Below are 57,671 nucleotides of genomic sequence, written 5' to 3' on the forward strand. Positions count from 1 at the left end.
TGAGCATGTGGTGGGCGCGGCGCGCGGTCTCGGCCAGCGAGTCGAAGTCCTGCTCGTGCGGGCCGCCGCGGGCCCGCCGCGCGCGCACCTCCGCCGTCACCGCCAGCATCGTCAACTCGCGCCCGACCATGTCGTGGACGTCCCGCGCCACCGACGCCCGCTCGGCCTGCACGGCCTGCAGCGCCTCGACCTCGCGTACGAGGTCCTGGCGGTAGGTGGCCACGCCGACGGCCGCCGACAGCACCCCGACCGGCACCACGATGCTCAGGAACGACGTCAGCGTCTCCGACCGGTGCGCGGGCCAGCCCGGGGCGAGGTAGAGCGTGCACGCCACCGCCACGTACAGCACGGTGGCCACCACGGCCGTGCGCCGTCCCCGGAACCGGCCGAGCGAGTAGAGCGCGAACTGGATCAGGGTGAGCTGGTGCAGCCAGCCCATGAAGACCAGGGCGGCCACATACGGGATCCACGGCCAGCGGCGGCGCAGCAGCAGCGTGGCCGAGCCCGCCGCGAGCACGGGCGGCACGGTGGCGCTGTTGAGGGAGTTGTCCGCTGCCGCGAGGCCCGGGATGTCGATGAGCAGGAGCGCGAACGCGGTCACCGCGATCACCACGTCCAGGGCCCGGTCGTCGCCCAGCGCGCGCCGCAGAGCGGAGACGGGGGACGAGGCGAACATGCTCTCCATCATCCAAGGTCTTTGGGCCCTTGTTGGCTGACTTTCGACCCTAATCGAGGGTGAATTGAGTGATTTGCCCCACGCGCACCTATCCCTGGGTAACAGCGAAGGCCCCGGTTCGTGCGTCTTCACGCACGACCCGGGGCCTTCCCACGCGCTACGGCTGCGCGCGCGTCACGTCACCCTCACGCCTGCGGCAGGTTGCCCAGCTGCGTCGTGATGCGCTCGATGTCCGCCTCGGCCTTGGCGAGCCGGGTACGGATCTTGTCCACCACGTTGTCCGGGGCCTTGGCCAGGAACGCCTCGTTGCCGAGCTTGCCGTTGGCCTGCGCCTTCTCCTTCTCGGCGGCCGCGAGGTCCTTGGCCAGGCGCTTGCGCTCGGCCTCGACGTCGATGGTGCCGGAGAGGTCGAGCGCGACCGTGGCGCCCGCGACGGGCAGCGAGGCGGTGGCGTGGAAGCCGTCACCGGCCGGCTGAAGACGCAGCAGCTGGCGGATGGCGGCCTCGTGGGGAGCCAGCGCCGTGCCGTCCAGGGTGAGCTGGGCGGGGACCTTCTGGCCGTCCTGCAGGCCCTGCTCCTTGCGGAAGCGGCGAACCTCGGTGACCACGGCCTTCACGGACTCGATCTCCGCCTCGGCGGCCTCGTCGCGGAAGCCGCTGTCTGTGGGCCACTCGGCGATGACCAGCGACTCGCGCCCGGTGAGCGTGGTCCACAGGGTCTCGGTGACGAACGGGACCACCGGGTGCAGCAGTCGCAGCATGACGTCCAGGACCTCGCCCAGCACCCGGCCGGAGACCTTCGCCTGCTCGCCGCCCGCGAAGAAGGTGGTCTTCGACAGCTCGACGTACCAGCTGAAGACCTCGTCCCAGGCGAAGTGGTACAGCGAGTCCGACAGCTTCGAGAACTGGTAGTCCTCGTAGAACGCGTCGACCTCGGCCACGGTCTTGTTGAGCTGCGACAGGATCCACCGGTCGGTCGCCGACATCTGCTCGGGGGCCGGCAGCTCGCCCTCGATCGTGGCGCCGTTCATCAGCGCGAAGCGCGTGGCGTTCCAGATCTTGTTGGCGAAGTTGCGGGACGCCTGGACCCAGTCCTCGCCGATCGGCACGTCGACACCCGGGTTGGCGCCGCGCGCCAGGGTGAAGCGGACCGCGTCGGAACCGTAGGTGTCCATCCAGTCCAGCGGGTTGACCGCGTTGCCGAAGGACTTCGACATCTTCTTGCCGAACTGGTCGCGGACCATGCCGTGCAGGGCGATGGTGTGGAACGGCGGGGTGCCGTCCATCGCGTACAAGCCGAACATCATCATCCGGGCGACCCAGAAGAAGAGGATGTCGTAGCCGGTGACCAGGACGGAGTTCGGGTAGAACTTCGCCAGGCTCTCGGTCTGCTGCGGCCAGCCCAGAGTGGAGAAGGGCCACAGGCCGGAGGAGAACCAGGTGTCCAGGACGTCGGTGTCCTGGCGCCAGCCCTCGCCCGTCGGCGCCTGTTCGTCCGGTCCGACACAGACGATCTCGCCGTTCGGGCCGTACCAGACGGGGATGCGGTGGCCCCACCACAGCTGGCGCGAGATGCACCAGTCGTGGAGGTTGTCGACCCAGTCGAAGTACCGCTTCTCCATCTCCTGCGGGTGGATCTTGACGCGCCCGTCACGGACGGCGTCACCGGCCGCCTTCGCCAGCGGACCGACCTTGACCCACCACTGCATCGACAGCCGCGGCTCGATGGTCGTCTTGCAGCGCGAGCAGTGGCCCACCGAGTGGGTGTACGGGCGCTTCTCCGCGACGATGCGGCCCTCGGCGCGCAGCGCGGCGACGATGGCGGAGCGGGCCTCAAGCCGGTCCAGGCCCTGGAAGGGGCCGTGGACGGTGATGACCGCGTGCTCGTCCATGACGGCGAGGTTGGGCAGGCCGTGGCGCTGGCCGATCTCGAAGTCGTTCGGGTCGTGCGCCGGGGTCACCTTGACGGCGCCGGTGCCGAACTCCGGGTCGACGTGCTCGTCGGCGACGACCGGGATGCGGCGGCCGGTGAGCGGCAGCTCGATCTCGGTGCCGACGAGGTGCTTGTAGCGCTCGTCCTCGGGGTGCACGGCGACGGCGGTGTCACCGAGCATCGTCTCGGCGCGGGTCGTGGCGACGACGATGGACGCGTCCCCGTCCCCGTACCGGATCGAGACGAGCTCGCCGTCGTCGTCCTGGTACTCGACCTCGATGTCGGAGATCGCGGTCAGACAGCGCGGGCACCAGTTGATGATGCGCTCGGCCCGGTAGATCAGCTCGTCGTCGTAGAGCTTCTTGAAGATGGTCTGGACGGCCTCGGACAGGCCCTCGTCCATGGTGAAGCGCTCACGCGACCAGTCGACGCCGTCGCCGAGGCGGCGCATCTGGCCGGAGATCTGACCGCCGGACTCTCCCTTCCACTGCCAGACGCGCTCGATGAACGCCTCCCGGCCCAGGTCGTGGCGGGACTTGCCCTCCTTGGCGAGCTCGCGCTCGACCACGTTCTGGGTGGCGATACCGGCGTGGTCCATACCGGGCTGCCACAGCGTCTCGTAGCCCTGCATGCGCTTGCGGCGGGTGAGGGCGTCGATCAGCGTGTGCTCGAAGGCGTGGCCCAGGTGGAGCGAACCGGTGACGTTGGGCGGCGGGATGACGACGGTGAAGGGCTCCTTGTCGCTCTTCGCGTCCGCCTCGAAGTAACCACGCTCTACCCAGCGCTCATACAGCTCCCCCTCTACCTCGGCCGGCGCGTACTGGGTCGGCAGTTCGGTGGTGGGCGCTGAGTTCTGCTGCTGAGTGTTCTCGGTCACGGGAGTCAGTTTAGGGGTGTCACGGGCCGGTACTGAAACGGGAATCTTTGGTAACGGTCGGCCCCCCGATGCGCCGTACGGCCGGACCGTCCGCCAGGATGTCCGGATCAGATAAGCATCCCTAGGGGGAATCCCAGCAATGAGCTACAACCAGCCGGGCCCGTACGGTGGCCAGCCCCAGCAGCCCGGTCCGTACGGCCAGCAGCCGCCGACGCCGCCGTACGGGCAGCCCGGGCAGCCGCAGCCCGGCTACGGCTACCCGCAGCAGGCCCCGCAGGGCGTGCCGCCGCAGCAGCCTTACGGCTACCCGCCCCAGCAGCCCCAGTACGGCCAGCAGCCGCCGTACGGCGCGCCCATGCCGCCCGCCCCGGCCAAGAAGAAGACGGGCCTGATCGTGACGGCCGTCGTCGTCGCGGTGGCCGTCATCGGCGGTGGCGTGTGGTTCGCGACGAAGGGTGGCGGCGGCACCGGCAACGGCGACGTCTCCGCGAGCACCAAGGGCTACAAGCTCGTGGCCCCGGCCTCCGTCGGCGAGTACCAGAAGGGTCCGGCGTCGGCGAAGGACAGCACGTTCTCGGACGACGACAAGAAGAAGACCGAGGCGATGGGGGTCCAGAACCCCGCGCAGGAGTCCGGCGAGTACAAGGCCGGTGACCCCAAGAACCCGCTGGGCGGCAAGATGCTGATGCTCAAGGGCGTCTACGGCGACGTCAGCGACCCGGGGAAGACCCTCGACGCCACGTTCGCGAAGCTCCAGCAGGACAGCAACGACGACAAGAAGAAGAGCAGCGACGACGGTATGAAGGCCGAGCTCATCGGCAGCCCCCAGGCCGTCAAGCCCGCCGGCTTCTCGGGCGCTCTGATGAAGTGCCAGAACATCAAGTTCACCAACACCAAGCCGTCGGCTACCGACAAGGGACCGAAGACCTTCGAGATCCCGGTCTGCATCTGGGCCGACTACAGCACCGTCGGCGTCGTCGAGAACCTCGACATGGCGCAGATCCTGGGCACCGGTGGCACGGCCATGCCGACCGACCAGGTCGCCGACCTCGCCGCGAAGCTCTACAACACCGCGCGGGTCAAGAAGTAACCAAGCCCCCCGCACCGCTCAACACGCAAGGGCGCCCGGCCAGTTGGAATTCAACCGGCCGGGCGCCCTTCGTATGCGTGCGGGAGGTGCTACGCCGACTTCTCGTGCCGCCCGTCGTTCTTCACGATGCGCGGCTCGCGCGGGACCAGCGTCGGGTTGACGTTGTTGTGGACCACGTCGGACGTGATGACGACGCGGGCCACGTCCTTGCGGGACGGGACCTCGTACATCACCGACATCAGGACTTCCTCCATGATGGCGCGCAGACCGCGCGCGCCGGTGCCGCGCAGGATCGCCTGGTCGGCGATGGCCTCCAGGGCCGGGCGGTCGAAGTCCAGCTCCACGCCGTCGAGTTCGAAGAGGCGCTGGTACTGCTTGACCAGGGCGTTGCGCGGCTCGACGAGGATCTGGAGGAGCGCCTCGCGGTCGAGGTTGTGGACCGAGGTCAGCACGGGCAGACGGCCGATGAACTCGGGGATCATCCCGAACTTCACCAGATCCTCCGGCATGACCTCCTGGAACTGGTCGCTGGCCTCGATCTCCCGCTTGGAGCGGATCGTCGCGCCGAAGCCGATGCCCTTGGCGCCGGCCCGGGACTCGATGATCTTCTCCAGGCCCGCGAAGGCGCCGCCCACGATGAACAGGACGTTCGTCGTGTCGATCTGGATGAACTCCTGGTGCGGGTGCTTGCGGCCGCCCTGCGGCGGGACCGAGGCCGTGGTGCCTTCGAGGATCTTCAGCAGGGCCTGCTGGACGCCCTCGCCCGACACGTCGCGGGTGATGGAAGGGTTCTCGCTCTTCCTCGCGACCTTGTCGATCTCGTCGATGTAGATGATGCCCGTCTCGGCCTTCTTGACGTCGTAGTCCGCCGCCTGGATGAGCTTCAACAGGATGTTCTCGACGTCCTCGCCGACGTACCCCGCCTCCGTCAGCGCCGTCGCGTCGGCGATGGCGAACGGGACGTTGAGCATGCGGGCCAGGGTCTGGGCGAGCAGCGTCTTGCCGGAGCCCGTGGGGCCGAGCAGCAGGATGTTGGACTTCGCCAGCTCGATGGCGTCGTCGCGGCCCTGGGCGCCGCCGTTCTCGCCTGCCTGGACGCGCTTGTAGTGGTTGTAGACCGCCACGGAGAGCGCCTTCTTGGCGGGCTCCTGGCCCACCACGTAGCTCTCCAGGAACTCGTAGATCTCGCGCGGCTTGGGCAGTTCCTCCCACCGCACCTCGGAGGACTCGGCGAGCTCCTCCTCGATGATCTCGTTGCAGAGATCGATGCACTCGTCGCAGATGTACACACCGGGGCCTGCGATGAGCTTCTTCACCTGCTTCTGGCTCTTCCCGCAGAACGAGCACTTGAGCAGGTCGCCGCCATCACCGATGCGTGCCACGAGGTGCTTCCCCTTCGCCTGGGAGACGCCACGTTCAGCGGCTCCTGGTGCCTCATATCCGACGGTACCTTGCCTGGCCCCCCGTTCGGGCCCCCCTTGGCGCGGTTCACTTTGACGTGCACCGCGCCAAGGGCTCCGGCTGCGTCAGGCGGCCGCGGCCGACGTCGTCTTGCGGGTCGACACGATCTGGTCGACCAGGCCGTACGCCAGGGCGTCCTCGGCGGTGAGGATCTTGTCCCGCTCGATGTCGTCCCGGATCTTCTCGATGGGCGTGGTGGAGTGCTTGGCCAGCATCTCCTCCAGCTGGGTGCGCATGCGCAGGATCTCGTTGGCCGCGATCTCCAGGTCGGAGAGCTGCTCACGGCCGGTCTGCGAGGACGGCTGGTGGATCAGCACGCGCGCGTTGGGCAGCGCCATGCGCTTGCCGGGGGTGCCCGCGGCGAGCAGCACGGCGGCGGCGGAGGCCGCCTGGCCCATGCAGACCGTCTGGATGTCGGGCTTCACGAACTGCATCGTGTCGTAGATCGCGGTGAGCGCGGTGAACGAGCCGCCGGGGCTGTTGATGTAGATCGAGATGTCGCGGTCCGGGTCCATCGACTCCAGGCACAGCAGCTGCGCCATGACGTCGTTGGCGGAGGCGTCGTCGATCTGCACGCCGAGGAAGATCACGCGCTCCTCGAAGAGCTTCGCGTACGGGTCGTACTCGCGCACGCCCTGCGAGGTGCGCTCGACGAAGCGCGGCACGATGTAGCGGTTGTCCACCTGCGGGCCGGTGTAGAGGCCGCTCGCGGAGAGGTTGTTCTGCATGTCGGGGTTCACCATCCTGGTGGCGTTCGGTGGGCTCGGTGCTTCGCGGGCCAAGGGCTCGGGCCCCGCTCGGTGGGAGCCGGGGCCGTGGGTGAGGCTCAGGCCCCGGTGCCGCCGCCGCCCGGAACACCCGCCGCGTGGGCCATGATCTCGTCGATGAGGCCGTACGCCTTGGCCTCCTCCGCCGTGTACCAGCGGTCGCGGTCGCCGTCGCGGATGATCGTCTCGACGGTCTGGCCCGAGTGGTGGGCGGTGATCTCGGCCATGCGCGTCTTCGTACGCAGCAGGTACTCGGCCTGGATCTTGATGTCCGAGGCGGTGCCGCCGATGCCGGCCGAGCCCTGGTGCATCAGGATGTCGGTGTTCGGCAGCGCGAAGCGCTTGCCGGCGGTGCCGCCGGTCAGCAGGAACTGGCCCATCGAGGCCGCCATGCCCATACCGATCGTGACCACGTCGTTCGGGATGTACTGCATGGTGTCGTAGATCGCCATGCCCGCCGTCACCGAGCCGCCGGGGCTGTTGATGTACAGGTAGATGTCCTTCTCCGGCTCGGCGGCCAGGAGCAGGAGCTGCGCGGTGATCTTGTTGGCGATGTCGTCGTCGACCTGCTGGCCGAGGAAGATGATGCGCTCGTTGAGCAGTCGGTTGTAGACATGGTCGCCGAGGCCACCACCGAGGGACGGCTCGCCGGCGGCGTAAGGCATCAGATTCGTCACGTATCCACCTGCTCGTCTCTGACGGCTCCGGCCGTCTCAGCGTCTTCGTTCGGAGGGCGGGGATTGCGGTCCGACTCTCACCGGCCGACTCCACGCCCCCGTATTCATGGACCCTAACGCGCAGGTAGGACAACGCCATCCCGGTTCCCGAACTGTTCGCTCGGAGCGCAAGGTGGTTGAAGCGCGGGCCCGTACGGAACCGGCCATCCGCCACCTGCGCGGACGCCCGTCCCGGGTACGCGAAGGGGCCCGGACGCGGCTGCGTCGCGGGCCCCTTCCTCCGTACTTCGTACGTGGTCAGGCAGTGCCTGCCCGACGAGGTCGGACCGAGGCTCAGGCCTCGGTCTTCTCCTCGGCGGCGTCACCCTCGACGACGGCCTCGACGGTCTCGGCGGCGGCCTCGACCTCGTCCTCGTCGTCCTCCAGGTCGACGGCCTCACCGTTGGTGTCGACGACCTTGGCGGCCTCGACGACCACGGCCAGCGCCTTGCCGCGGGCGACCTCACCGACGAGCATCGGCACCTGGCCACCCTCGACGACGGCCTGGGCGAACTGGTCGGGGGACATGCCGGAGGAGGCGGCACGGCGCACCAGGTGCTCGGTGAGCTCCTCCTGGTTGACGTTCAGCTTCTCCTTGTTGACGAGCTCGTCGAGGATGAACTGCGTCTTGATGCCCTTGACGGCCGCTTCCTCGGTCTCGGCGTCGAACTCTTCCTGCGTCTTGCCCTGGATCTCCAGGTACTTGGCGAGGTCGAGGCCCATCTGGCCGAGCTGGTGGTGCTCAAGGTTGTGCTTGCGGGTCTGGACCTCGTCCGCGAGAAGCTTCTCGGGGATCGGGACCTCGGTGATCTTCAGCAGCTCGTCGAGCACGCGCTCCTGGGCCTGGGTGGCCTGGTCGAACTGCTTCATGTTCTCAAGGCGCTTGCGGCTGTCGGCCTTGAGCTCGTCCAGCGTGTCGAACTCCGAGGCGAGCTGCGCGAAGTCGTCGTCCAGCTCCGGCAGTTCGCGCGCGGCGACCTGGGTGACCTTGACGGTGACCTCGGCGTCCTTGCCCTCGGCCGAGCCGCCCTTGAGCTGCGAGGTGAAGGTGGCCTCGCCACCGGCCTCCAGGCCCTTGACGGCCTCGTCGATGCCGTCGAGCAGCTCGCCGGAACCGATGGTGTACGAGACACCCTCGGCCACGCCGTCCTCCAGGACCTCGCCGTCGACCTTGGCCTCAAGGTCGATCGTCACGACGTCGCCGTCGGCGGCGGCGCGCTCGACCGGGGAGGTCGAGGCGAAGCGCTCGCGCAGCTCCGAGACGGCCTTCTCGACGTCCTCGTCGGAGACCTCGACGGCGTCCACGGTGACCTCGATGCCGGAGTAGTCCGGGATCTCGATGGTCGGGCGGATGTCGACCTCGGCGGTGAAGTTCAGCGTCTCGCCGTCCTTCAGCTCCGTGATGTCGACCTCCGGCTGGCCCAGCGGGTTCAGCTCGGCCTCGTTGACCGCCTCGGTGTAGAACTTCGGGAGGGCGTCGTTGACGGCCTCCTCCAGCACAGCACCACGGCCGAACCGCTGGTCGATGACGCGCGCCGGGATCTTGCCCTTGCGGAAGCCCTTCACCGTGACCTGCTGGTTGATCTTCTTGTACGCCGCGTCGAGGCTGTCCTTGAGCTCCTCGAAGGGCACCTCGACAGTGAGCCGAACCCGGGTCGGGTTCAGGGTCTCCACGGCGCTCTTCACGGTTCGGTCTCCTTGTGGCTGACTTCTTGGGGTTCTACCCGGTGGCCGACGGCCTCGGGCGGATCGGGCCCGGTTCATCGGATTCGTCAGACACACGGGCACGCAGCTTGCATAGTAACCGCAAGCGGGATGCCACCCACAATGTGATCTTGTGCGCGGGGGTTCGGCTCAAGCGGGGATCGGCGCGACCGGGGCCCGCGGGATGCGCGGAAATACGGTGGTGGTCGGGGTGGCGGGATTTGAACCCACGGCCTTCCGCTCCCAAAGCGGACGCGCTACCAAGCTGCGCCACACCCCGTCGGTGCGACACGTAGGGTACATGCCCGCGGGGAAAGCGTCGGCCGCTTTGCGGGTGCGGACACCCGGCACTTTCGCGCAGCTCATCCGCGCACGGACGGCGAGCGATATGCGGTGTGCACGCGCGGGGGGTGACCCGCTACGATGCTCTTCGTGCCGCGGTCGTCATGACCTGCGACGCGGCGCACGCGGGCGTAGCTCAATGGTAGAGCCCTAGTCTTCCAAACTAGCTACGCGGGTTCGATTCCCGTCGCCCGCTCCACGGCTTCGGGCCCGGTGACCAGCTCACCGGGCCCGGAGTGTTTTCCCGGAGTGTTTTCCGGGGCCCGGACCGGCTCAGAACTTGATCTGGTTGATCGTGTCCGCCAGCGAGTTCAGGAACCGCTGTATCGACGGCGCCATGCCGGTCGAGGCCATGAAGAACCCGAAGAGCGCGGCGACTATGGCCGGGCCGGCCTTGATGGAGCCACCGCGGATCATCACCACGAGGACGATCGCCAACAGCAGCACCACAGACAGTGAAATGGCCACACTGATCACACCCTCGGTCGGTCCGCCTTGCCGGCCCGGAGTGTGCCGCCGAGCACACCCCGCAGGCTCCATCGTGCCATCAACTCCCCCATGGATGCTGCCGCGTGACGGATCGCCGTCGAAACGTTCACCCCATACCCATGTACGGGTCCGCGAGGCCGAGGAGCGCGCGGACGGTGGCGTACTTGCGGGTGAGACGGATGCGGGTCGCCTCGTCCAGGACGGCGAGCCGCGCGGGGTCCGCGTTGTGGGCCAGGTCCGCCTCCTTGACCAGCAGCGCACCGGGGGTGGCGAGGATCCTGGCCGTGTACGAGGCCGTCTCCTCGCCCGGCACCTTGGTCACGGCGAGGACCATCTCCTTGACGGAGGAGGGGAGTTCGGCGTCGTCCAGCCACTGGCGCGACAGCGCCCCGTCCTCCACCGCGTCGTGCAGCCACGCCGCCGCGATCTGGTCCTGGCCGCCGCCACGCGCGCGTACGCCCTCGGCCACGGCCGCCAGGTGTTCGGTGTAGGGGCGGCCCGCCTTGTCCGTCTGGGCGGCGTGGGCGGCCCGGGCCAGCTTCTCTACCTCGGCGAGTGTCAGCATGCGCTTCAGCGTAGGGCCGCCCGCGCCGGGAGCGCGGTGCAGGCGAATCCCAGGCCCAGGACGGCCGCGACGAACGACCCGTACAGGAGGGGCGGGATGTAGGGGCCCTCGCCGGTCATGCCGTTGGTCAGCGGGATCAGGGTGGCGATCGCGATGGCCGTGCCGAGGAGGATGCCCGCCGAGGTCACAAGGAGCGCCTCCCAGCGGATCATGTCCCGCACCTGACGGCGGGTGGTGCCGATCAGGCGCAGTGTGCCGAGTTCGCGGCGCCGGTCCAGGACCGTCATGACCAGGGTGTTCGCCGCCGCGATCGCCGCGAAGCCGCCGAGGACGGCCGCCATGGTGGTGTTGGCCCAGGCGTTGAGCTCGCGGTCGGTGTTCTTGGCGGTGGCGTAGCCCGCCGCGTCCGTGACCGTGCCGAGCGGGGCGAGGGCGGACGCCTGGACCGGGCCCTTCACCAGGAGCTCGGTGGGCAGCGCGACCGTGCTCGTGTGCGGCGCCAGGTCGGCCTGCGGGAGCGTGACCTGGGAGAGGCCCAGACCCCGGTCATACGTGGCCACCACCTGCGGGGACGCCTTCGTGCCGTCGGGGAGCAGGAGCGCGACGCGGCCGCCCACATGGGCGCCGGTGTCGTCGGCCAGGGCCTTGGCGAGGGCGACGGTGCCGGGTTTCAGGGCGTCCAGGGAGCCCTCGCGCACGCCCAGGTCCTGGACGCGGGCGAGGTCCGCTCCGGTGCCCGTGAAGCCCTGCGTGGAGACCGATTGCAGTGCGCCGTGCTCGTGGACCAGGACGGACGTACGGGTCAGGCCCACCGCGGTGGCGACGCCCTCGGTCGCCTTCGCACGCGCGACCGCGTCCGAGGCCAGGCCCGCCGGGCCGGTGACCACCCGGTCGGCGACCAGGCCCGCGCGCTGCTGCTTCTCGGTGACCCGGTCCTCGCTGGTGTGCATGAAGACGAGCGTGGAGGCGAAGGCCATCGCCAGCACGATCGGGGTGATCGCGGAGGCCAGACGCCGGGCGTTGGTACGGGAGTTGGCCGCCGCCAGCGACGCCGGGGCGCCCGCCGCGCGCAGCGGCAGACCGAACAGCGCGGCGCAGGCGCGGGCGATCAGCGGGCCGAGCAGGGCGACCGCGAGCATGAAGAGCATGACGACGCCGAGGGCCGCGTTCGCCGCGTTCTCGCCCTTCTCGTTCGCGGCCACGCCCGAGAGCGCGATGCCGCCGCCGAGGGCTGCCACGCCCAGCGGTGTACGGATCCAGCCGATCCGCAGCCGCTCCACCGACGCGTCCCGCAGCGCCTCGCCCGGCTTGGTGCGCGAGGGGCGGCGGGCCGCCATGTACCCGGCGAACAGCGAGGTCACGACGGTGGCGCCGACCGCGACCAGCATCGGGATCCACGACACCGACAGGTCGACGGCCGCCGGAACCGCGCCCTTGTCGCGGAGCTGCCCGAACCACCAGGTCGCCAGGGCCGTGCCCGGCAGGCAGCCGAGCGCGCCCGCGAGCGGGGCGACGAGCAGGGCCTCGGTGGCGATGGTGCGCCGGATCTGGCGCGGGGTCGCGCCGATCGCGCGCAGCAGGGCGTACTCGCGGCGGCGCTGGCCGACCGAGAGCGTGACGGTTCCGGCGGCGGTGAAGACGGCGACCATGGTGGCCGTGCCGCCGAAGGAGCCGCCGAGGCCGGTGAGCATGTCCTTGGCGTAGGCGAGGCCGGGGGTCTCGACGGCGCCGCGCCCGTCGCCGGTGTGGACCTCGGCCGCGTCCCCGAGCCGCTCGGCGACCTGGTCGGCGAGGGCGGCGGCGGTGACGCCGGGCTTCGCCAGTACGGCGATGGCGTCGGCCCGGCCGGGGTGCCCGGACAGGGCCATGGCCTGGGTGTCGGTGAACCACACCGTGCCGGGGGTCTTGGTGGTGCCGGACACCGTGAACTGCCGCTTGCCGGACGGGGTGTCGAGGGTGATCCGGTCCCCGACGGCGGCGCCGTCACCGGTCACCACCTCGCCGGTGCGGGGCGCGGTGCCCGAGGCGAGTTCCGCCCCGGTGAAGGCGGTCGAGCCCCAGCCGTGCGCGGTGGCGGGCGTATTTCCCGTACGTACGTCGTGTACGGGGAAGGAGACGTCCGCGATGGCGGCGGACGCGCCGGGGGCCCGGGCCGCGCGGGCCGCGAGGGCGGCGTCGAGCCGGGCCTTGTCGGGCAGCGGGACGGACTCGGTGTCGCGGTCCTCGCCGCTGCCGGTGGTGCGGTGCGCGCGCTGGTCGGCGGCGGCGACCACGGGGGCGCCGGCGTACCGCTCGGCGGGGACGGACGCGCGTACCCCCGTCTCCAGCAGGATCCCGCAGGCGGAGACGATGACCGCGGCCATGAACAGGGCGACGAAGGTGCCGACGAACGCGGACGGTTTGAAGCGCACGGCCGCGCGGGCCAGGCCGTTGGGGCCCCTCACGCCGCCACCCCCGCGTACGCGGCCGTCGGCCGGGCGCTCAGGGAGGCCATCCGGGCCGCGATGTCGGCCTCCGAGGCGCGGGTCAGCGAGTCCACGATCGACCCGTCGGCCAGGAACAGGACCTGGTCGGCGAAGGAGGCGGCGCGCGGGTCGTGGGTGACCATGACGACGGTGGCGCCCAAGCCGTCCACGGCGCCGCGCAGCAGCGTGAGCACTTCGGTGGCCGTCGTGGTGTCCAGGGCTCCGGTCGGCTCGTCGGCGAAGACGACGTCCGGGCGGGTCACCAGGGCGCGGGCGATCGCCACGCGCTGCTGCTGGCCGCCGGACAGCTCGCCCGGGCGGCGCTTCCCCTTGCCCGCGAGCCCCACCTGCCCGAGCAGTTCCTCGCACCGGCGCCGGTCCGGGCGCCGCCCGGCGAGCCGCATCGGCAGCAGCACGTTCTGCTCGACGGTGAGCGACGGCAGCAGGTTGAACGCCTGGAAGACGAACCCGAGCCGGGAGCGCCGCAGTTCGGTCAGCTTGTTCTCGCTCATCCCGGTGATCTCGGTCCCGCCGAGCCGTACGGACCCGTCGGTGGGCCGGTCGAGCCCCGCCGCGCACTGCAGGAACGTCGACTTGCCGGAGCCGGAGGGCCCCATCACCGCCGTGAAGCTGCCGCGCGGCAGGGCGAGGTCGATCCCGCGCAGGGCGTGCACGGCCGAGCCGCCGCGCCCGTACTGACGGCGCACCCCGCGCAGCTCGACGGCCCAACCGGGGTCGGCGGCCTCGGCGGCCTCGCCCTGTGTCGCCCGTCGCTTGCCCCGTCGCAGTGCCATCGTCCTCGACCTCTCCTCGTACGTACGTCGTGTTCGTTGTCTCGAACGTACGGATCCGGGCAGGTCGGGGACCATGGCGGCTGCTGGCGGAAGCGGGGTGGGGAAAGCCCTACCCCGGACCTGGGGAGGGCGGCGCGGGAGCTATCGCGGGAGCTACGCCTCGCGGCGGATCAGGAGGAGCGCGCGGTCGTCGTTGACGTCCTTGGCGACCGCCTCGATCAGATGCCAGGCGGCGCCGTCGAAGCCGCTGGTGACATAGCGGTCGGCCTCGCCGGTGAGGCGGTCCATGCCCTCGGCGATATCGCGTTCGGCCGTCTCGACCAGGCCGTCGGTGAACAGCATCAGGACGTCGCCCGGGCCCAGCGAGCCCTTGACCGGGTGGAACTCGGCCCCGTCGTACACCCCGAGCAGCGGCCCCTCCCCCGACACCTCCTGCCAGCGGCCGGAGCCCGCCTGGAGGTGGAGGGCGGGCAGGTGTCCGGCGGACAGCAGCTCGTAGTCGCCGGACTCCAGGTCCAGGACGAGGTGGATGGAGGTCGCGAAGCCCTCGTCCCAGTCCTGGCGGAGCAGATAGCCGTTGGCGGCGGGCAGGAAGCCGTGCGGCGGCAGTGAGCCGAGCAGGCCGCCGAAGGCGCCGGAGAGCAGCAGGGCCCGGGAGCCCGCGTCCATGCCCTTGCCGGAGACGTCGGTGAGGACCACTTCGAGGGTGCGGTTGCCGTTCGTACGGGCCGCGACGACGAAGTCGCCGGAGAAGGACTGGCCGCCGGCCGGGCGCAGCGCCATCTCGCGGTGCCAGCCCCGGGGCAGCCGGGGCAGCGCGGACTGGACCCGGATGCGTTCGCGCAGGTCGAAGAGCATGGTGCCGCCGCGCCGCCAGGGCACGCCGACGCGGGCCCGGAACTGGGCGATGAGCAGCCCGAAGAGCCCGCAGGCGGCGACCACCAGGACCGTGCCGGGCGTCACGCGCGCGGGGCCCTCGGTGTACGGGCCGAGCCGGATCGACTCGACGATCAACGCGATCGCCGCGGCCGCGTACAGACCGAGCAGGCTCGCGGGCCGCAGCAGGACGCCACCCGCGACGATCGGCAGGGCCAGCGCCCCCGGCGCGCACCACACCGGCGAGGCGAGCGTCGCGAGGGCGATCGCCGGGATGGTCAGGAGCAGGCCGGCCAGCGCGATCCAGTCCGATCCGTCGCCCCGGAAGTAGTCCACCCCGGACTTGCGCAGCGCAATACGTGCCCGGTGCGCGGACTTCCGCCACCGGGCACTGTACGAATCCGCTCCCGCGCGACGTGCCATTGCCGGTGACCCTATCCAGCGGATGCCGCCGTGCGCAGGGGGACCCCTTGGCCATCCCGTTCGAAATCCGCTCGCCCCGATGCCCTACCCGGCGGTAGTCACGGCATATGACAGCGGATGCACCTGCCCGGGACCGCGCCCGGGACCACGTCAATCAGCTTGTCTGACCGACGAGTTGGCGGATCTCCACGGTGACGAACTCCGCCGGGCGCGCCGGGGCCACCGAGACGTCCATGCGCACCACGCCCTTGCCGGTCGCCCGCTCGTCGTTGACGGTCCCGTCGCAGACCACGCGGTACGCCTCCTCCTGGGTGGCGCCCGCGAGCGCGCCCCGGCGCCACTGCTCGTCGAGGAAATCCGTCACGGAGTGCCGGAGCGCCGACCACAGCCCGTGGCCGTTGGGCTCGAACACGGCCCACGCGGTGCTCCGCCTGATGGAGTCGGTCAGGAAGCAGATCTGACGCCGCACGTTGACGTACGCGAGGTCGCCCTCCGACGACAGTGTGCGCGCTCCCCACACCTTGAGTCCTTCTCCGGTGAACGGCCGCACGCAGTTGACGCCCGCCTTGGCCGGCCTCCCCGCCTCCTCGTCGCCGATCTCCTCGACGGCGTCGAGCACGCCTCGCAAGGTGCCCTCCGGGGCCCTGTGCACACCCCGCTCGGCGTCCGTACGCGCCCAGAGTCCGGCCACGTGCCCGACCGGCGGCACCGCCCGGCGTCGTCCGCCGCGCCCAGCGTGGGCGCGGCGACCATCGACACGTCGGGAATCGCCTCCAGGTCCTTGAGCGCCTTGGCGTGGCCGTCCTCGCCGAGGGCGACCGGGATGACGTAACAGGCGTCGCCCTCATTGGCGAAGAACCCGTACACGGCCTCGGCCATCACCAGGTAGGGGGCCGGTCCGCCGTCCTCGCTCCCGGGCCTGTCCTTGAGCTCGGCGAGCACGCCGCGGACGTCCCACGACTCCTCGAACTCGGCCCAGCCGCGCACCAGCTCCGGGCCGACTCCTTGGCTCGGGAGTCCGACTCTCGCCCGGGGAACGCCGTCTCGCAGTTCCCGCACACCCGGGCGGCCTCGGCCCGGGCCCTCGATCCACCTGTACGGGTGGCGTACGGTCAGCCGGTCCGCTGACAGGTCGGGCACCAGAACAGGTTCCGGGCCGACAGGTCCGCCGTGCGGATCCCGGTGCCGCAGATGTGGCACGGCATGTTCGCGCGGCGGTACACGTACACCTCGCCGCCGTGGTCGTCGACCCTGGGCGGGCGGCCCATCGCCTCGGGCAGATGCTCGGGGCGGACCGTGTCGATGCGGTTGACCCGCACGCCCTCGCGCATCAGCAGCACCAGGTCCGCCCAGATCGCGTCCCACTCGCGGCGGGTGAGGTCCTTGCCCGTGCGGTACGGGTCGATGCCGTGCCGGAACAGCACCTCGGCCCGGTACACATTGCCGACGCCCGCGATGATCTTCTGGTCGAGGAGCAGCGCCGCGATCGTCGTGCGGCTGCGCGAGATCCGCGCCCAGGCCTTCTCGCCGTCGTCGGCGGGCCGCAGCGGATCCGGCCCGAGGCGGTCGTGTATCGCGCGCTTCTCGGCGTCGGTGATCAGCGCACACGTCGTCGGGCCGCGCAGATCCGCGTAGCCGTCCTCGCCGAGCAGGCGCAGCCGGACGGTCTCCGTCGGCGGCGGGACGGGGGCTCCGCCGAGCGCGTACTTGCCGAACAGGCCCAGATGGATGTGGACCCAGCCGACCGGGCCGAAGCCCAGGAAGAGGTGCTTGCCGTGGGCCTCGGCCAGGTCGAGGACCTGGCCGCTGACCAGGGCGGCGCCGTCCGAGAACTTGCCCTGCGGGCTGGAAGCGCGCACGACGCGGCCGCCGAACCACTGATCGTGGTCGGCGGCCAGCCGGTGAATCGTGTGCCCCTCGGGCATAACGCCAGATCAGCCCTGCTGCGGGTGGTGGGCCGGGATGGGCGGGAGCGCGCCGGTGCTCTCGTACTCGGCCAGCATCTCGATGCGGCGGGTGTGGCGCTCCTCGTTCGAGTACGGGGTGCTCAGGAAGATCTCGACGAACTTGGTCGCCTCTTCCTGCGTGTGCATCCGGCCACCGATGGAGATCACGTTGGCGTTGTTGTGCTCACGGCCGAGCGCGGCGGTCTGCTCGCTCCAGGCCAGGGCCGCCCGTACGCCCTTCACCTTGTTCGCGGCGATCTGCTCGCCGTTGCCGGAGCCGCCGATCACGATGCCCAGCGCGTCCGGGTCCGCGGCCGTCTTCTCGGCGGCGCGCAGGCAGAACGGCGGGTAGTCGTCCTGGGCGTCGTAGATGTGGGGACCGCAGTCGACGGCCTCGTGGCCCTGGGCCTTCAGCCACTCGACGAGGTGGTTCTTCAGGTCATATCCGGCATGGTCTGAGCCGAGGTACACGCGCATGACTCCGAGTGTGGCATGCGATCCGGCGGGCAGGGTTCATCGGGGTGAGGACGTTCGTCCCGGCCAGTGATGACCTTGTTCCCGTCGGGTCGGGCCGTTGTTCCCCTCATCACGATTCGGAGTCAGGACTTCCGTACCTGGGAGTACCGGGCTTCAATGCGTTGGTTCGTAACCCGAGCGACCCTTAGACCTAAGGATTCGTCCATGACCTCGCAACCCTCCCTTGCGAAGGAAGAAGGCCGACCGGGCGATCCCGGAACGGCCGACTCCCCCGTCGTCGGCGCCCCGCACGGCTCCAACGGCCTCCAGGCCGGTCTCAAGAACCGTCACCTCTCGATGATCGCCATCGGCGGTGTCATCGGAGCGGGCCTGTTCGTCGGCTCCAGCTCCGGCATCGCCGCGGCCGGTCCCGCCATTCTGCTCTCGTACGCGCTCGTCGGCCTGATGGTCGTCTTCGTGATGCGCATGCTCGGCGAGATGGCCGCCGCCCGGCCGACCTCCGGCTCCTTCTCGGCCTACGCCGACCGCGCGCTCGGCCGCTGGGCCGGGTTCTCCATCGGCTGGCTGTACTGGTTCTTCTGGGTCGTGGTGCTGGCCGTCGAGGCGACCGCGGGCGCCAAGATCCTGCACGGCTGGGTCGGCGGAGTCCCGCAGTGGGGCTGGGCGCTGATCGTGATGATCGTGCTGACGGCCACCAACCTGGTGTCGGTCTCCTCGTACGGCGAGTTCGAGTTCTGGTTCGCCGGGATCAAGGTCGTCGCCATCGGCGCCTTCGTCGTCATCGGCCTGCTGGCCGTCTTCGGGATACTTCCGGGGTCCAACAACCCCGGTGACGGATTCGCGCATCTCACCGACGCGGGCGGATTCATGCCCAAGGGCGCGGGGGCGATCCTCACCGGTGTGCTGATGGTCGTCTTCTCCTTCATGGGCAGCGAGATCGTCACCCTGGCCGCCGGCGAGTCCGAGGACCCGCGCCGGGCCGTCACCAAGGCCACCAACAGCGTGATCTGGCGCATCGGCGTCTTCTACCTGGGCTCGATCCTCGTCGTCCTGACGCTCCTGAAGTGGAACGACCCGGCGATCCTCAAGGACGGCTCGTACGTCGCCGCGCTGAACTCGATCGGCATTCCGCACGCCGGCCAGATCATGAACGTGATCGTGCTGACGGCGGTGCTCTCCTGCCTCAACTCCGGCCTGTACACCGCGTCCCGGATGGCGTTCTCGCTCGGCCAGCGCGGTGACGCGCCGCGCGCCTTCGCCGGTACCAACAAGCGGGGCGTGCCGCAGGCGGCGATCCTCTGCTCGGTGCTGTTCGGGTTCGTGGCCGTCTTCTTCAACTACAAGTGGCCGGACACCGTCTTCGACTTCCTGCTCAACTCCTCCGGCGCGGTCGCGCTGTTCGTGTGGCTGGTCATCTGCTTCACGCAGCTGCGGATGCGCGGGATCATCCTGCGCGAGACGCCGGAGAAGCTGACGGTCAAGATGTGGTTCTTCCCGTATCTGACCTGGCTGACGATCGCGATGATCTCCTTCGTGCTCGTCTACATGCTCACCGATGACGCCGGGCGCAAGCAGGTGCTGCTGTCGCTGCTGGTGGCGGCCGTTGTGGTCGCTATCGCACTGGTGCGGGACTTCTTGCAGCGGGGGTCCGTCGCGCAGGTCGCCGTTGCTCAGAGTGGTGTGAACGACGAGGTCACCGCCGAGTAGGTGCGCAGGGCGTCGTCGGCCTCGGCGGTCGTGGCGGCCTCGTACCAGATGTTGACCTGGTACGACTTGCCGCCCTCGTCGAAGCCCATCTGGCGGGCCTTCCACGGGTCGCCGTTCTGTGTGAAGTAGTAGTCCCAGACGATGGCGGGGCGGCCGTTGAAGGTGCTCCGCTCCAGTCGGATGTTCCGGTAGCCCGGGACGTCGTGGGTGCCCTGTTCGGCCTCCTGCCACTGGGCCAGGAGATCGCCACCGCGTGCGAGTGCGTACGAGGCGGCGATTTCCTGTTTTCCGCCGGGGCGGTGGTAGTGGATGTTGGACGGGCTCTTCGCGGTGCGCGTCCAGCCCTCGGGGGGTGCCCAGGCGAAGCCGGTTTCGCCGATGGTGCCGGGTGGGGGTGTGCTGGGCGGGCGGGATGTTCCGGCGACGGTGGGGGAGGCGGTGCCGGTGCCGGTGCCGCTGGTGGCGGGGGTGCCGGGGTTGTTGTGGGTGGTGCTGAGCACGATGGCTACGGCTGTGGCTGCGGTGAGGGCGAGGGCTGCGCCGATCGCGGTGCGGCGGCGGTTTCCCCACCCCGCCCCTTCCCTAAAGCCCTGGGCGGGCGGCCGGGGGGTGGGTTGAGGCGGAGCCTCGGGTGCGGGTGGTTGGTTGCCGGGGGCGAAGCCCCCCGCACCCCCCTCGGGGCTCCGCCCCGGACCTCGTAGTGGAGTCTCGGGTGCGGGTGGGGACTGGTTTTCGGGGGCTGCGCCCCCGAACCCCTGCGCGGGGGCTTCGCCCCCTGCACCCCCCTCGGGGCTCCGCCCCGGACCCCGTGGGGAGGGTGGGGCTTCGGCCCCCGGTTCCCGGCCTTCGGGGCTCCGCCCCGGAGCCCGTGGTGGAGTCTCGGGTGCGGGTGGGGATGGGTTGTCGGGGGCTGCGCCCCCGGGCCCCCGCGTGGGGGCTTCGCCCCCTGCACCCCCTTCGGGGCTCCGCCCCGGACCCCTTGGGGAGGGCGGGGCTTCGTTCCCTGGGTGCCGGTTCTCGGGCTCGGGGCTTCGCCCCGGACCCCGTCGCGCGGTCGGGGCCGCGTCCTCTGGCTCTGGGGGCGCCTCCGCCTCCTCCACCGGCGCCGGTCGCTCCCGTACCGGATCCGGCGCCTCGGCCGGTGGGGCCGTCTGGTGGACCGCCACCGTTGGGGGGTGGGGGGGTGGGGAGAAGACCGTCGGTGGGGCCGCTATCGGGAGCAGTAGGGTCGACAGGGCGTCCAGGGTCGGGCGGGTTTCCGGGTCCTTGACCAGGAGGGATGCCAGGGCGGGGGCCAGGGGGCCCGCCGTCGGGGGGAGTTGGGGCTCCTCGTACAGGACCGCGTGCAGTGTCGCCAGGGTCGTCTCGCGGGCGAACGGGGACTGGCCGCCCACCGCCGCGCACAGCGTCGCCCCCAGGGACCACAGGTCCGACGCCGGGCCCTGCGGCTTGCCGCCCACGCGTTCGGGGGCCATGTAGTCGGGCGAGCCGACCAGCATCCCCACCACCGTCAGCGCCGTGGCGTCCTGGATCGCGGCGATGCCGAAGTCGGTCAGGACCACCCGGCCGGTCCGGCTCAGCAGGACGTTGCCCGGTTTGATGTCTCGGTGCAGGACCCCTACCGCGTGGACCTCGCGCAGTGCCTCCACCAGGCCCAGGCCGATGCGCGCGGCCTCGCGCGGGCTTACCGGGCCGTCCTGGACCAGGAGTTGCTCCAGCGAGCGGGACTCGACCAGTTCCATCACGATCCACAGGCGGTCCGACTCCTCCACCACGTCGTACACGCGCACCACATTGGGATGGTCGATCCGGGCCGTGGCGCGGGCCTCGCGCAGGGTGCGTTCGCGGCGGATCCGGCTGTCCTCGACGTCGAGATCGTCCATGCGCATCTCTTTCACCGCGACCGTACGGTCGAGTACTTCATCCGCCGCCCGCCACACCCGCCCCATTCCTCCCTGGCCGATCGTGACGTCCAGTCGATATCGCCCCGCAACCAAAAGCCCGCGAATTCCCGGCATTACCGCCCGCCCCCTCAGTACCTGGTGTGACCAGGACAGAAACACGAACTTGCCACCATCACAGCATAATTCCGCGAAATCTTGTGGGACCCTTCTCAGCACTGCAAGCACCCAACTCGGGTGAGGGGGATGAGAAATGCGTTCGACACATTCGCATCGGTCGGATCACCTCGGTCAGTTGGATCGGCCCGTGCAACACAAGAAACACCGCAAAGCCCTCGCCGGCGTCGGCCTCCTGGCCGCCCTGCTCGTACTGCCGCTCGGCTCCGCCGCCTTCGCCGACGACCCCACCCCCGGGAGCGACCAGGGCGGTTCCCCCGGTCCCAGCGCCCCGGCGGACGTGAGGATCGGCACCGAACTGCCGAAGGAGATCAAGGTCTCCAACTCCTCCGGCCAGACCACACTCACCGCCAGGGTCCTCAACAAGGGGACCAAGGACACCGGGCAGATCACGCTCAGCGTGCTCGGTCTGGACGGAATGCGGATCACCGGTGTGCAGGGTTGCGTACCGGTTCCCACGGAACGGCTGCCGAAAGGGGTCAACACCGGATTCGCCTGTGTCATCGACAATCTCGCGGCCGGAAAGGACAAGTCGTATACCGTTACCGCCACTTACGATCTGAAGGCGACCGGAAAGATCTGTCTTCCGGTGACCGAGGGCACCGGCGACAAACTGCTGTGGCAGCAGGGGCCGGTCCCGTTCGGGACGAACCAGCCGACTCCCAACGCCCCTGACACCCCGCTGCTGCTCGGCACCGACAACGTCCCGGCCGCCCCGCCCAGCGGCTCACCCAGCCCCTCCGCCCCGGCCACTCCCACCACCCCGGCCCCGACCCCGCCCGCCCAGCTGCCCAGGACCGGCGTCAACGACGGTGTGCTGCCGCTGCTCGCGGCCGGCGGGCTGCTCCTCTTCGTCGGCACCACCGGCGTCTGGTGGGCCAACACCCGCCATCAGCGCCGTCGGACACATTGAGAAAAGAGGGCGGGGCCGGGCGCGTCTTCCGCGCCCGGCCCCGCCCTTCTTTGTTCTGCCGCTGTCGGCTACTTGCCGCGGCCCACGAACTTCCACGCCGTCGGCAGCGCGCCCATCGCCAGCGCCGCCTTCAGCGCGTCGCCGAACAGGAACGGCGTGAGGCCCACCGCGACCGCCTGGTTCAGGGACATCCCGGTCGAGGCGGCCAGGTACGGGACGCCGACCGCGTAGATGATCGCGGAGCCCAGCACCATCGTGCCCGCCGTGCGCAGCACCGAGCGGTCGCCGCCCCGGCGGGCCAGCGCGCCCACCACGGTCGAGGCGAGCAGCATGCCCAGCACATAGCCGAAGGTCGCGCCGCCCGCGCCCGAGCTGCCATTCGCGAACCACGGCATCCCCGCCATGCCGATCAGCGCGTACAGACCGAGCGAGAGGAAGCCGCGGCGGGCGCCCAGCGAGGTGCCGACCAGCAGCGCCGCGAAGGTCTGGCCGGTGACCGGGACCGGGGAGCCCGGGACGGGTACGGCGATCTGGGCGGCCACACCGGTGAGCGCCGCGCCGCCGAGCACCAGGGCGATGTCCCGGGTGCGGGCGCCGGGCACCAGGTCGGCGAGGACCTGTCCGGTGCGGGGTGCGGCAGGGGCAGTGGCAGTGGTCGTGGCCATCGTGGGACTCCGCGGGATCGGGGACGGGCAGCGGGATACGTGCTGGGTACACGGTGACGTTAGCCGAGGGATTCTCACTGGATCACCAGCAGTGAGCCACAAAGGGGCCGTTGAAGGGTTCGTGGGGATCGCACAAAGGGCGGAGGTCTTCCGTCCGTCCGCGTGACACTGATCACTGCGACGATGGAGAGAAGGTCCCGTTTTGCGGTCCGGGGGCGCGCTCGGGGAGACTGTGGACTCCCCATAAACGATCAGCGAGTGATCCGAGAGTTACGAGCGCCATGCACGACGGCAAGACCACCGCCGGGGCCACCGCCGCCGACACCACCTCGGGCCAGGCCGAGCCCCTGTCCCATGGGCTGAAGCAGCGTCATCTCACCATGCTCGGTCTGGGCGGGGTGATCGGCGCCGGGCTCTTCGTGGGGTCGGGTGCGGGCATCGCGGTCGCGGGGCCGGGGATCGTCCTCTCGTATCTGATCGCGGGCGCCATCGCGATGCTGGTGATGCGGATGCTCGGCGAGATGTCGTCGGCGATGCCCGCGTCGGGGTCGTTCTCGGTGCACGCCGAGCGGGCGCTGGGGCGGTGGGCCGGGTTCAGTGTCGGCTGGCTGTACTGGTTCCTGCTGGTCGTGGTCCTCGCGGTGGAGGCCACCGGCGCGGCGCAGATCGCGAACGGCTGGCTGCCGGGGATGCCGCAGTGGGCCTGGGTCCTGGTCTTCATGGTGGTGTTCACCGGCGCCAACCTGGCGGCCGTGAAGAACTTCGGCGAGTTCGAGTTCTGGTTCGCCACCCTGAAGGTCGGCGCGATCGTGCTGTTCCTGGTGCTCGGCCTGCTGGCGGTCTTCGGCGTGCTGCCGGACACCGAGCCCGTCGGGTTCGCCAATCTGACCGGTCAGGGCGGCTTCCTGCCCAACGGCTGGGACGGCGTGGTCTCCGGCGTCCTCGCCGTGATCTTCGCCTTCGGCGGTCTTGAGGTCGTCACCATCGCCGCCGCCGAGTCGGCCGACCCGGTGCGCGCGGTCGGCCGCGCGGTGCGCAGCGCGGTGTGGCGCATCCTCTTCTTCTACGTGGGCTCGATGCTGGTCATCGTCACCCTGCTGCCGTGGACCTCGATGCGGCCGGGCCACAGCCCGTATGTGGCCGTGCTCGACTCGATCGGGGTGAGCGGGGCCGGGCAGATCATGAACGTGGTGGTGTTCGTGGCGCTGCTGTCGGCGCTGAACGCCAACCTGTACGGCTCCTCCCGGATGATCTTCTCGCTGGCCGAGCGCGGCGAGGCGCCCAAGGGGCTGCTGAAGGTGTCGGGCGGCGGGGTGCCCCGGCGCGCGGTGCTCGCGTCGGTGGCGTTCGGGTTCATCTCCGTACTGCTCAATCTGAAGTGGCCCGACTCCGTCTTCCTCTACATGCTCAACGCGGTGGGCGCGGTGCTGCTCTTCGTGTGGGCCCTGATCGCCGTCTCACAGCTGCGGCTGCGGCGCCGGATCGAGCGCGAGGCGCCCGAGAAGCTGACGCTGAAGATGTGGGCGTTCCCGTGGCTCACCTGGGCGGCGCTCGCCGCGATGGCGGCCGTCCTCGTCCTGATGCTCCTCGACGACACCGCCCGCCCGCAGCTGCTGTGGTCGACGGGCGCGACGGCGGCGGTGCTGGTGGTCGCGTGCGTACGGGAGTGGCGGGCGCGACGGGTCGCCGCGTGACGCGGCTGCGGCCTGAACCGGTAGCGCCGAGGCCGGAACCCGTTGTTACGGGTGGGTTTGGCGTGACCCACGAGTATGGAAGTGTTCATTCCGTGTGCAACATGTGCGTAAATATTCACGCTGTGTGAGTCGAGTGTCCGGATAGCGGTCGGGTGTTCCCTCTGAGCGGTGCCAGCAACAGACTGTGGCTCCTCTCTCCCCGTCTCGGCTACTGAACAGGGCCTGCCCATGTCCCGGACAAACGCGCCCGCGGCGACCGACGCGACGCCGAAGGTCGACTCCCCACTCACCCACGGACTCAAGCAGCGCCATCTCTCGATGATCGCCCTCGGCGGCGTCATCGGCGCCGGGCTCTTCGTCGGCTCCGGCGCCGGCATCGCCGCGGCCGGACCCTCGATCGTGCTCGCCTACGGCATATCCGGCGCGCTCGTCATGCTCGTGATGCGCATGCTGGGCGAGATGTCGGCGGCCAACCCCGCCTCGGGCTCCTTCTCCGTCCACGCCGAGCGGGCGATCGGCCCCTGGGCCGGGTTCACCGCCGGCTGGGCGTTCTGGGTGCTGCTGTGTGTGGCGGTCGGCCTGGAGGGCATCGGCGCCGCGAAGATCGTGACCGGCTGGCTGCCCGGGACGCCCGAGTGGGCCTGGGTCGCGCTCTTCATGCTGGTGTTCACGGCCACCAACCTCGCGGCGGTGAAGAACTTCGGCGAGTTCGAGTTCTGGTTCGCGGCGCTCAAGGTCGCCGCCATCACCCTCTTCCTCGTCCTCGGTCTGCTCGCCATCCTCGGCGTCCTGCCGGACACGCCCGCCCCCGGCACCTCCAACCTGACCGGCGAGGGCGGCTTCATGCCCAACGGCTCCGAGGGCCTGGTGCTCGGACTGCTCGCCTCCGTCTTCGCGTACGGCGGTCTGGAGACGGTCACCATCGCGGCCGCCGAGTCCGAGCACCCGGTGCAGGGCGTCGCCCGCGCGGTCCGTACGGCGATGTGGCGCATCGCCGTCTTCTACATCGGCTCGATGGCGGTCATCGTCACGCTGGTGCCGTGGAACGACAAGGCCGTCGTCGCGAAGGGCCCGTACGTGGCCGCCCTCGACCACCTGGGCATCTCCGGCGCCGGGCAGATCATGAACGTGGTCGTCCTGGTCGCCCTGCTCTCCGCGATGAACGCCAACATCTACGGCGCGTCCCGGATGTCGTACTCCCTGGTCGCCCGGGGCCAGGGCCCCAAGGCGCTCGGCCGGACCTTCGGCGGCGTGCCGCGCGTGGGAGTGCTGTGCTCCTCGGTCTTCGGCTTCGGCTGCGTGCTGCTGAGCTACTGGCGGCCGGACGACGTCTTCCCGTGGCTGCTGAACATGATCGGCGCGGTCATCCTGGTCGTCTGGATCTTCATCGCCGTCTCCCAGCTGCTGCTGCGCCGGCGCACCGAGGCGGAGTCGCCGGAGAAGCTGGTGGTGCGGATGTGGCTGTACCCGGGGCTGACCTGGGTGGCGCTGGTCGCGATGGCGGGCATCTTCGTGCTGATGGCCCGTCAGTCCGACACGCGTGACCAGCTGATGGCGACGGGGGCGCTGACGGTGGTCCTGGCGGTCATCGGGTACGTCCGCCAGCGCCGCGCGGAGGCCCGGCCCGCGGTCTGATCCCGCTCCGCTTTCTCTTGAAGCCCTGCGTCCCGAGGTCCTAGACCTCGGGACGCAGGGCTTTTTGCTGAGGTCACCCTTGGCTGCGGACGCCCATTGCTGCTGGTAGCGTGCACTTGCGAATCAGTTGCAACAAGCAGTCGGAGGGGCTTCGGACATGGCCATTTACACGCTTCCTGAACTTCCGTACGACTACGCCGCGCTCGAACCCGTCATCAGCCCGGAGATCATCGAGCTGCACCACGACAAGCACCACGCGGCGTATGTGAAGGGCGCGAACGACACCCTGGAGCAGCTCGCTCAGGCCCGCGACAAGGACGCCTGGGGGGCGGTCAACGGCCTGGAGAAGAGCCTCGCGTTCCATCTCTCCGGCCACATCCTGCACTCGATCTACTGGCACAACATGACCGGCGACGGTGGTGGCGAGCCGCTGGAGAAGGACGGCGTCGGCGAGCTGGCGGACGCGATCGCCGAATCCTTCGGCTCCTTCGCCAAGTTCAAGGCGCAGCTGACCAAGGCGTCGGCGACGACGCAGGGTTCGGGGTGGGGGGTCCTCGCGTACGAGCCGGTCAGCGGGCGGCTGATCGTGGAGCAGATCTACGACCACCAGGGCAATGTCGGCCAGGGGTCGACGCCGATTCTGGTCTTCGACGCGTGGGAGCACGCGTTTTATCTTCAGTACCGGAACCAGAAGGTGGACTTCATCGAGGCGATGTGGCGGGTGGTGAACTGGCAGGACGTGGCCGCGCGTTACGCCGCCGCTAAGGCTTCGGGGAGCTTGCTGCTGGCCCCGTAGGCCCCGGCTCCCCCCTTGTCGTCCTGCTCGTGATCGTCTTCTCAACCTTCGCGTGCGGGCGGATATACGAATGGCCCCCTGCGAGGACGTGACTCGTGGGGGGCCATTCGCGTGGAGCGGTTCGTTCGGCTGCGGATCGTGGTGGGCTGGTCGCGCAGTTCCCCGCGCCCCTAGTAAAGGCCCTCCGGGCCCCCCTTTTTTCGTCTGCGGACCGTGCTGGGTTGCTCGCGCCCACGCGGCGGAGCCGCAAATCGACACAGCCCCGCGCCCCTTAGATGGGCCCTTCGGGCCCTCCTGTAGGGGCGCGGGGAACTGCGCGAGCAGCCCCCACCGGGCCGCAGACGAAGCGCCGCGGCGGAGTGGTCAGTCGAAGATCGGGCCCGACGTCCGCGTCCTCTTGATTTCGTAGAAGCCCGGGGTCGAGGCGACCAGTAGCGTTCCGTCCCACAGGCGGGCCGCTGCTTCGCCCTTGGGGGCGGGGGTGACGACCGGGCCGAAGAAGGCGATCTGGTCGCCGTCCGCGCCGGGGACCGCGATGACCGGGGTGCCCACGTCCTGGCCGACCTTGTCTATGCCCTCCTTGTGGGAGGCGCGCAGCTGGGCGTCGAACTCGAAGGTGTCGGGGTCGGCGTCCGCGTAGTCGGCGAGCTCGGCCGGGAGGCCGGCCTCTTCGAGGGCGGCGACCAGGACCTCGCGGCCGGAGCCGAGCGCCTGGTTGTGGAAGCGGGTGCCCAGGGCCGTGTACAGCTTGCCGAGGACCTCGGAGCCGTACTTCTCCTGCGCGGCGATCACGACGCGCACCGGGCCCCACGCCTTGGTCGTCAGGAACTCGCGGTAGTTCTCGGGCAGCTCGTCCAGCTTGTTCTCGTTGAGGACGGCGAGGCTCATCACATGCCAGCGGACCTCGACGTCACGGACCTTCTCGACCTCCAGCATCCAGCGGGACGTCATCCAGGCCCACGGACAGAGCGGGTCGAACCAGAAGTCGACGGGGGTCTTCCCGGTCTGGGGCGCGGTCTCGGACATGTCACTCCTCGTGCGGGGATGCTGGAAAGGGACGGGCGGGTTCCGGCGGCGTACGCCGGAGCCTGTCCCAGTGGGTCGCAACGTCGCGGGGCGCCCGGCGCATTCCCACGTGTCCCGACGTGGAGGGACGTGGCAGGATCGTCGTGTTCGAACGAGACACGAAGGAGTGCCCGTGCCCGGTGAGAATCTGTCCCGCGACGAGGCCCGCGAGCGGGCCGAGCTGTTGTCCGTCGACGGGTACGACGTCGCCCTCGACCTGCGGTCCGCGGTCGGGGACGCCCCGGACGGGCCGAGGACCTTCCGCTCGGTGACGACGATCCGGTTCCGCTGCGCGCGGCCCGGTGCCCAGTCGTTCGCGGACCTGGTCGCGCCGTCGGTGAACTCCGTCACCCTCAACGGCAAGCCGCTGGAGCCCGCCGCCGTCTTCGACGGCACCCGGATCGCGCTGGCGGATCTGGCCGCCGAGAACGTGCTGGTCGTGGACGCGAACTGCGCGTACAGCCGGACCGGCGAAGGCATGCACCGCTTCGTCGACCCGGAGGACGGCGAGGTCTACCTCTACACCCAGTACGAGCCGGCCGACTCCCGGCGGGTGTTCGCGAACTTCGAGCAGCCCGACCTGAAGGGGCGCTTCCGCTTCGAGGCGCAGGCGCCCGAGGGCTGGACGGTGTGGTCCAACGGCGAGGGCGTCCGGGGCGAGGACGGGGTCTGGCGGTTCGCTGAGACCGAGCCGATCTCGACGTACATCACCTGTGTCGTGGCCGGTCCGTACCACTATGTGACGGATACGTACACGCGCGCCTTCGACGACGGGACCACGCTGGAGATCCCGCTCGGCGCCATGTGCCGCAAGGGTCTTGCCCGGCACTTCGACGCCGACGACGTGTTCCTCGTCACCAAGCAGGGCTTCGACTTCTTCCACGACCAGTTCGACTTCCCGTACCCGTTCGGCAAGTACGACCAGGCCTTCGTGCCGGAGTACAACCTCGGGGCGATGGAGAACCCGGGTCTGGTGACCTTCCGCGAGGAGTTCATCTTCCGCGGCAAGGTGACCCAGGCCGCCTACGAGCGGCGCGCCAACGTCATCCTGCACGAGATGGCGCACATGTGGTTCGGCGACCTGGTGACCATGCAGTGGTGGGACGACCTGTGGCTGAAGGAGTCGTTCGCCGACTTCATGGGCAGCTTCTCGCAGGTCGAGGCGACCCGGTTCACCAACGGCTGGATCACCTTCGCCAACGGCCGCAAGTCCTGGGCGTACCGCGCCGACCAGCTGCCCTCCACGCACCCGGTCACGGCCGACATCCGTGACCTGGAGGACGCAAAGCTCAACTTCGACGGCATCACCTACGCCAAGGGCGCCTCCGTCCTCAAGCAGCTGGTGGCGTACGTGGGCCGGGACGCGTTCCTGGAGGGCGCCCGCCGCTACTTCAAGCGCCACGCGTACGGGAACACCCGCCTGGGCGATCTGCTCTCGGTCCTCGAAGAGGTCTCCGGCCGCGACATGGCGACCTGGTCGCAGTCCTGGCTCCAGACCGCCGGGGTCAACTCCCTCACCCCCGTGGTCACTTACGACGCCGGTGACCGCGTCACCGAGCTCGCCGTGGTCCAGGAGGCCGCCGAGGGCTACCCGACGCTGCGCCCGCACCGCGTCGCCGTGGGCCTGTACCGCTCCGAGGCGGGCGCGCTCGTACGGTACGCGCGCGCCGAGGTCGACGTGGAGGGGCCGCGCACGGTGGTCGCGGAGCTGGCCGGGGCCGAGCGGCCCGAGCTGATCCTCGTCAACGACGACGACCTCACGTACTGCAAGATCCGCTTCGACGCCGACTCGCTCGCCACGCTGCGCGCCAGCCTCGGTGACATCACCGACCCGCTGGCCCGCGCCCTGTGCTGGTCCGCGCTGTGGAACCTGACGCGGGACGCGCTGATGCCCGCCCGGGACTTCATCGAGCTGGTGCTCGCCCACTCCGGGCGCGAGAGCGACATCGGCGTGCTCCAGATGCTGCACTCCTGGGCCCGCTCGGCGCAGACGCACTACGCGGCGCCCGAGTGGCGCGAGCAGGGCGGGCGGCTGCTCGCCGAGGGTGCGCTGCGCGAGCTGCGGATCGCCGACCCGGGCAGCGAGTCCCAGCTGGCCTGGGCCCGGTTCTTCGCCGCCACGGCGACCGACGGCGCCCACTTCCAGCTGCTCGACGGGCTGCTCGCGGGCACGGCCAAGATCGACGGGCTCGACGTGGACCAGGAGCTGCGCTGGACGTTCCTGGAGCCGCTGGCCGCCGACGGCCGCGCCGACGAGCAGGCGATCGCCGCCGAGCTCGCCCGCGACGACACCGCGTCCGGCAAGCGCCACCAGGTCCGGTGCCTGGCGGCCCGGCCGTCCGAGGCGGTCAAGGCGCAGGCGTGGGCGCAGGTCGTGGAGTCGGACGCGCTCTCGAACGCGCTGGTGGAGGCCACCATCTCCGGCTTCGGCCAGCCCTCGCAGCGCCCGCTGACCGCTCCGTACGCGGCGAAGTACTTCGAGGTGATCGAGCGGGTCTGGGCCGAGCGCTCCATCCAGATCGGCATGGACATCGTCAAGGGCCTCTTCCCGGGCCTTCAGGACAACCGCTCGACTCTCGATGCCACGGACGAATGGCTCGCGAGCCACCAGGACGCGGCCCCGGCGCTGCGCCGCCTGGTCGTCGAGGCCCGTGACGACCTGGCCCGCACCCTGCGCGGCCAGGAGTGCGACGCGGCGGCCGCCGCGCTCTGACACCGGTGAGGGGGCCCGGCGACGGGCCCCCTGATCGGCACTCGAACGCCCGTACTTTAGGACGGGGTTGTCCGGAATTGTCGACGGGCTTGTAACAGCGGTTAAGGGGCGGTCCGGGCGCGGGAAACCCCGGTGCATGAACCACAACACCCCGACCTTCGGCGGCGAGACCCCCTCCCCGCTCTCCCCCCGCCCCCTCAGCCACCTCACCGACGTCCAGCGCCGGGTGCTCTCCTCGACCCAGCTGCGGGCGCACGGCGTCTCGGCCTCCCGCGCCGCCGCGCAGTGCCGCCCGGGCGGCCCCTGGCAGCAACTGCTGCCCGGCGTCTATGTGCTGCACCCGGGACCGCCGACCAGCGACGAGCGGCTGCACGCCGCCCTGCTGTACGCGGGCCGCCCGGCCGAGCGCGCCCGGTCCGTCCCGGCCCAGGGCAAGGCCCACACGGCGCCCCCCGACGCGATCGTCACCGGGCTCGCGGCACTGACCCTGCACGGGTTCTCCTCCGCTCCCCCGCTGATCTCGCTCGACCGGATCGACATCCTGGTCCCGCGCACCCGGCGGCTGCGCTCGACCGGCTGCGTCCGGCTGGTGCGGGCCCATGTGATGCCGCTCGCCGAGCCCGTCACCGGGGTGCCGGTGGCGCCCGTGCCGAGGGCCCTGGCCGACGCGGTCGCCCAGCTGACCGACGCCCACGCGGTCCGCCGGCTGCTGACCGAGGCGGTGCGCGACGGACACTGCGAACCGGCCGCTCTCGTACGCGAGTTGACCCAGGCACGGCTGCTGACCCGGGCGCACGTGGTGGACGCCGTGGACTCGCTGCTGGCCGAGGGGCGCTCCATCGCCGAGGCCCGGCTCTACGAGATGGTGCGCGGCCACGGACTGCCGGACCCGCTGTGGAACGTGGATCTGCGGCTGCCGGGCGGCCCCCACATCGGGGGCGTGGACGCCTACTGGCCGGACCAGGCGGTGGCGGTGGAGCTGGACACCCGGGCGCCGCGCCACGACCGGGGCCAGGACGACACGCTGTGGTGCGAGTACACCCAGAAGCGCGAGACGCTGGAACGGCTCGGCATCACGGTCGTCCACATCACGCCCCGCAAGCTGCGCGAGGCGATGGAGCAGCAGGCGACCGTGGTGCGCACCGCCCTGATGGCGTCGGCGGACCGCGAGCCGGCCGCGTACGTGGTGGTGCTCCCCCGCTGAACAGGGGAGCACCAGCAGGTCACTTGACGGCCTTGGCCGCCGGTGAGGTGCCGCAGAACTCGGCGACCACGACCGCCTTGGGGTCGCCCGACCAGTCGCCGTTGAAGTTGAACGCCAGGGAATGGCGCCCGTCCTTCGTCGTGAGCGCCACCGACGTCGAGCCGTGGATCCCGCCGTCGTGGCCCCAGACCTCGGTGCCGCAGGGCAGCTTGTCCGCCATGAGCCCCAGACCGTAGCCCGCGTCGGGGCTCAGCCGGACGGTGGTGGTCATCTCCTTCAGCTGGCGCTGCGGCAGCAGCTCGCCGGTGAGCAGGGCGCGGTAGAAGCGGTCGAGGTCACCCGAGTCGGAGATCACCTCGCCGGCCGAGCTCGCGATGGACGGGTTGAGCTCGGTGACGTCGTAGGTGGGCCCGGTCGCCTCCTGGGACAGCTTCGAGTACGCACGGCCGCTGGGCCGCGGCATCCGGGCGTCGGTCCCCGGCAGGGTGGTGGAACGCAGGTGCAGCGGGCGCAGGATCCGGTGGTCGATCTCGCTCGCGTACGAGTGGCCGGTCGCCTTCTGGATCACCATTCCGGCCAGGACGAAGTTGGTGTTGGAGTAGTTCCAGGAGGTGCCCGGCGCGAAGTCGGGCTTGTGCGCCATGGCGATGGCGACCAACTGCCCGGGCGTGTAGGTGTCGTAGCGGTTCTTGAGGAAGTCCGGCCCGAAGACCTTGGCCTGGAACGCCTTGTCCGCGGTGTAGTTGTAGATGCCGCTGGTGTGGTTGAGCAGCTGGCGCAAAGTGATCTTCGTGCCGTCGTGGCCGTTGCCCGCCACGACGCCGGGCAGCCAGTGGTCGACGGTGTCGTCGAGGCTCAGCCTGCCCTCGGCCTCCAGCTGGAGCATGACCGTGGCCACGAAGGTCTTGGTGATCGAGCCGACCCGGAACCGGTCCGGGGCCCGGCGCTCGCGGCCGGTGGTGAGGTCGGCGACGCCCGCGTCGCCGCTCCAGATACGGCCGTTTCGCTGCGCGACGCCGACGACCCCGGGGACGCCGTCGTGCACGGCCGCGTCCATCGCCCGCTGGGTCGCCGTGTGCGAAGAGGCGCCCGCCTCCTGTGCGGAGGCGGGCGCCATGAAGACGGTCGTGGATACCCCCGTCGCCACCACCGCCCCCAGTACGACCGTCCTGACCAGGCGCCCCGTACGTACCGACATGTGCGTCTCCCTCCACCTGGGCGCCGTGCTCGGCGCCGTCGGTGGACAGGACCGCGCATCGCCGGGCGGGAGTTGCCCGTGACGTGGACGGTTGAGCGGGTTTCAGCCGATGGCGGTGATCAGTTCGGCGGGTTGGCGGGCGAGTACCCCGGCGCCGACCAGCGCAGCGGACTCGCGCCGTCCGACTGCACCACGTGCTCGACGGTGAAGCCCGTGATCCGCTCCCCCGCCGTGTACTCGGTGCGGGCCGTACCGGAGAGCTGGAGCGTGGTGCCGTGCGTCCAGTCGACGAACAGCAGCCCGGCCCGCGGGTCGGCCTCCAGGTTGCCCAGCGTCATGAACATGTTGTTGCCCGGGAAGTCGCGCCACTCCAGCCGGCCGGGCGAGGCGACCCGCACGAAGCCGGGATTGCCGCCCCGGTGGCTGGCGTCCACGCCGTCGGGTGCGACGGTGGCGATGAAGAAGGTGTCGGCGGTGCGGATGAACTCCTGCTGTGCGTCGGTGAGTCGGCCGCCGCGCAGCACCTCACCCGGCTGGTTGTGGTCGTACGCCTCGATCTCGCGGTGCTGGAGGTACTTCGGGCAGTTGGAGAAGACCTGCTCGGCCACGACGGCGAAGCCGCGCGGGGTCGGGCGGGCCGTGCCGTTGAGCCGCATCCGGCGCCGGGTGCGCGGGTCGAGGGCGATCGTGCCGACCGGGACGTCCTCGCCCGCGAGCGCGCCGGCGAGCGGGTCGCCCTCGCGCGGGCCGCCCGCGACCGCGATCTGATGCGGCCCGGTGGCCCGGGCGAACCCGGGGTCCCCGGTGAGCAGCGAGGCCCACATCCGCCCGGCCGGGTCCGCCGCCCCGAGCACCAGCATCGGCTGGACCTCCAGGAAGGCGGCCGCGACCGGGCGGATGCCGGGGCCGATGGAGCGGCCGACGTGGTCGGCGAGCTCGCGGACGCCGAGGCGGTCCTGGACGGCGCGTGCCCCGGGGTGGAATGCGGTCTGTGTCGTCACGGCGTACGCACCTTCATCGGTCGGGCCGGTGCTTCCAGCGGTTGATCCAGTGGGCGATCGGGCGGGTGATCCAGCGGGCGGTCTAGAAGAAGCCGCAGGTGGGGGCGGCCGCCACGGGTGCGTCGGCGCCCTCGCCCGCGGTGGGCGCGGCGATCTCCAGACGGATGCCGTCGGGGTCGCGGAAGAAGATGCCCCCGGAGGCCGAGCCCTCGCCGTGGGCGACGACGCCCTCGTAGACGAACTCCACACCGGCCGCGACCAGTCCGCTCTCGTACGCCTTGACCTCGTCGAGGGTGTCGACGCGGAAGGCGAGGTGGTGCAGCCCGGCGCGGTCCGGGGCGCAGGCGCCCTCGGCCTGCTGCCAGAGCGTGAGCGTCAGCTGCCCCTCCCGGCCGAGCAGCGCGTAGCGGCGGCCCTCCTCCTTGCCCTCGTGCAGCAGCTCGAAGGCGAGGAGATCGCGGTAGAAGCCGAGCGAGCGGTCGAGGTCGGTCACATTGAGGCCGATGTGGGCGGTGCGGAACGTGCTGGTCGCCGTCATGGCGGTCCCTCCCGAGCGGGGTTCGTGCGAGGCCGTTCGAGGTCGTCTAACCTCTGAAATGAAGATTAGAGGTTAGATGCGCAGTGCGCAACCGGTCACGTAACCTTTAGTGGTTAGTGGCGGGCGGAACCGCACAGCCCGCCCCGCCCCGTCCGCCGTACGAGAGGAGCCGGACATGTCCGCGCCCGACCCGCGTCCGCTCACCGGAGAGCCCGTCTCCCTCGACCTGCTGAACACCCGCTGGATGCGCGAGGGCGTCCGTCAGGACCTGCTCTCGGGCACCGAGGGGCTCGCCGTCTGGCTCGCCGCCAACGGCCTGGACGGGCGGTTCGCCGCCGACGAGGCGACGCTCGGGCCGCTGCTGCGGGCCCGGGAGGCGCTGGAGCGGGCCGTGGCGGCCCCGGGCGACCCGGCGGCGGCCGCGCTCGTCGACGAGATCCTGGAACACGGCCGCATTCGCGCCACACTCACCGTCGAAGGCCCCGGCGAGCGCGCGGAGTTCGCCGATCCGGCCTGGGGGCCCGCCTGGACGGCCGCGCGCGACTACCTCGATCTGCTGCGGACCGCGCCGGACCGCATCCGCTCCTGCGCGCACGACGCGTGCATCCTGCGTTTCTTCGACACCTCGCGCAACGGCACCCGCCGCTGGTGCTCGATGGCCGCGTGCGGCAACCGGGCGAAGGCGTCGCGTCACTACGCCCGCAGCCGAGAGAGCTGATTCGCCCTACTTGAGACCGTCTCGCGCCCGATGGCGCATGGCGGGATTCCGCCATGTCCGATTCCGGCAACGGTCAACTCTCCACAAAGACCTGTCATATACGAAATGCTCAGCGGTCATCCGGCACCGTATTCCGGACCCTTTCTGACCATTAGGGATGCTGATGACCTCCGAATCGCCGCGCGCCATACCCGGCGCGAGACGTACGGCCCAGATAGCCGCCGCGACGGGCCTGGTGGCCGCGCTCGTCGCCACGGGCGCCGCGCCCGTCTTCGCCTCGGGCCACAGCGGCCCGACGACCGGCCCCGCGCAGTCCACCCCCGCCAAGTCCCCGGCGGACAAGCTCGGCGCGGCCGGGCAGCAGCGGCTCGCCGAGGCCGAGGCCAAGGGCGAGAAGACCGTCACCGTCATGGTGGCGACCGCCCCCGGCGCCACCGGCGCCGTCACCCACCAGCTCGGCTCGGTCTCCGGCGCCACCGTCGGCAAGACCGACGACAAGCTCGGTTACGTACGGGCCACCCTGCCCACCGGCAGCGCGCAGTCCGCCCTGAAGGCGGCCGCGAAGCTGTCCTCCGTCCACGGGATCGACCTCAAGCAGGAGATCCAGCTGGACGACCCGACCCCGGCGGGCGACAACCCCAAGGGCGCCAAGTCCCTGCGCAGCGCCTCCGCGCAGCCCGCGCCGGGCAAGAACACCCCCGCGAAGAACCCGTACAACCCGAACTTCGAGACGGGCGCGGTCGACTTCGTCAAGCAGCACCCCAAGGCGGACGGCCGGGGCATCACCATCGGCGTCCTGGACTCGGGCGTGGACCTGGGCCACCCGGCGCTGCAGAAGACCACCACCGGCGAGCGCAAGATCGTCGACTGGGTCACCGCGACCGACCCGGTGGCCGACAACGACGGCACCTGGCGCCGGATGAACACCGCGGTCTCCGGGCCGACGTTCACCTACGCGGGCCGCACCTGGAAGGCGCCGGCCGGTTCGTACGACATCAGCGTGTTCTCGGAGGCGGCCACCAAGGGCGGCGACGCCAAGGGCGACCTGAACCGCAACGGCACCACCACCGACACCTGGGGCGTGCTCTACGACCCGGTCGCCGGCACCGTGCGCGTGGACCTCAACAACAACGGCGACTTCACCGACGACGAGCCGATGAAGCCGTACAAGGACGGGTACCAGGTCGGCTACTTCGGTACCGACAACCCGGCGACCGACGTCTCCGAGCGGATCCCGTTCACCGTCGAGATCCGCAAGAACGTCAAGTACGACGCGGCCGGGCACACCTCCGACTACGTCAACATCGGCGTCATCGAGTCCGAGCACGGCACCCATGTCGCGGGCATCACCGCGGCCAACGGGCTGTTCGGCGGCAAGATGAGCGGCGCCGCCCCCGGTGCCCAGATCGTCTCCTCGCGGGCCTGCAACTGGTCCGGCGGCTGCACCAACATCGCGCTGACCGAGGGCATGATCGACCTGGTCACCAACCGCCACGTCGACATCGTCAACATGTCGATCGGCGGCCTGCCGGCGCTCAACGACGGCAACAACGCGCGCGCCGAGCTCTACAAGCGCCTGATCGACACCTACGGTGTCCAGCTGGTCATCTCGGCCGGCAACGAGGGCCCCGGTGTGAACACGATCGGCGACCCGGGCCTGGCGGACCACGTCATCTCGGTCGGCGCCACCATCTCCCAGCAGACCTGGGCGTCCAACTACGGCTCGGCCGTGTCGAAGAAGTACGACATGATGCCGTTCTCCTCGCGCGGCCCGCGTGAGGACGGCGGCTTCACGCCGACCCTGTCGGCGCCCGGTGCCGCGATCAACACCACCCAGACCTGGCTGCCGGGCTCCCCGGTCAGGGAGGCGGGCTACTCGCTGCCGGCCGGCTACTCGATGCTCCAGGGCACCTCGATGGCCTCGCCGCAGGCGACGGGTGCGGCGGCCCTGCTGCTCTCGGCCGCCAAGCAGCAGCACATCGACCTGGCCCCGGCCGATCTGCGCACCGCGCTGACCTCGACGGCCAAGCACATCAAGGGTGTTCAGACCTACGCCGAGGGCGCGGGCCTGATCGACATCGTCGACGCCTGGGGCATGATCAAGGACGGCGCCAAGGACTCCGGCGGCCTCGCCCACGAGTACACCGTCAAGGCGCCGGTGAAGACCTCGCTGGACTTCGCCCTGAAGACCCCGGGCTTCGGCACCGGCATCTACGACCGCGAGGGCGGCCTCAAGGTCGGCGAGAAGCGGACGTACGACGTCACGATCACCCGCACCACGGGCCCGGACAAGGCCGTCAAGCACAAGCTGTCGTTCAAGAACGACGACGGCACCTTCAAGGTCCTCGGCTCGCGCGAGGTCGCGCTGCCGCTGGCGACGCCGGTCACCGTCAAGGTGCAGGCGCAGCCGAAGTCGGCGGGCGTGCACAGCGCCATCCTGGAGGTCGACGACAAGGCCACCAAGGGCGTCGACCAGCAGATCCTCGCCACGGTGATCGTCTCCAAGCCGCTGGCGAAGCCGTCGTACGCGTTCACCGACTCCTCCTCGGTGCAGCGCAACAGCACCAAGTCGTACTTCGTGACCGTCCCGGCGGGCGCCAAGTCCCTTGAGATCGGCATGGGCGCGCTGCGCTCGGGCAGCCAGACCCGGTTCATCGCGATCAACCCGTACGGGGTGCCGGTCGAGGACACCGGGACGCCCAACTGCTACCCGAACTACGACAACCCGGCCAACACCTGCCGCCCGGACCTGCGTTCGTACGCGAACCCGCAGGCCGGTGTCTGGGAGATCGAGGTCGAGTCGCGCCGTACGTCGCCGTACCTCGACAACCCGTACAAGCTGGATGTCGCGCTGCTCGGCGCCGAGTTCGCCCCGGCCCCCCAGACGCTGCCCGAGGCGAAGATCGGCACCGCGGCGCCGGTCAGCTGGAAGGTCACCAACGGCTTCGGCACCCTCGACGGCCGCCTCCAGGGCGGTTCGCTGGGCTCCGCGAAGGTCGCCAAGCCGACCATCAAGCAGGGTGACGTCCAGAGCACCACGCTGACCGTCGGCGAGGGCGTGGAGCGCCTCGACGTGGCCATCGGCGGTACCTCGGACACCGCGGCCGACCTGGACCTCGCGGTCCTCAAGGACGGCGTGCAGGTCGCGACCTCGGCGGGCGGCACCTCCGAGGAGTCCGTCAGCCTCCTCAAGCCGGCCGCCGGCACGTACACCATCCAGGTCATGGGCTACTCGGTCCCGGCCGGGTCGACGACGTACAACTACCGCGATGTGTACTTCGCGCCGTCGCTCGGCACCGTGAAGGTCGACGGCACCACGCCGGTCAAGCTCGCCAACGGCGCCTCGGCGACGGTCGGCGCGCAGGTGCTGGTGGGCGGGGCGGCCCCCGAGGGCCGTCAGTTCTTCGGTGAGGTCAAGCTCGTCAACGCGCGCGGCACCGCCGCGGGCACCGGCAGCGTCGTGATCGAGAAGGTCACACCGTAACCGGCTGAGTGACGTGTGAGGGCCCGGCGTTCGGTGAACGCCGGGCCCTTTCGCGTACTCCTTCGGTGGTCCGGGGAGCTCAGTTCTTCAGGGAGCTCAGGTCCTCGGCGTAGGTGCCGACCGCGTGCGCGATCACGTCGATGTTGAGGTCGAAGTACTTGCGGTCGATGTTCTTCAGGGTGTCCCCGGCCGCGTGGTAGTTCGGGTCGAACGCCTCACCGGCCGTGCCGCCCCACTTCGCCGCCTGCTCGGGCGTCTTGATCTCCTCGGCGCCGGTGTAGGTGCCGCCGGCCGGGATGCCGACCTCGATGAACGGGCCGTAGTCGGAGCGGCCGTCGAAGTCGTAGCCCTCGTGCGGGACATGGCGCTTGTCGAGGTAGCCGTTGATCAGGCCCTCGATCTGCGCCGAGCCCGCCGGGCCCGGGCCCGCGCCCTTCTTGTCGGAGTCGTCGCCGTCGTAGACGAGCTGGGCGGCGTTGGGCGAGGCGATCATGTCGAAGTTGAGGTACAGCTTGATCTGCCGCTTCTGCGCCTCGGTGAGCGACTTGACGTAGTGGTCGGAGCCGAGCAGGCCCAGCTCCTCCCCGGACCACCAGGCGAACCGCACCTTGTTGGCGGTGGGCTTGGGGTGCTTCTTGGTCTGCTTGGTCTCCTTGGCGAGTTTGAGGGCGACTTCGAGGAGTCCCGCCGAGCCGGAGCCGTTGTCGTTGATGCCGGGGCCCACGGGGACCGAGTCGAGGTGGCTGCCGAGCGCGACGACGTTGTCCGGGTCGCCGCCCTTGGTCTCGGCGATCACGTTGCGCGTCGGGTGGGCGACCGCCTCGGTGGCGACGTCCAGGGTGACGGTGACGTCGCCCTTGGCCACCTGCGCGGCCAGCGCCTCGCCGTCGGCCAGCGAGATGCCGGTGGCGGGGATGTGCGCGTTGCCGGGCTCGCCGACCGAGCCGTGGACGGGCTCGGTGCCGGAGTGGTTGTAGAGGATGATCCCGACGGCGCCCGCCTGGGCCGCGACGGCCTCCTTCTGCTGGAAGGTGCAGCTGCCCCGCTTGACCAGGGCGATCTTGCCGGTGAAGGTGTCCGACTTGTAGTCGTCGAGCTCGCAGCCGGGGGTGGCGTCCACGCGGGCGGCCTTGACCTGGGCGGTCAGACCACCGGCCGGGCTCGCCTTGCTGAACTTGAACGCGGCGCTCTTCAGCTCGCGGGGCTGCGGCGAGACGACCGTCAGCTTCTCGCGCAGCGCCTTGGACTCGTAGATGTCGAAGTCCTGGTACGAGACGTCGTACCCGGCCTTCTTCAGCTGCCCGTACACATACGCGGCCGACGCGTCGTAGCCCGGCGTGCCGGCGGCGCGGTTGCCGCCGTTGGCGTCGGCGATCTTCTGGAACTGCTCCAGGTGGCGCAACGCGCTCTCCCCCGACGCCTGCGCTACCAGCTTGCGCGCCAGCCGGTCGGCCCGGCGGTGCGGATCGGGATGACCATGGGAGTGGGCGACGGCCGGGGCCGCGGCCGCCAGGAGTACGGGGGCGGCCGCCAGGACCGCTATGGCCCGGCTGCGACGGGATGCGCGCACGGAAGATCCTCCGGAATGCGGGGGGTGATGACCGGTAATCGATCGGTACGGCAGGACCGTAACCAGCGAATCGTCCGTCGCAGGGCATTTCGGGGCGGATGCAACAGACCTGCCATGAGCTCGTCACAAGTGGGCAGCCATCCCAGAGCCCGGACAATGGATTGGACAAGTCGGCCGTGGGCCGACGCATCATGGAGGCGCCCGGGCCGTACATACGTGCACACAAAGGAGTCCCATCGTGAGGGTCGGAATCGTCGGAGCCACCGGACAGGTCGGCGGAGTCATGCGCAAGATCCTCGTCGAGCGGAAGTTTCCGATCGACGAGCTTCGCCTGTTCGCCTCCGCGCGGTCGGCGGGCACGGTGCTCGACGGGGTGACGGTCGAGGACGCCGCCACCGCCGACTTCTCCGGCCTCGACATCGTGCTGTTCTCGGCCGGCGGCGCGACCTCGCGCGCGCTCGCCGAGAAGGTCGCGGGCCAGGGCGCGGTCGTCATCGACAACTCCTCGGCGTGGCGCGGCCACCCCGAGGTGCCGCTGGTGGTCTCCGAGGTGAACCCGGACGCGATCCGCAACCGCCCCAAGGGCATCATCGCCAACCCGAACTGCACGACGATGGCCGCGATGCCGGTGCTGCGTCCGCTGCACGACGAGGCCGGGCTCACCGCGATGGTCGCCACCACCTACCAGGCCGTCTCCGGCTCGGGCCTGGCGGGCGTGGCCGAGCTGCACACCCAGGCGTGCAAGGTGGCCGAGGCGGCGGACCAGCTGACCTTCGACGGGGACGCCGTCGAGTTCCCCGAGCCGGGCGTCTACAAGCGCCCGATCGCCTTCAACGTGCTGCCGCTCGCGGGCTCGATCGTGGACGACGGCTCGTTCGAGACGGACGAGGAGCAGAAGCTCCGCAACGAGTCCCGCAAGATCCTCGGCATCCCGGGGCTCAAGGTCTCCGGCACGTGCGTCCGGGTGCCGGTCTTCTCCGGCCACTCGCTCCAGGTGAACGCGCGCTTCGAGCGCCCGATCAGTGTCGAGCGCGCGTACGAGCTGCTTGCGGCGGCTCCGGGCGTCGAGCTCTCGGAGATCCCGACGCCGCTGCAGGCCGCGGGCAAGGACGCGTCGTACGTGGGCCGGATCCGGCTCGACGAGACGGTCGAGCACGGCCTGGCCCTGTTCCTGTCCAACGACAACCTCCGCAAGGGGGCTGCGCTGAACGCGGTGCAGATCGCTGAGCTGGTGGCGACGGAACTGTCGTAACCCGGCGTGCCCCCACCCCGGGGGCTCCGCCCCCGGACCCCTTCGCGGGGCCTGCGGCCCCTGCACCCCGCTTTCGTCTGCGGCCGGTGGGGGCTGGTCGCGCAGTTCCCCGCGCCCCTTAGATGGGCCCTTCGGGCCCTCCTTCAGGGGCGCGGGGCTGTGTCGATTTGCGGCTCCGCCGCGTGGGCGCGAGCAACCCAGCACGGTCCGCAGACGAAGAACCAGGCCGCCCGCCCAGGGCTTTCGGGAAGGGGCGGGGTGGGGGAAGTCACCCCCGGGGCGACCTCATCGTCACCAGTAGCGCCGCGCCCGCGAGCCCCGCGCCTACCGCCAGTACCCCCGTCTCCCCCGTCCCGTTCACCACCGCGCCACCGACCGCCGCACCCAGCGCTATCGCCGCGTTGAAGACGCCCACCAGCAACGAAGAGGCCGCCTCCGGGGAGCGGGGGGCCGCTGCCTGGAGCCAGGTCTGGGTGGTGACCGAGACGCCGCCGTAGGCCAGGCCCCACACCGCCAGCAGGGCGATGGACAGCCCGGCCGAGCCCCGCGCGAGCGCCAGCAGTGCCAGGACCGTCGCCAGCAGCCCCGAGATGACCGGCAGGGCCCGGCGCGCGGGCGTGGCGCCCGCGAGGAAGTTGCCCGCGACGCCCGCGACCCCGTACAGCAGCAGAAGGCCGCTCACCGCGTCCGGGGAGATGCCGTCGACGCGCTCCAGGACGGGGCGCACATAGGTGTACGCGGCGAAGTGGCCCGTCACCAGGAGCAGCACCAGCGCCAGACCCACCCGTACCGGCCGCAGCCGAAGGAGCGCGCGCAGCTGCGCGGGGCGCACCGCGCGCTCGGCGGGCAGCGGCGGCAGCAGGACGGCGAGCAGCGCGGCCACCGCCAGCGCGAGCAGGCCGACCGCCGCGAACCCCCAGCGCCAGCCCGCCAGTCCACCGATCAGCGCGCCCGCCGGGACCCCGACGACCGACGCCACCGCGATGCCGCTGAAGACGACCGCCGTCGCCCGGCCCACCGCCTCGGCGCGTACGAGCCGGTGCGCCAGGCCCGCCGCGAGCGCCCACACCCCGCCGATGCACACCCCGACGACCAGACGCGCGCCGAGCAGTACGCCGAAGCCCGGCGCCAGGGCCGAGACCAGGTCGGCGGCGGCGAGCAGCAGCACCAGGGCCACCAGGAGCGTGCGGCGGTCGGCGCGGCCCGCGAGCGCGGGCAGCAGCGGCGCGGTGAGCGCCGCCACCACGCCCGGCAGGGTGACCGCGAGCCCGGCCGTCCCCTCGCTCACCCCGAGCGCGTCCCCGAGCGGGCTGAGCAGGCCGACGGGCAGCATCTCGGTGGTGACGACGCCGAAGGTCGTGGCGGCGACCACGAGCACGGCGGCCCGGCTTCGCGCGGGGCTCAAGGGGGCGCCGCCCACGGCGGCTTCGGTGATCGTGTCCATGCCCCCCACCCTTCGCCGGGGCGGCGCCGGGAACAACGGCCGTCTCCTCATCCTTGGATGAGCTGGGCTCATCGATCGACGGAAGAGGTGCGGGTGGGCAGCCTGGAGATACGGGAGCTGGAGTGCTTCCTCGTCCTCGCCGACGAGCTGCACTTCGGGCGGGCCGGCGAGCGGCTGTACATCTCGCAGAGCCGGGTCAGCCAGCTGCTCGCGGCCCTGGAGCGCAGACTCGGGGCGCGCCTGGTCGAGCGCACCAGCCGCCGCGTACGCCTGACGCCCTTCGGTGACGCCTTTCTGGCCGAACTACGCCCTTCGTACGAGCGGTTGACGGACGTCGTCGCCACGGCACGCGCGAGGGCGCTCGGACTCGGCGGCACGCTGCGGATCGGCTTCCAGGGCGCGGCCAACGCGTATCTGACGGGGGCGCTCGGCGCCTTCCGCGCGGCGCACCCCGAGGTCCGCACACAGGTCACCGAGATCGCGCTGTGCGATCCGTTCGGCGCGCTGCGGCGCGGCGAGGTGGACACGGCCGCCGTGCTGCTGCCGGTGGCCGAGCCGGATCTGGAGCTGGGGCCGGTCTTCTCCGAGCAGCGGCAGACCCTCGCCGTGTCGGTCCGGCACCCGTACGCCGCCCGGCCGTCCCTGCCCGCCGCCGAACTCGCCGGTGCCCGTCTCATCGCCCCGGCGGCGCCCGCCCCCGCCTACTGGCGTACGGCGCAGGCGCCCGGAGCGGGGGACGGGCCCACCGTGGCCACCCTCCAGGAGGGGCTGACCCTGGTGGCGGCGGACATCGGCGCGATGCTGCTGTGCCGCCCGAGCGCCGAGTACCACGCGCGCGACGACATCGTCTTCGTGCCGGTGGAGGGGCTGCCCGCCTCGGCGCTCGGTGTGGTGTGGCGCCGGGGCGGGGCGACGGCCGCCGTGCGCGCCTTCGCGGACGCGCTCGCCGGGGTCAGGGACGGGGACGGGGGCGGGGACCGCGTCAGGGACGGCGCACCTCGAAGAGGAAGCAGCCGTACTCCAGCGCCCTGACGTGGACGAGGGCGACCCGCGGATCGGCGAACGCCTCCTCGAAGGCCGCGTCGCACGCGGCGGTCGCGTCCGCCGGGACCGCGAGGAGGCGGCCGCCGACGATGTGGCCCTCGCTGTCGTAGCGGCGCACCGTGCGCAGCGCGCCCTCGTGCGCGAACGGATAGCCGTCCGCCTCCCCGGGCCCGTCGCACTCGGCGTGGATGAAGACCGGTCCCTGCTCGTCGTACGCCCCCGGCTTGGCCCAGGTCAGGGCCGCCCAGCGGCGCAGCGGGGCGTACGAGACGAGCGCGATGCGCTCGCCGGGATCGCTCGGGCGCAGACAGCAGCGCAGGGGCGCGCCGCCCTCGTCGTCGGTGAACGGGACGCAGGGCCGCCCCGCGTCGTCGCTCACGCGCAGCTGCGCGAGCGCGGCGGACCCGATGGCCCGGGCGGTGTAGGTCAAGGTCTCTGTCCTGGTCTCTGTCCTGGTCTCTGTCGTGGTCTCTGTCGTGGAAGCCGTCGTGTTCATGGCTTCGAGCCTGGCCCTGCGGCGCCGTGTCCACCGGCGGAATTCGGACCTGGCGCTGACCTGGCACAGGCGCGGGGAAAAGCGCTGTACGTCCGCCGGAGGTGTCGTGCAAGGATGGCCGGAACCGTCACGATCTGATGGATACATCTGAAGTTCTGAAGGAGATGGCCGGGTGCCTGGCACGAATCTGACCCGTGAAGAGGCTCAGCAGCGGGCGAAGCTGCTGAGCGTCGACTCGTACGCGATCGAGCTCGATCTGAGCGGGGCGCAGGAGGGAGGCACGTTCCGGTCCGTGACCACCGTGCGCTTCGACTCCGCCGAGGCCGGTGCGCAGACCTTCATCGACCTGGTCGCGCCCACCGTGCACGAGGTCGTCCTGAACGGCACCGCGCTGGACGCGGCCGCCGTGTTCGCCGACTCGCGGATCGCGCTCGCCGGTCTTGAGGCGGGCCCCAACGAGCTGAAGGTCGTCGCGGACTGCGCGTACACCAACACCGGCGAGGGCCTGCACCGCTTCGTCGACCCGGTCGACGACCAGGCGTACCTCTACACGCAGTTCGAGGTGCCGGACGCGCGCCGCGTCTTCGCGTCCTTCGAGCAGCCGGACCTGAAGGCGACCTTCCAGTTCACCGTGAAGGCGCCCTCGGGCTGGACGGTCATCTCCAACTCGCCGACGCCCGAGCCCTCCGAGGACGTGTGGACCTTCGAGCCCACCCCCCGGATCTCCAGCTACATCACGGCCCTGATCGTCGGTCCGTACCACTCGGTCCACTCCTCGTACGAGAAGGACGGGCAGTCGGTGCCGCTGGGCATCTACTGCCGTCCCTCGCTCGCCGAGTACCTCGACGCGGACGAGATCTTCGCGGTCACCCGGCAGGGCTTCGACTGGTTCCAGGAGAAGTTCGACTACGAGTACCCGTTCGCCAAGTACGACCAGCTCTTCGTGCCGGAGTTCAACGCGGGCGCGATGGAGAACGCGGGCGCGGTGACCATCCGCGACCAGTACGTGTTCCGCTCGAAGGTGACGGACGCCGCGTACGAGGTGCGCGCCGAGACCATCCTGCACGAGCTGGCGCACATGTGGTTCGGCGACCTGGTCACCATGGAGTGGTGGAACGACCTGTGGCTGAACGAGTCGTTCGCCACCTACACCTCCATCGCCTGCCAGGCGTACGCGCCCGGCTCCAAGTGGCCGCACGCCTGGACCACGTTCGCCAACTCCATGAAGACCTGGGCGTACCGGCAGGACCAGCTGCCGTCCACGCACCCGATCATGGCGGACATCCGCGACCTCGACGACGTGCTCGTCAACTTCGACGGCATCACGTACGCCAAGGGCGCGAGCGTGTTGAAGCAGCTCGTCGCGTACGTCGGCATGGACGAGTTCTTCCAGGGCGTGCAGGCGTACTTCAAGGCGCACGCGTTCGGCAACACGCGCCTGTCCGACCTGCTCGGCGCGCTGGAGGAGACCTCCGGGCGCGATCTGAAGACCTGGTCGAAGGCGTGGCTGGAGACGGCCGGGATCAACATCCTGCGCCCGGAGATCGAGGTCGACGGCGAGGGCGCCATCACCTCCTTCACCGTCCTCCAGGAGGCCCCGGCGCTGCCGGCGGGCGCCCAGGGCGAGCCGACCCTGCGCCCGCACCGCATCGCGATCGGCTTCTACGACCTGGACGAGGCGGGCAAGCTGGTCCGTACGCGCCGGATCGAGCTGGACGTCGACGGGGCGCGCACGGCCGTCGAGCTCCCGGCGGGCACCCGCCGCCCGGCCGTGGTCCTGCTCAACGACGACGACCTCTCGTACGCCAAGGTCCGCCTCGACGAGGAGTCCCTGAAGGTCGTCACCGCGCACCTCGGTGACTTCACCGAGTCGCTGCCGCGCGCGCTGTGCTGGGCCTCGGCGTGGGACATGACCCGCGACGGCGAACTGGCCACGCGCGACTACCTGGCGCTGGTCCTTTCCGGCATCGCCAAGGAGTCCGACATCGGCGTGGTGCAGTCGCTGCACCGCCAGGTGAAGATGGCCCTTGAGCTGTACGCGGCGCCCGACTGGCGCGAGACGGGCCTCGCTCGCTGGACCGAGGCGACGCTGGAGCAGCTGCGTGCGGCGGCTCCGGGCGGCGACCACCAGCTGGCGTGGGCGCGGGCGTTCGCGGCGACGGCCCGTACGGCCGACCAGCTCGACCTGCTCCAGGGGCTGCTCGACGGCACCGAGACGGTGGACGGCCTGGCCGTCGACACCGAGCTGCGCTGGGCGTTCGTCGAGCGCCTCGCGGCGACCGGGCGGGCCGACGAGAAGGCGATCGCGGCCGAGCTGGAGCGGGACCGCACGGCGGCGGGCGAGCGCCACGCGGCCACCGCGCGCGCGGCGCGGCCGACGGCCGAGGCGAAGGCCGAGGCGTGGGCGTCGGTCGTGGAGGGCGACACGCTGCCCAACGCGATGCAGGAGGCGGTGATCGGCGGGTTCGTCCAGACCGATCAGCGCGATCTGCTGGCGCCGTACACGGAGAAGTTCTTCGCGGCGGTCAAGGGTGTGTGGGAGTCGCGCTCGCACGAGATCGCGCAGCAGATCGCGACGGGTCTGTACCCGTCGCTCCAGGTCACGCAGGCCACCCTGTCCGCCACGGACGCCTGGCTCGCCTCGGCCTCCCCGAACGCGGCCCTGCGACGCCTGATCTCGGAATCCCGAGCGGGCGTGGAGCGCGCGCTGCGCGCGCAGGCGGCGGACGCGGCGACGTCGTAACGGGATTGGCCCCCACCCCACCCCTTCCCTGAACCCTCCGGGGGATGGGGAGGGGTGGGGGTGGGGTTTCCCGGGGGCTACGCCCCCGGACCCCTGGACCCCCGTTCGTCTGCGGGTTGTGTGTGGCTGGTCGCGCAGTTCCCCGCGCCCCTTAGATGGGCCCTTCGGGCCCTCCTTCAGGGGCGCGGGGCTGTGTCGATTTGCGGCTCCGCCGCGGTGGGGGTCCCCCCTGTTCGAGCGGAGTCGAGAACTTGGGGGAGCGAGCAACCCAGCACGGTCCGCAGCCGAACACCCCCGCCCCCGGAGGGTTCAGGGAAGGGGCGGGGTGGGGGAAGCAACCGCCCGCAGGGCGGACAGGACGCGGCCCGCGCCCGGGGCGGACTCCGCGCCTCGCCGTACCGCCGCCACCACATGGCGGTACGGACGGTCCGCGGCGAGTTCGCGCATCGCCACCCCCTCCCGCCGCACCGCGGCCATCCGGGGGACCAGCGCGACCCCCATCCCCGCCGCCACCATCGACAGGATCGCCGTCCACCCCGCCGCGCTGTGCGCCTGCGCGGGGACGAAACCCGCCGCCTCGCACGCGGCCGTGGTGATCTCGGACCACGGGCCGCTGCCCCCGAAGATCCACGCCTCCTCCGCCAGGTCGGCGAGGCGCAGGCCGGGCGCCGCCGCGAGCGGGTGGTCGGCGGGCAGGGCCACGTCCAGCGGGTCGGCGAGCAGCGGCACCACCGTGAAGCGGGGATCACGCGCGCTCGGCGCGTGCGCGGCCAGCGACAGGGCGAGGTCGACGTCACCGGCCGACAGCAACTCGTACGCCTCGGCCGCCTCCGCTTCCCGTACCCGTACCTCCAGCGCGGGATGGCTGCGCCGCAGCCGCAGCACGGCGGGAACCACCAGCGCGGGCACGGCCGTCGAGAACGCGCCCACCCGCACCTCGCCCGCCTCCCCCCGCAGATATCCGCTCAACTCCGCGTCCGCCCGCTCCAGTTGGGCGAAGACCGCGTCCGCGTGCCGCAGTACGAGACGGGCCGCGTCGGTGAGGCGGACCCGGCGGCCGTCGGCCTCCAGGAGGGTCACGCCGAGCTGCTTGGCGAGGTTGGTCAGCTGCTGCGAGACCGCCGAGGGCGTCATGCGCAGCGCCTCGGCGGTCGCGGTCACGGTCCCCCGCTCGTGCAGGGTCCGCAGGATCCGCAGCTTCTTGATGTCCCAGTCGGCCATGGCCGCAACCTACCTGCGCGACCCCAGCACCACTCCGCCGAGGATCAGCGCCATGCAGAGCAGCTGCCCCGACCCGGTCGCCTCGCCGAGCAGGGCGAAGGAGAGCAGCGCCACGCACACCGGCTGGAGGTAGTAGACGACGCCCGCGCGGGCCGCGCCGATCAGGCCGATCGCCTTGTTCCAGGCGAAGAAGGCGACCGCCGAGGACAGCACCCCGACGTACACCAGCGGCCCGACCGTCCCCGGCGTCGCCGCGAACCCGCCCTGGACGGCGACGCTGATCCCGTACACCGGCGCCAGCATCAGCGCGCCCAGCGCGAACGTGCTGAACAGGAAGGCGAGCGGGCCGAGTTCGGCCGGGCGGCGGCGCAGCAGCGCGCTGTACGAGGCGAAGGAGAGGGCCGCCGCGACCATCCACAGGTCGCCCGGGGCGAAGTCGGGGGTCGGCGAGCCCTTGCTGACGAGCAGCAGCACCCCGGCGCAGGCGACGAGCATCCCGGCCGTGCGGCGCGCGCCGAGCCGCTGCCCGCCGAACCGTTCGTACACCGCCATCAGGACCGGCGACGCGGCCATGATCATGCCCATGTTGCCCGCCGAGGTGGAGAGTCCGGCCTGGTTGACGAGGGTGTTGTAGACGGTGACGCCGAGCAGGGCGGCGACGGCGACGAAGGCCGAGTGGCGGCGGATCAGGGCCCGTTGGCGCCAGGCCTCGCGGGCCGCGAAGGGCGCGACCGCCGCCAGCGCGATGATCCAGCGCCAGAAGGCGGCCTGGACGGGCGGTACGGAGTCGTGGAGCGCCCGGGAGGCGACGAAGCTGCCCGACCAGACGACGGTGGCGAGCCCCGCGAGGAGCAGTCCGCGCCCACCGGCCCGGGACGCGCGGGACGCCCCGGTGGCGGACTGCCGGTCGGTGGCCTGCTGGTCCGTGGTGGGGCGGTCGGTGGTCGGCTCGGGTCGGACAGGTGCGCTCTCCAGGACTGCCACGTTCTTCGTCGCTCCTCTGTGGGATCTCGGTGTGCACCGTTCACCGAGGCGTTCTCGGCGGGTGGACCCCTACCGTCGCACCACAGGAACCGTCAGGTCCATCGAATCTTTTTGATCGATCCCTTCAGGAGAAGTGAACGAAGTGGCGACGGTACGGGTACGGGCCTTGCCGCGCGGCGTCCACTGGCCCGCCAGCGTCGCCCCGAACGCGATCGCCATCCCGACCAGTTGGAGCGGCGCCAGCGACTGCCCGAGCGCGGCCCAGCCGATGACGGCCGCGGTGAGCGGCGAGAGCGGGCCCAGGAAGGTCACCGAGGTCGCGGTCAGCCGGCCGATGCCGCGGAACCAGAGCCAGTACGCGACGGCCGTGTTGACCAGGGCGAGGTAGAGGTAGCCCACGAGGTTGCGGCCGTCGAGCGCGGGCGGCGCGCCCTCGGTCAGGAAGGCGATCGGCGCGATGAGCAGCCCGCCCGCGGTGAGCTGCCACCCGGTGAGCACCAGCGGCCCGACCCCCTCGGGCCGCCCCCACCGCTTGGTGAACACGGTCCCGGCGGCCATCGAGGCCGAGGACGCCACCCCGGCGAGCACCCCGACGGTGTCCAGCGCGCCCGCCGCCCGCAGCACCACGAGGCTCACCCCGAGCGCGGCCGCGATACCGGTGAGCAGCGTGCGCAGGGTCGGCTTCTCGCCCAGGAAGAGCGCGGCGAGCCCGGCCACCCACAGCGGCCCCACCGACCCGATGACGGCGGCCATGCCGCCGGGCAGCCGGTAGGCGGAGAGGAAGAGCAGCGGGAAGAACGCCCCGATGTTCAGCGCCCCGAGCACCCCCGCCTTCCACCACCACTCCCCTCTCGGCAGCCGTCGCGTGACGGCGAGCAGCGCGAGTCCGGCGGGCAGCGCCCGCATCATGCCGGTGAACAACGGCCGGTCGGCGGGCAGGAACTGCGTGGTCACGGCGTATGTGGAGCCCCAGGAGACGGGGGCCAGGGCGGTGAGCGCGATGGTGGCCATGCGACTCGGGTTGCGGACGCTGCTCATGGGGACTCCAGACGGAGACGGGAAGCCGGTGCCGAAGTGGCTCGACCGAAGTGACTCGTGGAAGTGACTCGATGGAAAGTAGCTTACCCCTAAGCTACTTTCCGTCAAGCAACTTTCTTGCGGCCGACCCATTGCGCTCGGATACTGGGCCCATGACCGCAACCACCCCCCGCGACCCCGTCGACGCCATCACCGCACAGTGGGCGGAGGTCAGGCCCGACCTGGACACCGTTCCGATGGCCGTCTACGGCCGGATCTACCGCATCTCCCGCGCGATGGGCGACCGGATCGAGAAGGAGTACAAGCGGTTCGGGATCTCACGCGGCGAGTTCGACGTGCTCGCGACGCTGCGCCGCTCCGGCGAGCCGTACACGCTCTCGCCGCGTCAGCTCTCGGCGACGCTGATGCTCACCACCGGCGGGATGACCGGGCGGCTCGACAAGCTGGAGAAGGCCGGACTGCTGAGCCGCAGCCCGGATCCGCACGACCGGCGCGGGCTGCGCGTCACGCTCTCCGACAAGGGTCGGGAGATCGTCGACGAGTCGGTGACGGCGGGCCTGGCGATACAGCACGAGGTGCTGGACGGGGCGCTCGACGAGGCCGAGGCGGCCCAGTTGTCCGATCTGCTGCGCAAGCTGCTCGCCGCGCACTGACCGGGCGGAGCGGGGTCCCGGAATGAGAAATGGCGCTTTGCGGTACGAGTCGGACTCGTACCGCAAAGCGCCTTCTCAAGGCGTGAAGCGTGGGCGGTCAGGCCTTCTTGTGCGACTTGTCGAGGACCATGACCAGGCCCGCGATGACCGCGAAGAGCGCGAGCGGCGCGAGCACGTACAGACCGATCGTGCTCATCACGCTCAGGCCCTTGCCCGGGTCGTCGCCGTCGTCGCGGGTGAGCGCGAGGGCGGGGCTCGACATGAGCAGCATCATCAGCGTCGTACCGGCCGCCACGGCGCCGGCGCGCAGGGTGTTCTTCTTGTCCACGGGCCAAACGTAGCGAACGCCTAAGTGGGGCGCGCGCCCGGGGGTGCCGTATGAGTGCGCGCACCCGTCGGCGCGGTGCGCGCCCCCAAGCTCTCAAGGAGCAGGGGGGACCCCCACGCCGGTGAACACCCGCATCAGGTCGTGCAGGCGGGGCGAGGAGACCAGGTCCTCCAGGGCCAGCGGGCGCCCGTCCGGGCCCGCCACCGGCAGGCGCCAGTTGGGGTACTGGTCCCAGGTGCCCGGCAGGTTCTGCGGGCGGCGGTCGCCCACCGCGTCCGGCAGCCAGACCCCGACCATCCGGGCGGGCGTGCGCAGCAGGAACCGGTAGACGGCCCGGACCGCGCCCTCCTCGCCCCGCGCGCCCTCCGGCAGCAGCCCGAGCCGGGCGAGGCAGGACAGCCACTCCCCCACCTCGGCCGCGTCCTCGGCCTGTTCCTGGGCGAGCGGGCGGGTGAGCAGGCCGAGGCGGTGGCGCAGGCCGACGTGTTCGCCGGTGAGCCGGGCGGCCGTGGACGGCAGGTCGTGCGTGGTGGCGGTGGCCACGCACGCCTCGCGCCAGGCGGCGGGGGGCAGCGGCCGGCCGGTGCCGCCCCAGTCGCGTTCGAACCAGAGCACCGAGGTGCCCAGCACGCCGCGCTCGGCCAGCGTCTCCCGTACGCCGGGCTCGACCGTGCCCAGGTCCTCCCCTATGACGACGGCTCCGGCGCGGTGGGCCTCCAGGACGAGGACGGCGAGCATCGCCTCGGCGTCGTAGCGCACATACGTCCCCGCCGTCGGCTCCTCGCCCCGCGGCACCCACCACAGCCGGAAGAGCCCCATGACGTGGTCGATCCGCAGCGCCCCGGCGTGCCGCAGCAGATTGCGCAGCAGTCCCCGGTACGCGGCGTACCCGGTCGCGGCCAGCACGTCCGGGCGCCAGGGCGGCAGGCCCCAGTCCTGGCCGCGCGCGTTGAAGGCGTCGGGCGGCGCGCCCACCGACATGCCCTGGGCGAACGTCCGCTGCTGGGCCCAGGCGTCGGCGCCGCCGGGGTGCACGCCGACGGCGAGGTCGTGGACGAGCCCGACCGCCATCCCGGCCTCCCGGGCGGCCCGTTGGGCGGCGGCGAGCTGGGTGTCGGTGAGCCAGGCGAGCCGGGTGTGGAAGTCGACGCGGTCGATGAGCTCACGGCGGGCGCGCGCGGTGGCGGCCGAGCGGGGGTCGCGCAGACCGTGCGGCCACCGGGTCCAGTCCGGCCCGTACCGCTCGGCGAGCGCGCACCAGGTGGCGTGGTCCTCCAGGGCCTGCCCCTGCCGCGCCAGATGGTCGCAGTACGCGGCCCGCCGCCCCGGCGCCAGCGGTACGCGCCCGATCTCCTCCAGCGCCTCCCGCTTGAGCGCCCACACCGCGTCCCGGTCGATCAACTCGCCGTCGTCCAGGACGGATCGGCGCAGCGCGTCGGCCGCCTTGAGCAGTTCGTCGAGCCTGCGTCTGTCGCGTACGTACGCGTACTCGGGGACGTCCTCGATCCGCAGGTGCACGGGGTCGGGGAAGCGGCGCGACGAGGGGCGGTAGGGCGAGGGGTCGGTGGGGGTGCCCGGGACGGCGGCGTGCAGCGGGTTGATCTGGAGGAACCCGGCCCCCACGGCCCGCCCCGCCCACGCGGCGACCTCCGCGAGGTCCCCGAGGTCGCCCATGCCCCAGGAGCGGGCTGAGAGCAGCGAGTACAGCTGCACGAGGAACCCGTGGGTGCGGGCGGGGGGTTGCGGGGTGCGCCCCGGAGCCACGACGAGGGTGGCGCGCGCGGTGCGGCCGTCGGGGGTGCGGGCGGTGACGCGGTGGACCCCGAGGGGGAGGGCGGGCCAGGGGGTGGCTTCGGCTGTCGGCGGCTCGGGGGGTGGCGGCTCGGGCGGCGCCGGGCGCTCGGCGGCCTGCGATGCCTCGGCCGCTCCCGGTGGCTCCGCCGTCCGCGGTGTCGTCCACCGGGTCTCCCCGCCGTCCTCCGTCTCGACGTGGACCACCGTGCCCGGGGGCAGGGCCAGGAAGGCCGGGGGCGGGGGCGGTGGGCCCGGGGTGTGCCAGTGGACCACCGTGGGGGGCAACAGGCGTTCCGCCTCGGCCAGTTCGGCCGCCGCCAGCGAGGCGGCCACCGCCTCGGGGGTCGCCGCGGCCACGCCCAGCGCGGCGAGCACCGCGACGACGGTGGCGTCCGCGACCGGAACCGTACGGTCCGGCGACGGGTCGTACGAGGTGGCGACGCCGTGCAGCGCGGCGAGCCGGGCGAGGGTCATGGCATCAGGCTCCGGTCGGCCCGGCCACCGGGGTCGGCTCGCTGGTCAGGGGCGCCGCCTCGGTCAACGGCGGCTCGCTGGTGAGCGGTTCGGCGTCGGCCAGCGGAGGTTCGCTGGTCAGGGGCTGTTCGAGGGCGGAGACGGCCACGGGGGCTCCACGGAGTGTCGGCAACGGGGGACACAGCAGCCCTACCCCGTGGGCGGGCTCCCATCCGTACAACGTGAGGCGGGTCACTGTCGTCACTGGGCGTTCGCCGCGCCGACACGTTTCTCCGCTCGTGAACGATCACCGGACGGGGCAATTCCGGCACAACAGTCACCCGCATTGACACCCTTGCCGCAGGGGTGGTGGGCTCGGGGCGGGTTGTGGCGCGGGCGGCCGCAAAAGCGGTGCCGAGGCGAGGAGATGGCGTGCGGTTCGGGCGCGGTAGGCGGGCGACGGCTCTCGCCGTGGCCGTGATCGGCGGGCTCCTCGGCGCGGCCCCCGGCGCCCTCGCGGCCCCGGCGGGACCCTGGGCGCCCGACCAGCCCACCACCGGCCCCGCCAAGGACGCCGGACAGGACTCCGTCCCGGCCGTCTGGCCCCGGCCGCAGTCGGTCAAGCGGGCCGGGACCGGGCTGAGCCTGGGCAGCGAGGCCGTGGTGGTCGCCGACCCCGGCGCCGACCCGTACGCGGTGGCCGCGCTCGGTGACGTACTCGACGGGGCGGGCGTCGCCACCGTCCACGACGGGCTCGCGGGCAACGGGCCGGTGTTCCTGATCGGCGGGGCGGGCGCGCAGGACGCGCTGCGCACCCTGCGGGTGCCCGAGCGCGGGGACCTGCCGTCCGGCGGGTACCGGATCGGCGTCGGCCGGGTCGGCGGGCGGGACACCGTCGCGCTCGACGGCGTCGGCGAGGACGGGCTCTTCCACGCCGTGCAGACGCTGCGTCAGCTGATCGGCACCGGCGCGCGCGGGGACGCGACCGTGCCCGGGGTGAGCGTGCGGGACTGGCCCGCCACCGCCGTACGCGGCACGACGGAAGGTTTCTACGGGCAGCCGTGGACGCCCGAACAGCGGCTCGGCCAGCTGGACTTCATGGGGCGCACCAAGCAGAACCGCTACCTGTACGCACCGGGCGACGACCCGTACCGCCAGGCGCGGTGGCGCGACCCGTACCCGGCCGACCAGCGCGCCGCCTTCCGTACGCTCGCCGCCCGCGCCGCCGCCAACCATGTGACGCTCGCCTGGGCGGTGGCGCCCGGCCAGGAGATGTGCCTGTCCTCGGACGGCGACGTGAAGGCGCTGCTGCGCAAGCTCGACGCGATGTGGGCGCTCGGCGTGCGCGCCTTCCAGCTCCAGTTCCAGGACGTCAGCTACAGCGAGTGGCACTGCGGCCAGGACTCCAGGACGTTCGGGCGCGGTCCCGCGGCCGCCGCCCGCGCCCACGCGCGCGTGGCGAACGCCGTCGCCGCCCATCTCGCCGAGCGCTACCCCGGCTCGCAGCCGCTGTCGCTGATGCCGACGGAGTACTACCAGGACGGCGCCACCAAGTACCGCGGTGCGCTGGCGGACGGCCTGGACGCGCGCGTACAGGTCGCCTGGACGGGTGTCGGGGTGGTGCCGCGCACCATCACCGGGCGCGAACTGGCGGGCGCGCGGTCCGCGTTCGGGCATCCCCTGGTGACGATGGACAACTATCCGGTCAACGACTGGGCGCCCGGCCGGATCTTCCTCGGCCCGTACACCGGCCGCGAGCCCGCCGTCGCGACCGGCTCGGCGGCGCTGCTCGCCAACGCCATGGAACAGGCGTCGGCCTCCCGCATCCCGCTGTTCACGGCGGCGGACTACGCCTGGAACCCGCAGGGTTACGAGCCCGAGGCCTCCTGGCGGGCCGCGATAGCCGATCTCGCGGGCGGCGACGCGCCGGTGCGCGAGGCGCTGACCGCGCTGGCCGGCAACGACTCCTCGTCGGTGCTCAGCGGCGCCGAGTCGGCCTATCTGCGCCCGCTGCTCGACGCGTTCTGGCAGTCGCGCGGCTCGGCGGACCCGGCGGTGCGGGACGCGGCGGCCGCGCGGCTGCGTTCGGCCTTCACGGTGATGCGCCAGACCCCCGACCGGCTCGCCGCCGACAGCGCGCTGGCCGACGAGGTCCGCCCCTGGTCCGACCGGCTCGCCCGGTACGGCCGGGCCGGGGAGGTCGCCGTCGACATGCTCCAGGCGCAGGCCCACGGCCACGGCGCGGCCGCCTGGCGGGCCTCGCTCGCCCTGGAGCCGCTGCGGCAGAGCGCCGCGACCGGGACGGCCACGGTCGGCAAGGGGGTCCTGGACGCGTTCCTGGCGCGCGCGGCGGACGCGTCGGCGGCCTGGACGGGCGCGGACCGCCCCGCCGGGGCCGTCACCGTGTCACCGGACGCGTACACCGTGGGCCTGGGGCGGGTGCGCCCGGTGGAGGCCCTGACGGTCATGGACGACGCGGGCTTCGGCCCGGGCCCCGCCGTGGGTCCCGGCTCGGGCCCGCCCGGCTGGGCCACGGCGGGCCGGGCGCCCGACCCGGTCGTCGGCCCCGGCCCCGTCCTCGCCGCCGCGCGCGTGCCCTGGGCCGAGGGCGGGGCGCTGGTGCAGGTGCACGTGCCGGGCCAGGGCTGGCGCAGCGTCGGGCCGCTCTCGGGCGACGGCTGGACCCAGGCCCCCGCCGGGGGCGTCCTCGCCGACGCCGTCCGCGTGACGGGCCCCTCCGACTCCGTACGGTCCGTACGGCATCTCATCCCGTGGTTCGCGGACGAGCCGCGCGCCCGCTTCGAGCTGGCGAAGGACGCGACCGACGCGGAGATCGGCGGCAAGCCGCAGCGGGTCGCGGCGGTCCTGACGTCGACGCGGCCCGGGGACGTACGGGGCACGCTCGCCGCGCGCGCTCCCCGGGGCATCGCGGTCACGCTCCCGGACGCGGCCACGGTGCCGCGCGGCGCCACGGCGACGGTTCCGGTGGAGGTCTCAGTAGCACCGGGCACCCCGGCGGGCGAGTACCGCGTGCCGGTCTCCTTCGCCGGACAGGAGCGGATCCTGACCGTACGGGCGTATCCGCGCACGGTCGGCCCCGATCTGATCGCGGGCGCGGCCGCGTCGTCCTCCGGCGACGAGACCCCCGCGTTCCCGGCCCGCGCGGCGGCCGACGGCGACCCGTCGACCCGCTGGTCCTCCCCGGCCGTCGACAACGCCTGGTGGCAGGCCGAACTGCCGGCCCGCAGCCGCGTCGGCCTGGTGGTCCTGAACTGGCAGGACGCCTACGCGAGCGCGTACACGATCCAGGTCTCCCCCGACGGCCGCACCTGGCGCACGGCGGCCACGGTCCGCGACGGCAAGGGCGGCCGGGAGGCGGTCCGCATGGACGCCCGCGACGCCCGCTTCCTCCGCGTCCAGGGCGTCACACGAGCGACCCCCTACGGCTACTCACTGTGGTCGGTGGAGGCGTACGCGGTAGCGCAGTAATGCCCGCGCAGACAAATCTGGCCCGGAATCAGGCAGAAATGCCATCGATCCGGGCCAGAGCATCATCCGCCCCGAACGGTTGGAGGTACGGGAGCCATCGCGGATCCCGATGCCCCGTACCGATGATGCGCCAGGCGAGCCCACTGGGCGGC

At 71.6% G+C, this 57,671-nt stretch carries 45 protein-coding genes and 2 tRNA genes (2 of these 47 running past the window's edge); 16 read left to right on the plus strand and 31 right to left on the minus strand.

From position 1 onward, the window contains the following. Nucleotides 1-676, minus strand: the 5' portion of a protein-coding gene (locus ACGFRG_RS12160) for a sensor histidine kinase (RefSeq protein WP_393263384.1). Its footprint begins 428 nt before the window's first position; the window shows 676 of its 1,104 coding nt (coding positions 1-676); its start codon is at nucleotides 674-676; its stop codon lies off the left edge, out of view. Nucleotides 677-861: 185 nt separating this feature from the next. Then, entirely contained in the window at nucleotides 862-3,486 is a 2,625-nt protein-coding gene (locus ACGFRG_RS12165; protein WP_361431897.1) for a valine--tRNA ligase, read from the minus strand. A 139-nt stretch (nucleotides 3,487-3,625) separates the two neighbouring features. Here ACGFRG_RS12165 and ACGFRG_RS12170 point away from each other — a divergent pair, with 139 nt between their 5' ends. Next, complete coding sequence (locus ACGFRG_RS12170; RefSeq protein ID WP_393263386.1) at nucleotides 3,626-4,576, plus strand: hypothetical protein; 951 nt, start codon at nucleotides 3,626-3,628, stop codon at nucleotides 4,574-4,576. A gap of 89 nt (nucleotides 4,577-4,665) precedes the next feature. Here ACGFRG_RS12170 and clpX read toward each other — a convergent pair whose 3' ends face one another. The 5 genes from clpX to ACGFRG_RS12195 form a co-directional block, all read right to left on the minus strand. Then, entirely contained in the window at nucleotides 4,666-5,958 is a 1,293-nt protein-coding gene (clpX, locus tag ACGFRG_RS12175; protein WP_067158960.1) for an ATP-dependent Clp protease ATP-binding subunit ClpX, read from the minus strand. A gap of 144 nt (nucleotides 5,959-6,102) precedes the next feature. Continuing rightward, nucleotides 6,103-6,780 (minus strand): ATP-dependent Clp protease proteolytic subunit, encoded by a 678-nt coding sequence (locus ACGFRG_RS12180; protein ID WP_317453864.1) that lies wholly within the window; start codon nucleotides 6,778-6,780, stop codon nucleotides 6,103-6,105. Between the two features lie 83 nt (nucleotides 6,781-6,863). After that, on the minus strand, nucleotides 6,864-7,469 hold the full coding sequence (locus ACGFRG_RS12185; RefSeq protein ID WP_188278345.1) for an ATP-dependent Clp protease proteolytic subunit: 606 nt from the start codon (nucleotides 7,467-7,469) through the stop codon (nucleotides 6,864-6,866). Between the two features lie 345 nt (nucleotides 7,470-7,814). Continuing rightward, nucleotides 7,815-9,206 carry a trigger factor gene (gene tig, locus ACGFRG_RS12190; RefSeq protein ID WP_361431892.1) on the minus strand — a complete coding sequence of 464 codons (1,392 nt, stop codon included), beginning with the start codon at nucleotides 9,204-9,206 and terminating at the stop codon, nucleotides 7,815-7,817. Between the two features lie 221 nt (nucleotides 9,207-9,427). After that, nucleotides 9,428-9,504, minus strand: a tRNA-Pro gene (locus tag ACGFRG_RS12195). A 187-nt stretch (nucleotides 9,505-9,691) separates the two neighbouring features. On the opposite strand from ACGFRG_RS12195, the gene ACGFRG_RS12200 reads away from it, so the two are divergent. Further along, nucleotides 9,692-9,765: transfer RNA gene (locus ACGFRG_RS12200), tRNA-Gly, on the plus strand. A 74-nt stretch (nucleotides 9,766-9,839) separates the two neighbouring features. Here the strand turns inward: ACGFRG_RS12200 and ACGFRG_RS12205 are convergent. The 8 genes from ACGFRG_RS12205 to ACGFRG_RS12240 form a co-directional block, all read right to left on the minus strand. Continuing rightward, nucleotides 9,840-10,034 (minus strand): hypothetical protein, encoded by a 195-nt coding sequence (locus ACGFRG_RS12205; RefSeq protein ID WP_188278091.1) that lies wholly within the window; start codon nucleotides 10,032-10,034, stop codon nucleotides 9,840-9,842. Nucleotides 10,035-10,161: 127 nt separating this feature from the next. Further along, entirely contained in the window at nucleotides 10,162-10,620 is a 459-nt protein-coding gene (locus ACGFRG_RS12210; protein WP_393263389.1) for an HD domain-containing protein, read from the minus strand. A 5-nt stretch (nucleotides 10,621-10,625) separates the two neighbouring features. Beyond that, nucleotides 10,626-13,064 (minus strand): ABC transporter permease, encoded by a 2,439-nt coding sequence (locus ACGFRG_RS12215; protein ID WP_393263391.1) that lies wholly within the window; start codon nucleotides 13,062-13,064, stop codon nucleotides 10,626-10,628. Next, the gene (locus tag ACGFRG_RS12220) at nucleotides 13,061-13,879 is read right to left on the minus strand and encodes an ABC transporter ATP-binding protein (RefSeq protein WP_361431886.1); all 819 of its coding nucleotides are present in this window, start codon (nucleotides 13,877-13,879) and stop codon (nucleotides 13,061-13,063) included. The genes ACGFRG_RS12215 and ACGFRG_RS12220 overlap by 4 nt, the downstream gene beginning before the upstream one ends. A gap of 153 nt (nucleotides 13,880-14,032) precedes the next feature. Further along, entirely contained in the window at nucleotides 14,033-15,178 is a 1,146-nt protein-coding gene (locus ACGFRG_RS12225; RefSeq protein ID WP_361431883.1) for a PP2C family protein-serine/threonine phosphatase, read from the minus strand. Nucleotides 15,179-15,332: 154 nt separating this feature from the next. After that, nucleotides 15,333-15,887, minus strand: a complete 555-nt coding sequence (locus tag ACGFRG_RS12230) for a phage tail sheath family protein (protein ID WP_393263394.1) — start codon at nucleotides 15,885-15,887, stop codon at nucleotides 15,333-15,335. A 403-nt stretch (nucleotides 15,888-16,290) separates the two neighbouring features. Next, the gene (locus ACGFRG_RS12235) at nucleotides 16,291-17,103 is read right to left on the minus strand and encodes an Fpg/Nei family DNA glycosylase (RefSeq protein WP_393263396.1); all 813 of its coding nucleotides are present in this window, start codon (nucleotides 17,101-17,103) and stop codon (nucleotides 16,291-16,293) included. A gap of 9 nt (nucleotides 17,104-17,112) precedes the next feature. Then, nucleotides 17,113-17,601 carry a ribose-5-phosphate isomerase gene (locus tag ACGFRG_RS12240; protein WP_393263398.1) on the minus strand — a complete coding sequence of 163 codons (489 nt, stop codon included), beginning with the start codon at nucleotides 17,599-17,601 and terminating at the stop codon, nucleotides 17,113-17,115. A gap of 204 nt (nucleotides 17,602-17,805) precedes the next feature. Between ACGFRG_RS12240 and ACGFRG_RS12245 the strand changes: the two genes are divergently transcribed. Further along, entirely contained in the window at nucleotides 17,806-19,308 is a 1,503-nt protein-coding gene (locus ACGFRG_RS12245; RefSeq protein WP_361431873.1) for an amino acid permease, read from the plus strand. On the opposite strand, the gene ACGFRG_RS12250 is transcribed toward ACGFRG_RS12245, so the two are convergent. Then, nucleotides 19,272-21,326, minus strand: coding sequence for a protein kinase (locus ACGFRG_RS12250; protein ID WP_393263400.1), 2,055 nt, complete (start codon nucleotides 21,324-21,326; stop codon nucleotides 19,272-19,274). The two genes, ACGFRG_RS12245 and ACGFRG_RS12250, sit on opposite strands and share 37 nt — an antisense overlap. 190 nt (nucleotides 21,327-21,516) lie before the next feature. Between ACGFRG_RS12250 and ACGFRG_RS12255 the strand changes: the two genes are divergently transcribed. Then, nucleotides 21,517-22,299 (plus strand): hypothetical protein, encoded by a 783-nt coding sequence (locus ACGFRG_RS12255; RefSeq protein ID WP_393263402.1) that lies wholly within the window; start codon nucleotides 21,517-21,519, stop codon nucleotides 22,297-22,299. Nucleotides 22,300-22,367: 68 nt separating this feature from the next. On the opposite strand, the gene ACGFRG_RS12260 is transcribed toward ACGFRG_RS12255, so the two are convergent. After that, a complete protein-coding gene (locus tag ACGFRG_RS12260) occupies nucleotides 22,368-22,964 on the minus strand; it encodes a biotin transporter BioY (protein ID WP_393263404.1) in 597 nt (198 codons plus the stop codon). Nucleotides 22,965-23,245: 281 nt separating this feature from the next. On the opposite strand from ACGFRG_RS12260, the gene ACGFRG_RS12265 reads away from it, so the two are divergent. The 3 genes from ACGFRG_RS12265 to ACGFRG_RS12275 all read left to right on the plus strand — a co-directional run bounded on the left by ACGFRG_RS12265 (nucleotide 23,246) and on the right by ACGFRG_RS12275 (nucleotide 27,089). Further along, entirely contained in the window at nucleotides 23,246-24,658 is a 1,413-nt protein-coding gene (locus tag ACGFRG_RS12265) for an amino acid permease (protein WP_361431864.1), read from the plus strand. Nucleotides 24,659-24,886: 228 nt separating this feature from the next. Next, nucleotides 24,887-26,293, plus strand: a complete 1,407-nt coding sequence (locus ACGFRG_RS12270; protein WP_393263406.1) for an amino acid permease — start codon at nucleotides 24,887-24,889, stop codon at nucleotides 26,291-26,293. Nucleotides 26,294-26,450: 157 nt separating this feature from the next. Beyond that, nucleotides 26,451-27,089 carry a superoxide dismutase gene (locus ACGFRG_RS12275; protein WP_361431859.1) on the plus strand — a complete coding sequence of 213 codons (639 nt, stop codon included), beginning with the start codon at nucleotides 26,451-26,453 and terminating at the stop codon, nucleotides 27,087-27,089. 363 nt (nucleotides 27,090-27,452) lie between these two features. On the opposite strand, the gene ACGFRG_RS12280 is transcribed toward ACGFRG_RS12275, so the two are convergent. Next, entirely contained in the window at nucleotides 27,453-28,115 is a 663-nt protein-coding gene (locus ACGFRG_RS12280) for a DsbA family protein (RefSeq protein ID WP_361431856.1), read from the minus strand. A 172-nt stretch (nucleotides 28,116-28,287) separates the two neighbouring features. Here ACGFRG_RS12280 and pepN (ACGFRG_RS12285) point away from each other — a divergent pair, with 172 nt between their 5' ends. Both pepN (ACGFRG_RS12285) and ACGFRG_RS12290 read left to right on the plus strand, forming a co-directional pair. Further along, complete coding sequence (gene pepN, locus ACGFRG_RS12285) at nucleotides 28,288-30,867, plus strand: aminopeptidase N (protein WP_393263409.1); 2,580 nt, start codon at nucleotides 28,288-28,290, stop codon at nucleotides 30,865-30,867. Between the two features lie 136 nt (nucleotides 30,868-31,003). Next, the gene (locus ACGFRG_RS12290) at nucleotides 31,004-32,071 is read left to right on the plus strand and encodes a hypothetical protein (protein WP_361431850.1); all 1,068 of its coding nucleotides are present in this window, start codon (nucleotides 31,004-31,006) and stop codon (nucleotides 32,069-32,071) included. Between the two features lie 19 nt (nucleotides 32,072-32,090). On the opposite strand, the gene ACGFRG_RS12295 is transcribed toward ACGFRG_RS12290, so the two are convergent. The 3 genes from ACGFRG_RS12295 to ACGFRG_RS12305 all read right to left on the minus strand — a co-directional run bounded on the left by ACGFRG_RS12295 (nucleotide 32,091) and on the right by ACGFRG_RS12305 (nucleotide 34,808). Further along, entirely contained in the window at nucleotides 32,091-33,269 is a 1,179-nt protein-coding gene (locus tag ACGFRG_RS12295; RefSeq protein WP_393263411.1) for a serine hydrolase domain-containing protein, read from the minus strand. A 119-nt stretch (nucleotides 33,270-33,388) separates the two neighbouring features. Further along, a complete protein-coding gene (locus ACGFRG_RS12300) occupies nucleotides 33,389-34,270 on the minus strand; it encodes a pyridoxamine 5'-phosphate oxidase family protein (protein WP_361431847.1) in 882 nt (293 codons plus the stop codon). Between the two features lie 82 nt (nucleotides 34,271-34,352). Beyond that, nucleotides 34,353-34,808 carry a VOC family protein gene (locus ACGFRG_RS12305; RefSeq protein ID WP_393263413.1) on the minus strand — a complete coding sequence of 152 codons (456 nt, stop codon included), beginning with the start codon at nucleotides 34,806-34,808 and terminating at the stop codon, nucleotides 34,353-34,355. 175 nt (nucleotides 34,809-34,983) lie between these two features. Between ACGFRG_RS12305 and ACGFRG_RS12310 the strand changes: the two genes are divergently transcribed. Both ACGFRG_RS12310 and ACGFRG_RS12315 read left to right on the plus strand, forming a co-directional pair. Continuing rightward, on the plus strand, nucleotides 34,984-35,526 hold the full coding sequence (locus ACGFRG_RS12310) for a CGNR zinc finger domain-containing protein (RefSeq protein ID WP_393263415.1): 543 nt from the start codon (nucleotides 34,984-34,986) through the stop codon (nucleotides 35,524-35,526). A 157-nt stretch (nucleotides 35,527-35,683) separates the two neighbouring features. Continuing rightward, nucleotides 35,684-39,010: a S8 family serine peptidase gene (locus tag ACGFRG_RS12315; RefSeq protein ID WP_361431838.1), complete on the plus strand. Its 3,327-nt coding sequence runs from the start codon at nucleotides 35,684-35,686 to the stop codon at nucleotides 39,008-39,010. Between the two features lie 79 nt (nucleotides 39,011-39,089). Here the strand turns inward: ACGFRG_RS12315 and ACGFRG_RS12320 are convergent, their stop codons facing one another. Then, a complete protein-coding gene (locus tag ACGFRG_RS12320) occupies nucleotides 39,090-40,580 on the minus strand; it encodes a M28 family peptidase (protein ID WP_393263417.1) in 1,491 nt (496 codons plus the stop codon). Nucleotides 40,581-40,818: 238 nt separating this feature from the next. Here ACGFRG_RS12320 and ACGFRG_RS12325 point away from each other — a divergent pair, with 238 nt between their 5' ends. Then, nucleotides 40,819-41,832: an aspartate-semialdehyde dehydrogenase gene (locus ACGFRG_RS12325; protein ID WP_361431832.1), complete on the plus strand. Its 1,014-nt coding sequence runs from the start codon at nucleotides 40,819-40,821 to the stop codon at nucleotides 41,830-41,832. Between the two features lie 268 nt (nucleotides 41,833-42,100). Here the strand turns inward: ACGFRG_RS12325 and ACGFRG_RS12330 are convergent, their stop codons facing one another. Then, the gene (locus ACGFRG_RS12330; protein WP_393263419.1) at nucleotides 42,101-43,276 is read right to left on the minus strand and encodes an MFS transporter; all 1,176 of its coding nucleotides are present in this window, start codon (nucleotides 43,274-43,276) and stop codon (nucleotides 42,101-42,103) included. A gap of 57 nt (nucleotides 43,277-43,333) precedes the next feature. Between ACGFRG_RS12330 and ACGFRG_RS12335 the strand changes: the two genes are divergently transcribed. Further along, nucleotides 43,334-44,308: a LysR family transcriptional regulator gene (locus ACGFRG_RS12335; protein WP_393263421.1), complete on the plus strand. Its 975-nt coding sequence runs from the start codon at nucleotides 43,334-43,336 to the stop codon at nucleotides 44,306-44,308. On the opposite strand, the gene ACGFRG_RS12340 is transcribed toward ACGFRG_RS12335, so the two are convergent. Then, the gene (locus ACGFRG_RS12340) at nucleotides 44,259-44,750 is read right to left on the minus strand and encodes a DUF1203 domain-containing protein (protein ID WP_393263423.1); all 492 of its coding nucleotides are present in this window, start codon (nucleotides 44,748-44,750) and stop codon (nucleotides 44,259-44,261) included. The two genes, ACGFRG_RS12335 and ACGFRG_RS12340, sit on opposite strands and share 50 nt — an antisense overlap. A 238-nt stretch (nucleotides 44,751-44,988) precedes the next feature. Here ACGFRG_RS12340 and pepN (ACGFRG_RS12345) point away from each other — a divergent pair, with 238 nt between their 5' ends. Beyond that, nucleotides 44,989-47,559: an aminopeptidase N gene (gene pepN, locus ACGFRG_RS12345; protein ID WP_393263425.1), complete on the plus strand. Its 2,571-nt coding sequence runs from the start codon at nucleotides 44,989-44,991 to the stop codon at nucleotides 47,557-47,559. Between the two features lie 309 nt (nucleotides 47,560-47,868). Here the strand turns inward: pepN (ACGFRG_RS12345) and ACGFRG_RS12350 are convergent, their stop codons facing one another. The 3 genes from ACGFRG_RS12350 to ACGFRG_RS12360 form a co-directional block, all read right to left on the minus strand. Continuing rightward, the gene (locus tag ACGFRG_RS12350) at nucleotides 47,869-48,780 is read right to left on the minus strand and encodes a LysR family transcriptional regulator (RefSeq protein ID WP_361429996.1); all 912 of its coding nucleotides are present in this window, start codon (nucleotides 48,778-48,780) and stop codon (nucleotides 47,869-47,871) included. Nucleotides 48,781-48,789: 9 nt separating this feature from the next. Then, nucleotides 48,790-49,764 carry a DMT family transporter gene (locus ACGFRG_RS12355; protein WP_393263427.1) on the minus strand — a complete coding sequence of 325 codons (975 nt, stop codon included), beginning with the start codon at nucleotides 49,762-49,764 and terminating at the stop codon, nucleotides 48,790-48,792. Nucleotides 49,765-49,833: 69 nt separating this feature from the next. Next, nucleotides 49,834-50,802, minus strand: a complete 969-nt coding sequence (locus ACGFRG_RS12360; protein WP_393263429.1) for an EamA family transporter — start codon at nucleotides 50,800-50,802, stop codon at nucleotides 49,834-49,836. Between the two features lie 152 nt (nucleotides 50,803-50,954). Between ACGFRG_RS12360 and ACGFRG_RS12365 the strand changes: the two genes are divergently transcribed. Beyond that, complete coding sequence (locus tag ACGFRG_RS12365) at nucleotides 50,955-51,455, plus strand: MarR family transcriptional regulator (RefSeq protein ID WP_361429994.1); 501 nt, start codon at nucleotides 50,955-50,957, stop codon at nucleotides 51,453-51,455. A gap of 97 nt (nucleotides 51,456-51,552) precedes the next feature. On the opposite strand, the gene ACGFRG_RS12370 is transcribed toward ACGFRG_RS12365, so the two are convergent. From ACGFRG_RS12370 to ACGFRG_RS12380, 3 genes are all read right to left on the minus strand, one after another. After that, nucleotides 51,553-51,783: a hypothetical protein gene (locus ACGFRG_RS12370; RefSeq protein WP_361429993.1), complete on the minus strand. Its 231-nt coding sequence runs from the start codon at nucleotides 51,781-51,783 to the stop codon at nucleotides 51,553-51,555. Between the two features lie 93 nt (nucleotides 51,784-51,876). After that, nucleotides 51,877-54,051: a 4-alpha-glucanotransferase gene (gene malQ / locus ACGFRG_RS12375; RefSeq protein ID WP_393263431.1), complete on the minus strand. Its 2,175-nt coding sequence runs from the start codon at nucleotides 54,049-54,051 to the stop codon at nucleotides 51,877-51,879. A 4-nt stretch (nucleotides 54,052-54,055) separates the two neighbouring features. Continuing rightward, on the minus strand, nucleotides 54,056-54,235 hold the full coding sequence (locus tag ACGFRG_RS12380; RefSeq protein ID WP_361430002.1) for a hypothetical protein: 180 nt from the start codon (nucleotides 54,233-54,235) through the stop codon (nucleotides 54,056-54,058). Between the two features lie 227 nt (nucleotides 54,236-54,462). On the opposite strand from ACGFRG_RS12380, the gene ACGFRG_RS12385 reads away from it, so the two are divergent. Beyond that, nucleotides 54,463-57,519 (plus strand): beta-N-acetylglucosaminidase domain-containing protein, encoded by a 3,057-nt coding sequence (locus ACGFRG_RS12385; protein ID WP_393263433.1) that lies wholly within the window; start codon nucleotides 54,463-54,465, stop codon nucleotides 57,517-57,519. A gap of 28 nt (nucleotides 57,520-57,547) precedes the next feature. Here the strand turns inward: ACGFRG_RS12385 and ACGFRG_RS12390 are convergent, their stop codons facing one another. After that, nucleotides 57,548-57,671, minus strand: partial view of an HNH endonuclease gene (locus ACGFRG_RS12390; RefSeq protein WP_188278129.1) — the 3' portion only. It continues 413 nt past the right edge of the window; only the last 124 of its 537 coding nucleotides appear in the window; the start codon falls outside the window, past its right edge; the stop codon is at nucleotides 57,548-57,550.

Source organism: Streptomyces sp. NPDC048696 (assembly GCF_043198895.1).
Lineage (GTDB): Bacteria > Actinomycetota > Actinomycetes > Streptomycetales > Streptomycetaceae > Streptomyces.

Bases quoted from the DNA above. Each gene is read 5' to 3' on its own strand.
- ACGFRG_RS12170 (WP_393263386.1), top strand. From the start codon at position 3,626: ATGAGCTACAACCAGCCGGGCCCGTACGGTGGCCAGCCCCAGCAGCCC.
- ACGFRG_RS12180 (WP_317453864.1), bottom strand. From the start codon at position 6,780: ATGGTGAACCCCGACATGCAGAACAACCTCTCCGCGAGCGGCCTCTAC.
- ACGFRG_RS12185 (WP_188278345.1), bottom strand. From the start codon at position 7,469: ATGCCTTACGCCGCCGGCGAGCCGTCCCTCGGTGGTGGCCTCGGCGAC.
- ACGFRG_RS12210 (WP_393263389.1), bottom strand. From the start codon at position 10,620: ATGCTGACACTCGCCGAGGTAGAGAAGCTGGCCCGGGCCGCCCACGCC.
- ACGFRG_RS12220 (WP_361431886.1), bottom strand. From the start codon at position 13,879: ATGGCACTGCGACGGGGCAAGCGACGGGCGACACAGGGCGAGGCCGCC.
- ACGFRG_RS12225 (WP_361431883.1), bottom strand. From the start codon at position 15,178: ATGGCACGTCGCGCGGGAGCGGATTCGTACAGTGCCCGGTGGCGGAAG.
- ACGFRG_RS12235 (WP_393263396.1), bottom strand. From the start codon at position 17,103: ATGCCCGAGGGGCACACGATTCACCGGCTGGCCGCCGACCACGATCAG.
- ACGFRG_RS12240 (WP_393263398.1), bottom strand. From the start codon at position 17,601: ATGCGCGTGTACCTCGGCTCAGACCATGCCGGATATGACCTGAAGAAC.
- ACGFRG_RS12245 (WP_361431873.1), top strand. From the start codon at position 17,806: ATGACCTCGCAACCCTCCCTTGCGAAGGAAGAAGGCCGACCGGGCGAT.
- ACGFRG_RS12250 (WP_393263400.1), bottom strand. From the start codon at position 21,326: ATGCCGGGAATTCGCGGGCTTTTGGTTGCGGGGCGATATCGACTGGAC.
- ACGFRG_RS12260 (WP_393263404.1), bottom strand. From the start codon at position 22,964: ATGGCCACGACCACTGCCACTGCCCCTGCCGCACCCCGCACCGGACAG.
- ACGFRG_RS12265 (WP_361431864.1), top strand. From the start codon at position 23,246: ATGCACGACGGCAAGACCACCGCCGGGGCCACCGCCGCCGACACCACC.
- ACGFRG_RS12270 (WP_393263406.1), top strand. From the start codon at position 24,887: ATGTCCCGGACAAACGCGCCCGCGGCGACCGACGCGACGCCGAAGGTC.
- ACGFRG_RS12275 (WP_361431859.1), top strand. From the start codon at position 26,451: ATGGCCATTTACACGCTTCCTGAACTTCCGTACGACTACGCCGCGCTC.
- ACGFRG_RS12280 (WP_361431856.1), bottom strand. From the start codon at position 28,115: ATGTCCGAGACCGCGCCCCAGACCGGGAAGACCCCCGTCGACTTCTGG.
- ACGFRG_RS12290 (WP_361431850.1), top strand. From the start codon at position 31,004: ATGAACCACAACACCCCGACCTTCGGCGGCGAGACCCCCTCCCCGCTC.
- ACGFRG_RS12295 (WP_393263411.1), bottom strand. From the start codon at position 33,269: ATGTCGGTACGTACGGGGCGCCTGGTCAGGACGGTCGTACTGGGGGCG.
- ACGFRG_RS12305 (WP_393263413.1), bottom strand. From the start codon at position 34,808: ATGACGGCGACCAGCACGTTCCGCACCGCCCACATCGGCCTCAATGTG.
- ACGFRG_RS12310 (WP_393263415.1), top strand. From the start codon at position 34,984: ATGTCCGCGCCCGACCCGCGTCCGCTCACCGGAGAGCCCGTCTCCCTC.
- ACGFRG_RS12315 (WP_361431838.1), top strand. From the start codon at position 35,684: ATGCTGATGACCTCCGAATCGCCGCGCGCCATACCCGGCGCGAGACGT.
- ACGFRG_RS12330 (WP_393263419.1), bottom strand. From the start codon at position 43,276: ATGGACACGATCACCGAAGCCGCCGTGGGCGGCGCCCCCTTGAGCCCC.
- ACGFRG_RS12335 (WP_393263421.1), top strand. From the start codon at position 43,334: ATGAGCTGGGCTCATCGATCGACGGAAGAGGTGCGGGTGGGCAGCCTG.
- ACGFRG_RS12350 (WP_361429996.1), bottom strand. From the start codon at position 48,780: ATGGCCGACTGGGACATCAAGAAGCTGCGGATCCTGCGGACCCTGCAC.
- ACGFRG_RS12360 (WP_393263429.1), bottom strand. From the start codon at position 50,802: ATGAGCAGCGTCCGCAACCCGAGTCGCATGGCCACCATCGCGCTCACC.
- ACGFRG_RS12365 (WP_361429994.1), top strand. From the start codon at position 50,955: ATGACCGCAACCACCCCCCGCGACCCCGTCGACGCCATCACCGCACAG.
- malQ (WP_393263431.1), bottom strand. From the start codon at position 54,051: ATGACCCTCGCCCGGCTCGCCGCGCTGCACGGCGTCGCCACCTCGTAC.